This window comes from Aquirufa rosea (assembly GCF_004118285.1).
GTDB lineage: Bacteria > Bacteroidota > Bacteroidia > Cytophagales > Spirosomataceae > Aquirufa > Aquirufa rosea.
The window spans coordinates 115,344-173,014 of sequence record NZ_SDHY01000003.1; the positions used below are offsets into that span (position 1 = coordinate 115,344).

42 protein-coding genes and 1 riboswitch (2 of these 43 cut by a window edge) are annotated in these 57,671 nt (G+C 39.5%); of the genes, 20 read left to right on the top strand and 22 right to left on the bottom strand.

Annotated features, from left to right (window positions below; all coding sequences use genetic code 11):
- Together ESB04_RS05705 and ESB04_RS05710 are read left to right on the top strand one after the other, a co-directional pair.
- On the top strand, positions 1-749 hold the 3' portion of the coding sequence (locus ESB04_RS05705) for a phytoene desaturase family protein (protein ID WP_129026767.1). Its footprint begins 727 nt before the window's first position; only the last 749 of its 1,476 coding nucleotides appear in the window; its start codon lies off the left edge, out of view; the stop codon is at positions 747-749.
- Position 750: 1 nt separating this feature from the next.
- Positions 751-1,584, top strand: coding sequence for a phytoene/squalene synthase family protein (locus ESB04_RS05710; RefSeq protein WP_129026768.1), 834 nt, complete (start codon positions 751-753; stop codon positions 1,582-1,584).
- An 82-nt stretch (positions 1,585-1,666) separates the two neighbouring features.
- Here ESB04_RS05710 and ESB04_RS05715 read toward each other — a convergent pair whose 3' ends face one another.
- Positions 1,667-4,024 (bottom strand): M1 family metallopeptidase, encoded by a 2,358-nt coding sequence (locus tag ESB04_RS05715; RefSeq protein WP_129026769.1) that lies wholly within the window; start codon positions 4,022-4,024, stop codon positions 1,667-1,669.
- Between the two features lie 175 nt (positions 4,025-4,199).
- Here ESB04_RS05715 and xylA point away from each other — a divergent pair, with 175 nt between their 5' ends.
- The 3 genes from xylA to ESB04_RS05730 are packed head-to-tail and all read left to right on the top strand — an operon-like array spanning position 4,200 to position 8,894.
- Entirely contained in the window at positions 4,200-5,528 is a 1,329-nt protein-coding gene (gene xylA / locus ESB04_RS05720) for a xylose isomerase (RefSeq protein WP_129026770.1), read from the top strand.
- A gap of 4 nt (positions 5,529-5,532) precedes the next feature.
- Positions 5,533-8,238 (top strand): glycosyl hydrolase, encoded by a 2,706-nt coding sequence (locus ESB04_RS05725; protein WP_129026771.1) that lies wholly within the window; start codon positions 5,533-5,535, stop codon positions 8,236-8,238.
- Positions 8,235-8,894 carry a DNA alkylation repair protein gene (locus tag ESB04_RS05730; RefSeq protein ID WP_129026772.1) on the top strand — a complete coding sequence of 220 codons (660 nt, stop codon included), beginning with the start codon at positions 8,235-8,237 and terminating at the stop codon, positions 8,892-8,894. Before ESB04_RS05725 ends, ESB04_RS05730 begins: the two co-directional genes overlap by 4 nt.
- A gap of 66 nt (positions 8,895-8,960) precedes the next feature.
- Here the strand turns inward: ESB04_RS05730 and ESB04_RS05735 are convergent, their stop codons facing one another.
- Positions 8,961-10,787, bottom strand: a complete 1,827-nt coding sequence (locus ESB04_RS05735) for a glycosyltransferase (RefSeq protein ID WP_129026773.1) — start codon at positions 10,785-10,787, stop codon at positions 8,961-8,963.
- Positions 10,788-10,798: 11 nt separating this feature from the next.
- On the bottom strand, positions 10,799-11,743 hold the full coding sequence (locus tag ESB04_RS05740; protein WP_129026774.1) for an isoaspartyl peptidase/L-asparaginase family protein: 945 nt from the start codon (positions 11,741-11,743) through the stop codon (positions 10,799-10,801).
- A 117-nt stretch (positions 11,744-11,860) separates the two neighbouring features.
- Here ESB04_RS05740 and ESB04_RS05745 point away from each other — a divergent pair, with 117 nt between their 5' ends.
- The 4 genes from ESB04_RS05745 to smpB all read left to right on the top strand — a co-directional run bounded on the left by ESB04_RS05745 (position 11,861) and on the right by smpB (position 15,864).
- A complete protein-coding gene (locus ESB04_RS05745; protein ID WP_235832181.1) occupies positions 11,861-14,314 on the top strand; it encodes a penicillin acylase family protein in 2,454 nt (817 codons plus the stop codon).
- 53 nt (positions 14,315-14,367) lie between these two features.
- Positions 14,368-14,685 carry a hypothetical protein gene (locus ESB04_RS05750; protein ID WP_129026775.1) on the top strand — a complete coding sequence of 106 codons (318 nt, stop codon included), beginning with the start codon at positions 14,368-14,370 and terminating at the stop codon, positions 14,683-14,685.
- Between the two features lie 74 nt (positions 14,686-14,759).
- A complete protein-coding gene (locus ESB04_RS05755) occupies positions 14,760-15,341 on the top strand; it encodes an OmpH family outer membrane protein (protein WP_129026776.1) in 582 nt (193 codons plus the stop codon).
- A 61-nt stretch (positions 15,342-15,402) separates the two neighbouring features.
- Positions 15,403-15,864: an SsrA-binding protein SmpB gene (gene smpB, locus ESB04_RS05760; RefSeq protein ID WP_129026777.1), complete on the top strand. Its 462-nt coding sequence runs from the start codon at positions 15,403-15,405 to the stop codon at positions 15,862-15,864.
- Here the strand turns inward: smpB and ESB04_RS05765 are convergent.
- Genes ESB04_RS05765 through ESB04_RS05775 form a run of 3 tightly spaced genes read right to left on the bottom strand, consistent with a single transcriptional unit; the run spans position 15,861 to position 17,702 of the window.
- Positions 15,861-16,403 carry a CopD family protein gene (locus ESB04_RS05765; protein ID WP_129026778.1) on the bottom strand — a complete coding sequence of 181 codons (543 nt, stop codon included), beginning with the start codon at positions 16,401-16,403 and terminating at the stop codon, positions 15,861-15,863. The genes smpB and ESB04_RS05765 overlap by 4 nt on opposite strands.
- Complete coding sequence (locus tag ESB04_RS05770; RefSeq protein WP_129026779.1) at positions 16,400-17,131, bottom strand: polyprenol monophosphomannose synthase; 732 nt, start codon at positions 17,129-17,131, stop codon at positions 16,400-16,402. The genes ESB04_RS05765 and ESB04_RS05770 overlap by 4 nt, the downstream gene beginning before the upstream one ends.
- A gap of 4 nt (positions 17,132-17,135) precedes the next feature.
- Positions 17,136-17,702 (bottom strand): DNA-3-methyladenine glycosylase I, encoded by a 567-nt coding sequence (locus ESB04_RS05775; RefSeq protein WP_129026780.1) that lies wholly within the window; start codon positions 17,700-17,702, stop codon positions 17,136-17,138.
- Between the two features lie 118 nt (positions 17,703-17,820).
- Positions 17,821-18,016: riboswitch (cobalamin riboswitch) on the top strand.
- Between the two features lie 74 nt (positions 18,017-18,090).
- On the opposite strand from ESB04_RS05775, the gene ESB04_RS05780 reads away from it, so the two are divergent.
- Positions 18,091-20,049, top strand: coding sequence for a TonB-dependent receptor plug domain-containing protein (locus ESB04_RS05780; protein ID WP_129026781.1), 1,959 nt, complete (start codon positions 18,091-18,093; stop codon positions 20,047-20,049).
- Between the two features lie 226 nt (positions 20,050-20,275).
- Here ESB04_RS05780 and ESB04_RS05785 read toward each other — a convergent pair whose 3' ends face one another.
- Both ESB04_RS05785 and ESB04_RS05790 read right to left on the bottom strand, forming a co-directional pair.
- Positions 20,276-20,776: a DUF4833 domain-containing protein gene (locus tag ESB04_RS05785; protein ID WP_129026782.1), complete on the bottom strand. Its 501-nt coding sequence runs from the start codon at positions 20,774-20,776 to the stop codon at positions 20,276-20,278.
- 76 nt (positions 20,777-20,852) lie between these two features.
- Positions 20,853-21,668 carry an enoyl-ACP reductase FabI gene (locus ESB04_RS05790; RefSeq protein ID WP_129026783.1) on the bottom strand — a complete coding sequence of 272 codons (816 nt, stop codon included), beginning with the start codon at positions 21,666-21,668 and terminating at the stop codon, positions 20,853-20,855.
- A 206-nt stretch (positions 21,669-21,874) separates the two neighbouring features.
- On the opposite strand from ESB04_RS05790, the gene ESB04_RS05795 reads away from it, so the two are divergent.
- The 3 genes from ESB04_RS05795 to infB are packed head-to-tail and all read left to right on the top strand — an operon-like array spanning position 21,875 to position 26,449.
- Positions 21,875-22,351, top strand: coding sequence for a ribosome maturation factor RimP (locus tag ESB04_RS05795; RefSeq protein ID WP_129026784.1), 477 nt, complete (start codon positions 21,875-21,877; stop codon positions 22,349-22,351).
- Between the two features lie 16 nt (positions 22,352-22,367).
- Positions 22,368-23,615 (top strand): transcription termination factor NusA, encoded by a 1,248-nt coding sequence (gene nusA / locus ESB04_RS05800; RefSeq protein WP_129026785.1) that lies wholly within the window; start codon positions 22,368-22,370, stop codon positions 23,613-23,615.
- 41 nt (positions 23,616-23,656) lie between these two features.
- Positions 23,657-26,449: a translation initiation factor IF-2 gene (gene infB / locus ESB04_RS05805; protein WP_129026786.1), complete on the top strand. Its 2,793-nt coding sequence runs from the start codon at positions 23,657-23,659 to the stop codon at positions 26,447-26,449.
- Between the two features lie 85 nt (positions 26,450-26,534).
- On the opposite strand, the gene ESB04_RS05810 is transcribed toward infB, so the two are convergent.
- From ESB04_RS05810 to ESB04_RS05820, 3 genes are all read right to left on the bottom strand, one after another.
- The gene (locus tag ESB04_RS05810; protein ID WP_129026787.1) at positions 26,535-27,632 is read right to left on the bottom strand and encodes a Wzz/FepE/Etk N-terminal domain-containing protein; all 1,098 of its coding nucleotides are present in this window, start codon (positions 27,630-27,632) and stop codon (positions 26,535-26,537) included.
- Between the two features lie 5 nt (positions 27,633-27,637).
- Positions 27,638-30,205 carry an SLBB domain-containing protein gene (locus ESB04_RS05815; RefSeq protein ID WP_129026788.1) on the bottom strand — a complete coding sequence of 856 codons (2,568 nt, stop codon included), beginning with the start codon at positions 30,203-30,205 and terminating at the stop codon, positions 27,638-27,640.
- A gap of 102 nt (positions 30,206-30,307) precedes the next feature.
- Positions 30,308-31,393: a PorP/SprF family type IX secretion system membrane protein gene (locus ESB04_RS05820; RefSeq protein ID WP_129026789.1), complete on the bottom strand. Its 1,086-nt coding sequence runs from the start codon at positions 31,391-31,393 to the stop codon at positions 30,308-30,310.
- Between the two features lie 217 nt (positions 31,394-31,610).
- Between ESB04_RS05820 and ESB04_RS05825 the strand changes: the two genes are divergently transcribed.
- Positions 31,611-34,307, top strand: a complete 2,697-nt coding sequence (locus ESB04_RS05825) for a T9SS type B sorting domain-containing protein (protein WP_205749477.1) — start codon at positions 31,611-31,613, stop codon at positions 34,305-34,307.
- A 132-nt stretch (positions 34,308-34,439) separates the two neighbouring features.
- Here the strand turns inward: ESB04_RS05825 and ESB04_RS05830 are convergent, their stop codons facing one another.
- From ESB04_RS05830 to uvrA, 3 genes are all read right to left on the bottom strand, one after another.
- Positions 34,440-36,356 (bottom strand): amidophosphoribosyltransferase, encoded by a 1,917-nt coding sequence (locus ESB04_RS05830; protein ID WP_129026791.1) that lies wholly within the window; start codon positions 36,354-36,356, stop codon positions 34,440-34,442.
- Between the two features lie 91 nt (positions 36,357-36,447).
- A complete protein-coding gene (locus ESB04_RS05835) occupies positions 36,448-37,929 on the bottom strand; it encodes an NADH-quinone oxidoreductase subunit N (protein ID WP_129026792.1) in 1,482 nt (493 codons plus the stop codon).
- Positions 37,930-37,949: 20 nt separating this feature from the next.
- Entirely contained in the window at positions 37,950-40,796 is a 2,847-nt protein-coding gene (uvrA, locus tag ESB04_RS05840; protein WP_129026793.1) for an excinuclease ABC subunit UvrA, read from the bottom strand.
- An 86-nt stretch (positions 40,797-40,882) separates the two neighbouring features.
- Here uvrA and ESB04_RS05845 point away from each other — a divergent pair, with 86 nt between their 5' ends.
- Together ESB04_RS05845 and ESB04_RS05850 are read left to right on the top strand one after the other, a co-directional pair.
- A complete protein-coding gene (locus tag ESB04_RS05845) occupies positions 40,883-41,488 on the top strand; it encodes a hypothetical protein (RefSeq protein ID WP_129026794.1) in 606 nt (201 codons plus the stop codon).
- 161 nt (positions 41,489-41,649) lie between these two features.
- Entirely contained in the window at positions 41,650-42,615 is a 966-nt protein-coding gene (locus ESB04_RS05850) for a ribonucleoside-diphosphate reductase small subunit (RefSeq protein WP_205749478.1), read from the top strand.
- Positions 42,616-42,669: 54 nt separating this feature from the next.
- Here ESB04_RS05850 and ESB04_RS05855 read toward each other — a convergent pair whose 3' ends face one another.
- A complete protein-coding gene (locus tag ESB04_RS05855) occupies positions 42,670-43,251 on the bottom strand; it encodes a HupE/UreJ family protein (RefSeq protein WP_129026796.1) in 582 nt (193 codons plus the stop codon).
- A 64-nt stretch (positions 43,252-43,315) separates the two neighbouring features.
- On the opposite strand from ESB04_RS05855, the gene ESB04_RS05860 reads away from it, so the two are divergent.
- Entirely contained in the window at positions 43,316-44,926 is a 1,611-nt protein-coding gene (locus ESB04_RS05860; RefSeq protein ID WP_129026797.1) for a GMC family oxidoreductase, read from the top strand.
- A gap of 91 nt (positions 44,927-45,017) precedes the next feature.
- Positions 45,018-45,401 carry a nuclear transport factor 2 family protein gene (locus ESB04_RS05865; protein WP_164969604.1) on the top strand — a complete coding sequence of 128 codons (384 nt, stop codon included), beginning with the start codon at positions 45,018-45,020 and terminating at the stop codon, positions 45,399-45,401.
- Here the strand turns inward: ESB04_RS05865 and bioA are convergent.
- Genes bioA through ESB04_RS05880 form a run of 3 tightly spaced genes read right to left on the bottom strand, consistent with a single transcriptional unit; the run spans position 45,391 to position 48,426 of the window.
- Positions 45,391-46,698 (bottom strand): adenosylmethionine--8-amino-7-oxononanoate transaminase, encoded by a 1,308-nt coding sequence (bioA, locus tag ESB04_RS05870; protein ID WP_129026799.1) that lies wholly within the window; start codon positions 46,696-46,698, stop codon positions 45,391-45,393. The genes ESB04_RS05865 and bioA overlap by 11 nt on opposite strands.
- On the bottom strand, positions 46,676-47,287 hold the full coding sequence (gene bioD / locus ESB04_RS05875) for a dethiobiotin synthase (RefSeq protein ID WP_129026800.1): 612 nt from the start codon (positions 47,285-47,287) through the stop codon (positions 46,676-46,678). Before bioD ends, bioA begins: the two co-directional genes overlap by 23 nt.
- The gene (locus tag ESB04_RS05880) at positions 47,284-48,426 is read right to left on the bottom strand and encodes an aminotransferase class I/II-fold pyridoxal phosphate-dependent enzyme (protein ID WP_164969605.1); all 1,143 of its coding nucleotides are present in this window, start codon (positions 48,424-48,426) and stop codon (positions 47,284-47,286) included. The genes bioD and ESB04_RS05880 overlap by 4 nt, the downstream gene beginning before the upstream one ends.
- Before the next feature lie 308 nt (positions 48,427-48,734).
- Between ESB04_RS05880 and rho the strand changes: the two genes are divergently transcribed.
- Together rho and ygiD are read left to right on the top strand one after the other, a co-directional pair.
- A complete protein-coding gene (gene rho / locus ESB04_RS05885; RefSeq protein WP_235832182.1) occupies positions 48,735-50,252 on the top strand; it encodes a transcription termination factor Rho in 1,518 nt (505 codons plus the stop codon).
- Between the two features lies 1 nt (position 50,253).
- Complete coding sequence (ygiD, locus tag ESB04_RS05890) at positions 50,254-51,081, top strand: 4,5-DOPA-extradiol-dioxygenase (RefSeq protein WP_129026802.1); 828 nt, start codon at positions 50,254-50,256, stop codon at positions 51,079-51,081.
- Between the two features lie 6 nt (positions 51,082-51,087).
- Here the strand turns inward: ygiD and rocD are convergent, their stop codons facing one another.
- From rocD to gcvP, 4 genes are all read right to left on the bottom strand, one after another.
- The gene (gene rocD, locus ESB04_RS05895; RefSeq protein WP_129026803.1) at positions 51,088-52,308 is read right to left on the bottom strand and encodes an ornithine--oxo-acid transaminase; all 1,221 of its coding nucleotides are present in this window, start codon (positions 52,306-52,308) and stop codon (positions 51,088-51,090) included.
- A 224-nt stretch (positions 52,309-52,532) separates the two neighbouring features.
- Positions 52,533-53,708, bottom strand: a complete 1,176-nt coding sequence (locus ESB04_RS05900; protein WP_129026804.1) for an acetyl-CoA C-acyltransferase — start codon at positions 53,706-53,708, stop codon at positions 52,533-52,535.
- A gap of 21 nt (positions 53,709-53,729) precedes the next feature.
- Positions 53,730-56,135 carry a 3-hydroxyacyl-CoA dehydrogenase/enoyl-CoA hydratase family protein gene (locus tag ESB04_RS05905; RefSeq protein WP_129026805.1) on the bottom strand — a complete coding sequence of 802 codons (2,406 nt, stop codon included), beginning with the start codon at positions 56,133-56,135 and terminating at the stop codon, positions 53,730-53,732.
- Between the two features lie 158 nt (positions 56,136-56,293).
- Positions 56,294-57,671, bottom strand: partial view of an aminomethyl-transferring glycine dehydrogenase gene (gene gcvP / locus ESB04_RS05910; RefSeq protein ID WP_129026806.1) — the 3' end only. Its footprint extends 1,505 nt past the window's final position; the window shows 1,378 of its 2,883 coding nt (coding positions 1,506-2,883); the start codon falls outside the window, past its right edge; it ends in the stop codon at positions 56,294-56,296.

Sequence of the window (57,671 nt, forward strand, 5' to 3'; positions counted from 1 at the left end):
TGTACAATACCGAGGTGCGGGGCTTTGAAATTGAGAATAAACAGGTAAAGGCGGTTAAAACAGACCAAGGTCTAATGACAGCTGATGTCATCGTGGCAAGTGCCGATTACCATTGGGTAGAACAATTATTAGGTGATAAATATCGAAATTATTCGGAAGATTATTGGGACAAACGGGTGATGGCTCCTTCATCCTTATTATTCTATTTGGGGATATCGAAACGCTTGCCTAAATTAAAACATCATAATTTGTTTTTTGATCGAGATTTTTCTGTCCATTCACATGAGATTTATACGGAACCCGCTTGGCCGAGTGATCCCTTGTTTTATGTTAGTGCCCCTTCCGTAACCGACCCATCGGTGGCTCCAGAAGGATCAGAAAACTTGTTTTTGCTCATTCCGGTTGCTCCAAATTTGGAGGATACGGAGGAACAAAGAGAAAAATATTTTGGGCAGTTAATGGATCGTTTGGAGGCCTATTGTGGGGAAAATATTCGTGATCATATAGTTTATAAGCGTTCTTACGCGCACAAAGACTTTATGTCGGACTACCATGCATTTAAAGGAAATGCCTACGGATTAGCTAATACCTTGATGCAGACCGCCATTTTAAAACCAAGTTTGAAAAATAAAAAATTAGATAATTTATACTATACGGGCCAACTGACTGTTCCTGGCCCAGGCGTCCCTCCTTCCTTGATTTCTGGTTTGGTGGTGGCTAAAGAAGTAGATAAATTCTTAACTCGATAGAATGACGCAAATAGATTTATATCAACAAGTTTCTTTGGAATGTTCCAAAATCTTAACCAAGGCATATTCCACTTCCTTTTCAGCAGGAATTAGGACCTTAGACAAGTCATTCCATGATCCAATATATGCCATTTATGGATTTGTTCGATTGGCGGATGAAATAGTTGATACTTTTCATGAGCATGATAAAAAGCTGCTATTTGAAAGATTTAAGCAGGAAACTTATCAGGCTTTGGATGAGAAGATTAGTTTAAATCCCATTTTACAGTCATTTCAACAGGTTTTCCATACTTACCAAATGGAGAAGGAATTGGTAGATGCCTTTTTGTATTCTATGGAATTGGATTTAGTAGAGACGAATTATGATGAGGAGGGCTACAAAAGATATATTTATGGTTCAGCTGAGGTGGTTGGACTGATGTGTTTGCACGTCTTTTGTCAAGGAGATAAAACACAATACCAAACATTGAAATTTGATGCTTGTGCCTTGGGCTCAGCATTTCAGAAGATTAATTTTTTGAGGGACATAAAATCAGATTTTGAGGAAAGAGGGAGGGTGTATTTCCCCGGAATGGAGTATTTGCAAATGACCGAGCAGGATAAATTAGCCATTGAAGCAGATATTCAATTGGATTTTGATGCGGGTTTACGTGGTATTCAACGATTGCCCCAAGAGGCTAAAAAAGGAGTACTTTTAGCTTATTTGTACTATATCCGTTTGTTTGAAAGGATTAAACAGGCATCTTTGGAGCAAATCAAAAACGAGCGAGTTCGAGTGCCTGATGGGGAAAAATTGTGGATTTACGTGAAACTGATGTGTGGATTAGGGGGATAGCCAATGTAGTTTAGTTTTATGTATAGATAAAAAAACGTCCGATTGAAAAGGCGGACGTTTTCTTTTATCTGGGTTATTGAAACTAGTTTTTAGAGCCAGTAACCGCACCTGCAGCTTTTTTAGCATTTTGAGCTTCTTGCATGGGATTAGCTTGTCCGGCCCCATAACTTCTAGGTTGTGCCTTGAACAATTGTACACGCGTTGGCTGAGCAGGCTCACGAGGATAGGAGTTATCGTCAGTGTCTATGTCAGCAATTTCGAAATACGGGTCCAGCGTCCATTTAGCCACTTTTTTGCTGGTAGGAATAATCTTCTTAGCCTGAACATCATTTAATCTCCAGATTTCAGCTGGGAAACGAAGTACCTCATCTGTGCCATCCTCATAAGTCAATTTGACGATAACTGGCATCGGTAATCCACCTTTATTTTTGAAATTAACCACGTAGAAATTTTTTCCTTCCGCTACTAATTTTCTTTCCTCATCAGATAATGATGCCAAATAGTCTTGGTACTTTTTCTTTTCAGCATCATTGGTCGCAAAACGATCGTAGCTATTATAGAAATCTCTCATGTCAGGCTCTTTTTCTACTACTGTTTCTTTGATATCTGTTTTGTTACGGATGTTAGAAATAGTCTCTCTTTTAGCTAAAAAGTCGGCCTTATCTTTGGCTTTTTTCGCTACAGGATCTTGGTTATCGATGCCATACCATTCCACGGTTTCGATCGACTGATTTACAGGTTCTGTTCCATAGAACCAACCTCTCCAAAACCAATCCAAATCCACTCCAGAGGCATCTTCCAAGGTGCGGAAGAAGTCAGCAGGATAAGGTTGTTTGAATGCCCATCTGCGTGCGTACTCTTTGAAAGCATAGTCGAAAAGTTCTCTACCCATCACAGTCTCGCGTAAGATATTTAAGGCTGCCGCCGGTTTAGCATAGGCATTGTTTCCAAAATCCATGATGTTTTCTGAGTTTGCCATGATAGGTACTTGATTCTTAGAATCCAAACGCATGTAAGGTACAATGCTTTGAGCTTCACCTCTTCTAGCAGGGAAATTTCGATCCCACTCTTGCTCAGCTAAATATTGGCAGAATGTATTAAGACCTTCATCCATCCATGACCATTGTCTTTCATCAGAGTTAACAATCATCGGGAAGAAGTTATGACCCACTTCATGGATAATTACTCCAATCATGCCATTTTTTACATTTTCTGAATAAGTGCCATCTGCTTCAGGTCTACCACCATTGAAAGAAATCATCGGGTATTCCATACCTCCACCCAAAGTAGCATGACAAGAAATAGCTACTGGATAAGGATAAGCAATGGTTCTTTTGGAATAAGAACGTAAGGTATGAGCTACCACCATGGTAGAATATTTTCCCCAAAGTGGATTACCTTCTTTAGAGTAATAGGACATAGCCCAAACTTTCTTTCCCTCTACGTCCACTTGCATGGCATCCCAAATAAATTTACGAGAAGCAGTAAAGGCGAAGTCGCGTACATTGTCTGCTTTATAGACCCAAGTCTTTTTACCGGTAGGCTTACCTTTTTCAGCTTGTTCTGCTTCTTCTTGAGTAACAATCTCCACGGGTCTAAGGGCGGTTTTTGCTTTATCCCAACGTTTCAATTGAGCGGCAGTCATGACCTGATTGGGGTTTAATAATTCTCCTCCAGCACCTACTACCATGTCGTTCGGAGCGGTAATAGCCACTTTATAATTACCAAAATTTAAGGTGAATTCACCTTGGCCTAAAAACTGTTTGTGTTGCCATCCGTACACATCATTGTAAACGGCCATTCTTGGGAACCAATGGGCTATGAAGTAATTGGCATTGCCATCTTTCGCAAAAAACTCATAACCTGATCTACCGTAATATTCTGTGATTAAGTAATTCCAATCAATAGCAAAGCTTACGCTGGCTCCAGACTTCACCGGAGTGGGTAAATCGATACGCATCATGGTTTGATTGATGGTATAGCGAAGCGGATTTCCTTTGATGTCTTTTACTGCTGTAATTTTATAACCATAGCTCTTAGGATCTGTTAATTCTTTAAATGCCGATATGGGTATCCCATTTTTAATATCGCCAGTGCGAGTAGTCGTTCCAGCAGCCCCTTTTTCAAATAAGTTTTGATCTAATTGCAACCATAAATAAGGCAATTCATCGGGAGAATTATTGAAATAGGTAATGGTTTCTGAACCAATGATTTTCCGGTTGATATCATCCAATTCTACTTTGATATCGTAGTCGGCACGTTGCTGCCAATAGTCCTTACCTGGGGAGCCACTCGCCGTACGGTACGTGTTGGGAGTAGGCAAAATGGATTCTAATTGTTCGAAACGGTTGTTTGCGTTATAGGTGCCTGCTGGACTTTGCCCCCAAACTGGGCTAGATAATAGTCCAAAGTAAAGGATGTAAACTAGTTTTTTTATCATTGATGAGCTCTTTTTCCTCAAAAATAGAAAAAAGATTTTACTCTTTGTTCACACAGAACCAATAGACAACTTTTTCTCCTGAATTCTTGCTAAAAAAAAGGATAGCTTGACATTCTAGTCTTGGGTAGATTTTGTACTTTTGAAACTTATAGAAATAAATTAAAATCATAAAACCATGAGTGTGATCATTGGACAAAAAGAATATTTCAAGGGCATTGAGAAAATTAAATTTGAGGGAGTCGATTCAGATAATCCTTTAGCTTTTCGTTATTATGATGAAAATCGAATCGTAGCTGGCAAAACTATGAAGGAACACCTTCGATTTGCTATTGCCTATTGGCATTCCTTTTGCGGTGACGGTTCTGATCCATTTGGTCCGGGTACGCATCATTATCCATGGGATGTAGCGTCGGATCCTCGTCAAAGAGCTGCCGATAAAGCAGATGCTGCGTTTGAGTTTATTACTAAAATGGGAGCACCTTTTTATTGTTTCCACGACGTGGACGCTATCGATCAATCGAACGATCCCAAGGAATTCACGAGTCGTGTACAATATATCAGCGATATTTTTGCTAAAAAACAAGAAGAGAGCGGCGTTCAATTACTTTGGGGAACTGCTAATTTGTTTTCCAATGAACGTTATATGAACGGTGCAGCTACCAATCCAAACTTTGAGGTAGTGGCTCATGCAGGTGCCCAATTGAAATCGGCTATCGATGCTACGATTAAGTTAGGTGGTCGTGGGTATGTATTCTGGGGAGGTAGAGAAGGTTATATGTCATTGTTGAATACGGACATGAAACGTGAGCGCGAGCATTTTGCTAGGATGTTACATACATGTGTAGAATATGCACGTAGAAATGGATTTAAAGGAAAGTTCTTTATTGAGCCAAAGCCATGTGAGCCTACCAAACACCAATATGATTATGATTCAGCGACAGTAATCGGATTCCTAAGAGAATTTGATTTAATGTCTGAGTTTGGTTTAAACTTAGAGGTAAACCATGCCACTTTAGCAGGCCATACCTTTGCGCATGAATGTCAAGTAGCCTCAGATAATGGAATGCTAGCTTCCATGGATGCTAATCGTGGGGATTATCAAAATGGTTGGGATACCGATCAATTCCCTACCGATATCTATGAATGGGCAGAAGCCATGGCGATCGTATTACGTCAAGGGGGCTTAGCTGGTGGAGGTATCAATTTTGATGCTAAGCGTCGTAGAAATTCCACAGATCCAGCTGATTTGTTTTATGCACATATTGGTGGAATGGATACTATTGCAAGAGCCTTATTGATTGCTGATAAAATTTTGACGCATGGAGAAATGGATCGTTTGAAAGCAGCACGTTATTCGAGCTTTGATTCAGGAAAAGGAGCGGAGTTTGAGCAGGGTAAACTAAAATTGGAGGACTTGTACCAAATTGCTACAGAAATTGGTGAGCCAGCTTTAATTTCTGGTAAACAAGAATATTTGGAAAATTTATTGGGCAGATTTGTCTAAGAAAATGAAAAAAATACTCCTTTTATTGCTCTTAATCAGCAGTAATGTAAAAGCAGCAGGGCCGAAAGACCCTGCTCTTTTTTCAAGTGCCAAACCTTGGGCTTACTGGTGGTGGCCAGGAAATGCCGTTACAGAAAAGGGAATAAGCTATAATTTAGAGGCATTTGCCAAGGCTGGTTTCGGAGGTTTGCATATCATTCCTATTTATGGAGCCAAAGGATATGAAAAACAGTTTTTGACCTATCTAAGTTCTGAGTGGAATAGTAAATTGGCTTTTGTATTAAAGGAAGCAAAAAGATTGCACCTAGGGATTGATTTAACTCTAGGAACCGGTTGGCCATATGGTGGTCCGCAGATTGGACCGAACGAAGCAGCAAAAGCCTACCAAATCAAACAAGTCCCGGTGGCAGTTGGAGAAGGTATTCCTCCCATCTCAGCCAGCTTAGAAAAATTGCCTAATTCGAACTTGGTATCCATTACGGCCTACCAAGGAAAGGATTTTCAGGAGGATTTGTGGCCTTTATACCAACAGGGGAAAATGGCTCAATGGAAAGCAAAGACTCCCAACACTATCATTTATTTATTCTATCAGACCCTAACTCAACAAAAAGTGAAACGAGCGGCTCCGGGAGGGGAGGGCTTAGTGATGGATCATTTTTCGAGAGAGGCTTGGGAAACCTATAAACAACCTTTCATACAGGTTTTAAAGAAATCACATCCCCCACTGCGCGCCATTTATACAGATTCCTATGAGGTCTATGGCGCTAATTTTAGTCCTAAATTATTTGATGAATTCATTCAGTTAAATGGATATGATTTAAGACAATATTTGCCCGTTTTGGCGGAAATTAAGCCAGAGGGTGAATTTAAAAATCAGGTTTGGGCGGATTATCACCGAACCTTATCTCATTTATTATTGAACCAATTCACTAAACCATGGGCACAATGGATTAAAAGCTTGGGTTTTGTGAGTCGAGATCAGGCACATGGATCTCCCGGTAATTTGATTGATTTATATGCCTCCGTGGATATCCCTGAAACAGAGTTTTTTGGTAGTAAACCTTACACCATTCCGGGTTACCGAGTAGATTCGGATTATGACACCCTGCGTTTTGGAATACCAGATATTCGAAATATTAAATTAGCGTCTTCGGCAGCTGATATACTAGGTAAAAAATTAGTTTCTTGTGAAACTGCTACCTGGTTGGGAAATCATTTTAAAGTTTCGTTGGCACAGGTAAAACCTATCATCGACGAAGTATTTATTGGTGGGGTAAACCATGTATTTTATCATGGGGCTACCTATTCCCCACCGGAGGTAGCTTGGCCGGGTTGGTTGTTTTATGCCAGTACTAACTTTAACCCACAGAGTCATTTTTGGGGGGCATTGCCTGAGTTGAACAAATACATAGAAACCTGCCAAAGCATGCTGCAAAAATATCCTACGGACTCGGATGTGCTTTTATATTTTCCGATGGAAGATATTTGGCATCAAAGAAACACCACTGGGAAAACGCATGCCTTGGATTTACATGCTAACAGCCGTGATTGGATGATTCAAACGCCATTTGGTAAATGGGCCAATGCCTTGCAAAATAGAGGTTTTCAAGTAGATTATATTTCAGACAATTTGTTACAATCCTTGCAAGTAGTGGCTCCTAAAAAATGGAAAGCTCCTTCTGGAAATCTTTATAAAATGTTGTTAGTTCCACCAACCACACATTTGTCCTTGGAAAGCATGGAACTGCTGGCCAGTTGGGTAAAACAGGGTATGCCAGTCTATTTTTTAGAACGTATACCATCCTTGGGTAGTACTTGGAATTATTCGGTTGAGCAAAAAGACCGCTGGAGAAAAGCCAGAGAAAGCTTTCTGTTACGGGTATTGTATGATCCCGCCGATGCTCTTGCCAAACATGGCGTGACTAAGGAAACTATGGCCGATAAAGGGCTTTCATTCATTCGTAAGAGAACAGAAAATGGGTACTCGTATTTCATCGCAAATTTATCTCACCAATTTAAAGAAGGGGATCTAGCTTTGGCTAAATCAAGCACTAGTATTGAAATATTAAATCCCATGAATCAGGAGCGAAGCACCATCAAATTAGCTAAAAATAAGTTGCATAAATTGGCCTTATCTCCTGGTGAAAGTCGCATTATACGAGTTTCTTCGGCGTTGAAAGGTGGAGTAGCATCCAATTGGAAAGAGAAGGAAGAGATTCCCTTGAAACCAAGTGGCAAGATTCAAATAGATTTTGTTCAGGGAGCTCCGAGTTTACCTAAATCTTTCCAAATGGAGACTTTAGATTACTGGACGAAGGAGGTATCCACCCATCAATTTGGAGGAATGGCCAGGTATTCCTTGGATTTTACTTTGAGTACTGATGAGATTAAGTCTGCCAAAATACTTCATTTTGATCAAGTGCGAGATTGGGTAAATGTGAAATTAAATGGAAAGGAAATAGGTAAAGTATGGTCTATCCCATATCAAATAGCCATTCCTGAGGGAATTCTGAAGGAAGAAAATCATTTGGAATTGGAAGTAACTAATGTTGCTGCTAATAGGATTCGACAACTGGATAAAGAGGGAGGAAAGTGGAAGAATTTTTATGAAATCAATTTTGTTGACATTCGATATAATCCTTTTGATGCATCGCAATGGCCAATTACTGAAAGTGGATTATCAGGTAAATTATATTTTAGCAACCGATGAATTTTGCCGTAGCGCATCTAGTGGAAGTGATGCATTCTCACCGAGATGAGGAAAATGCGCATTGGATGAGGAAATATATGCGCGAGCAGTTTCCCTTTCTGGGGATAAAGAAGCCTATTCGGGCTGAAATTGTTAAAGCATGGTATCCATCCAAAGCAAAGGGTTTAGATTGGTTTCAAGTGGCCAATGAGCTATTTGGTTTAAAGGAGCGAGAGTTTCAATATGTAGCTATGGATTATCTTTTGTTAGAAAAAAAACATTGGGATGATCGGATTCCCACCTTGGTAGAGGATTGGATTGGTAAACAGTCTTGGTGGGATGTGGTGGATGTGCTTGGCCCCAAGGTCATGGGCTATTATTTTTCTGAATTTCCAGAGCAAAGAAACTATTGGATAAGTCGTTGGATGGCCTCAGGGAATTTTTGGTTGCAACGGGTATGTTTGTTGTTCCAACTATCTTATAAGCAGAATACAGATGTTAAACTGTTAGCCAATCTTATCCAATCACTTGCCCAAGAAAAGGAATTTTTTATACAGAAAGCTATTGGATGGTCATTGCGCCAATATGCCCGTACCAATGGGTATTGGGTAAGAGAATTTGTTCAATTGCAAGACCTTGCACCTTTAAGTAAGCGAGAAGCTATGATGCATTTATAAAAAATCCTTGCCGATCTTTAATCGACAAGGATTTTGGACAATGAGGCTGTTTTGCCATGTAAATTCTTATTTTCTTTTCTTCATCAAAGCTAGCTCATGAGCTGTATCGTAGTAGCTCCGTAAATTTGACCAGTCAAAGGTATCTGCGATACTTTCCACACGGTTTCTTTGGGTGATACGGTCTCTTTGAGACTGTTGGGTAAATTTGAACAAATTATTCGCTAGCTGTTCTACGGATTCTTGGTAGCTTTGGCTCTTACGATTGACTACGCTCACGCCCCATTGTTCATAATCTCGCATAATTTGCATGATGTAATCACCAAATCCCGATAAGTCAGAAGTAACCGTAGGTACTCCTCGTGCCATACATTCCAAAGGCGTATAACCCCATGGTTCATAGTAGCTAGGGAATACCCCCAAATGACAACCACGCACAAACTGACTATAATCTAAACCGAACAAGGGATTGGTGGAAACTATAAAGTCAGGATGGTAAACAATTTTCACTTTATCATCCGCATTATTTAGTAAATTGGTTCTATACAGATTTCGAATGATATCATCTTCCTGTTTTAACAAGTGGGTAACCACTTTTGGTCGGGAGCTTGATTTCCAGGTCTGAACCGTTCTTCTCAACCGAAGTCTCCAGTATTCATCCACAAAATTATTTAAGTCTGGAAGCTGCAGATTATTGGAAGAGGCAGCAGCCAAAAAGAGCTTTTCTCCCACTTCTTTTTCTATGGCAGAGCAGTTTTCACGGATCTCATCTAATACCGCTCTGGAATGTAATACCTCCGGATCAATGGAGTGGTAAGGTTGCTTGGTAACGAAGAACATGACCACCGTTTTTTTAGACCCAGCTTCTTTCATTTTTTGGTTTAATAGCGCCAAAGCGTCTATGGTTAAATCATAGCCTTTATTGCTGAATTCAAATCTACCTGAGGTAAACAAGTATAAGGTTTGGTCCAAATCAAAAGCCTGACTTTGGAAGAAATGTCCCATGACGAATTCAGAAAGGTTTTGCTTGTACTTGGAGTGTAAATTTTGGTGCTCATGTAAAGCAGCAAAACGTTGAATATTGAGGCCATTGGGTAAAATAAGCTCCGGAATACGGCCTAAAAAATATTGACATTCCTTGGCGGTAATATCACTAACGGTAGTTAAAACATCCGCCTTTTGGGCTGCCTGCCTTTCAAAGCTGGCTTGCGCTTCTATTCCATAATTGACGGCTTCTTTATACCAATCAAATGTATCAATGACATCGTAGAAATTGGGTACATTTCCAGCTAAATACCGGCCCAGCATGGTGGCGTGGGTGGTAAATACGGTAGAAATTTTTACTTTATCTTTCTTTAAATCAGGTAGGCAAGTAGATGCCATCCATTCATGAAAATGAACGATTAAATCTTTCTTACTCTGATTTTCCTGAGTCCATTTGCTTATAAATAAACGGATTAATTCACCTAATGCCACCGTTTGATTCACCAATTCCTCTGCACCTAAGGTAGAAATTTTGTGATTTTCCCAAATCCTTCCTTTGATGCTATTTACTTGATCGTAGATGGAAGCAATGTCAAACAAGATGATTTTGGGCTTTCCAGTGATAAGCCAATGTCCATAATACACTTGATATCCTTCTCCTCGCATCCATTGTATAGCCCTTTCGATAGGGCTTTCATCCGTCAATGGTAAAGCTTCAAATTCAGCTGCAGCAGTTTGAGGAAAATAAGGACCTAATAAGGCATAATCTTCTCCCCATTTCTCTACCATAGAAGGGACCTTGGTGCGTATTACCGTATAGATTCCACCTACTTGATTACAGGTTTCCCAGGCTACCTCTATCAGGAATTTCTTTTTAACTACGGGCTTTCTTGTTTTTACTTCGTTTGCCATAAAATGGTAATTTAAGACATGTAAGAGGCACTTTCTATTACTTCCGTTTTGCCATTCTTAGTTACTGTGAAATTAAAGCCTTTTTGAATAGAATAAGCGCCATATTCGCCTTTTTTATTCATGGCTAAATACCCGACCTGAAAATCTTGATACTTATATCTTTTGACGATGCGCATGATGGCTTCTTCGCAGGCTTGTTGGGGACTTTTTCCTTGTCGCATAAACTCAACAATAAGAAAGGAGCCTAAGGTTTTCATGACAAATTCACCTAAACCTGTAGCGCAAGCTCCACCTACTTCATCATCGCAAAATACGGCTCCTCCAATGATGGGGGAATCTCCTACTCGTCCGTGCATTTTGAAGGCCATTCCAGAAGTAGAACAAGCACCAGCTATTTCACCAGCCTTTCCCAAAGCTAATAGGCCAATAGTGTCATGTCTTTCTATGTTGACTTTAGGCTCGTATTTTGCTTGTTTCTTCCATTCCAACCACGCATTTTTAGATTTTTCTGTTAGTAAATTTTGCTTTTTAAATCCCTGGGATAAAGCAAATTCTAGGGCTCCAGCTCCCGAAAGCATAACATGGGGAGTCTTTTCCATTACTGCCCTTGCCACAGAAATGGGGTGCATGATATGTTCTAAAAACGTAACGGAACCTGCATTTCCCAGATGATCCATGATGCAGGCGTCCAGGGTTACATGTCCATCTCGATCAGGGTATCCACCATAACCCACTGTGGTTTCATTGGGATCTGCCTCGGGGACCCATGCGCCAGCTTCTACACCATCAAGGGCTCTACCCGTTTCCATGATTTTTTGATATCCTGCTTGGGTTCCTTTTTCGTTTTTCCAAGTGGCGATGATGATCGGTTCGGGGGCCGTTTTCACCTCTTTTAATAAACTTGGACTAGCTAGTCCTAATACTCCAGTTGTTTGTAAAAATGATCTTCTTTTCATTCAAATTTTATAGTCCTCGACCTCTTAAGAAATAATTTTGTTTGTTGATTGAATAACAAATGTGTAAAATTGTCTTTCCAAAGTAAAAAAAAATCTTTGAATTTTCATCTTCAAATTATGCCTAACGCATCAATGAGACAATTTAAATCCGTTTTCCCCTTAATCGTAACCCTTATTTGGACCTACGCATTGCACACCAACTGGGGCACTTTGCCTCCCATGGGTAAATTATTGAGTCCTTTCCAGGGCTTTTGGGTCAATGCTGAAAAAGCAGACGCCAGCGAACAAACCGAAGAAACACTTCAAATTCCAGGATTATTAGAGCCTGTGCAGGTCTTTTATGATGAGATGGCCGTTCCTCACGTTTTTGCACAAAACGACCATGATTTATATATGGCTCAGGGTTATTTGACAGCCAAAGATCGTTTATGGCAAATGGAGTTTCAAACGCATTTTGCAGGAGGTAGAATTTCTGAGATTGTGGGCTCAAAAGGATTGGCCTCTGACCAGTTTCAGCGCCGTATGGGGGCAGTTTATGGAGCAGAACAATCATTGAAAGGTATGGTGGAAGATCCAGTGGCTAAGGCTTCATTAGAGGCCTATGCTGATGGGGTGAATGCCTACATTGCGACCTTGAATGATCGTAAATTACCTCTTGAATATAAATTATTGAATTATCGTCCAGAAAAATGGGAGCCTATAAAAAGTGCTTTGTTTTTGAAGAACATGTCTTTTGTACTTGCTTCAGGAACAGATGATTTAAAAATGACCAATATTTTAAGAAAATATGGGAGAGAAGTAGCAGAGCATTTATTTCCTAACTATCCATTTGAAGAGAGTCCTATTATCCCAGAGGGAACACCTTTAGATTTTAAACCATTACCTATACCTGCTGCTCCTGCCGATTTCATAGGTTTAGGTAGTAGTATGAAAACTCCAGAAAAAGATCCAAACACGGGTTCTAATAACTGGGCAGTCGCTGGTAACAAAACGATTTCAGGGATGCCTATTTTGGCGAATGACCCACATCTGACCTTGTCATTGCCCTCTATTTGGTACCAAATGCAGCTAGTTGCGCCGGGAATCAATGTATACGGATCAACGATGCCCGGTTCGCCGAATGTTATTACTGGATTTAATAAAAATATTGCGTGGGGAGTAACCAATGTGGGTTCTGATGTGCTAGACTGGTATCAAATTAAGTTTAAGGATGCCTCCAAAAGAGAATATTGGCACGATGGGAAATGGAAGAAAACCCAGTTGCGCATAGAGAGATTCAAAGTGCGCGGAGAGGACGATTTCGTGGATACCGTATTTTTTACCCATCACGGACCTGTGGTTTATTTGAGTCATGAAAAACCATTTAAATCGAATATCCCAGTTGGTCATGCTTTAAAGTGGATAGCCTTGGAAAAATCTAGTGAGGTTTCAGCATTTTATAAGTTGAACCGAGCAGCTAATTATGATGATTATAAAGCGGCTATTACCTATTTTTCTGCCCCAGCTCAAAACTTTGTTTTTGCGAGTAATCAGGGTGATATAGCCCTTTGGGTGAATGGGAAGTTTCCACTTAAATCCAATTTGCAGGGTAAGTATTTGATGGATGGTACCGATCCAGCGGCAGATTGGAAAGGTTATATCCCGCATGATCATGACCCTCATGTTAAAAATCCTCCTAGGGGCTTTGTAAGCTCAGCCAATCAGTTTTCAGTGGATAAATCCTACCCATATTATTTGGGCTGGCAATTTGCACCCTCAGAGCGGGGTAGAAGAATCAATGAAAGGCTAACAGTGATGGAGAAGGCGACCGTTGACTCTTTGCGGGGTTTGCAAAACGATAATTTTAATATTCGAGCTCGTCGCTTATTACCCCTGCTTTTACCTCACGTGACTCAACCTACACCAGCCATGTCAGCGGCATTGGATGTTCTGAAAAAATGGAATTTACAGAATTCAAAGGAATCCATCGGAGCCACCATATTTGAGAATTGGGTGATTTTATTGCAGTCGTCGCTTTGGGATGATGAATTTAATAGCGATGAAAAAGTACCTATGAATATACCTACGGTAGATCGTACGGTTAAATTAATGATAGAAGAGCCTAAGGCTATTTGGTGGGATAATGTAAAGACCAAGAATAAAAAGGAGAGTATGGAGGAAATCATCCGCACTTCTTTCCAAGCCAATGTGGATAGTCTGACTAAGCTACACGGATCACTTGGAGAGAATTGGGCCTGGTACAAACACAAACAAACGGGTGTTCGACATTTAATTCCTGGTATGGATGCATTGAGTAGGCTCAATATTCCTATTGGCGGTGGCGGATCTATCGTTAATGCTTCCACCACTAAAACAGGACCATCTTGGCGACTGGTGGTTGAATTATCTAAGTCTGGTAAGCCAAATGCCTATGGGGTTTACCCTGGTGGACAATCAGGAAATCCAGGTAGCCCACATTATGATGATTTGATTGATACATGGGCTAAGGGAGAGTTGAAGCCATTGTTGTATATGCATCAAGCCGATCAAAAATCGAATCGAATTAGAAAAAAAGTGATATTAACGAAGTAATCATGACTCAACATAAAATAAAAACAACATCCAAGCTTCTATCCATTATCATAATGATACTTGTAGGAGCTATCGTACAGGTATATTTGCCTTGGTATACCATGGGAATGGCCTTTGGTATTATTTCTTATTTGTTATTATTGCCAAGTAGATCAGCCTTTGTGGTAGGCGGGGGAGCAGGCTTTATTTTATGGGCTTTGGCTGCTATTTGGATGGATAAGCAGTTTCCAAGTACTTTGCCAGGTCGTATGGCACAGCTTTTACCTTTAGGGGGAAGCGTCATGGCCCTGTATTTGCTTACCGGAGTCTTTGGAGGATTAACAGGGGCTTTATGGTCTTGGGCTGGATCAAAATTGAGAGGATCTCATTGAAAATTGTAATTTTTTAGGACAACTGAACAAGACCTTGTATCTTTGCGTCCTAGTCATTTTTAAACATTATACCCGTGAAAAATCTTCATTATGCTTGGTTAGTAGTTTTAACTTTTGCCATTGCTTATTTGTATTTTAAACCAACTGGATCTACAACTGGTTTGGGAGCCACTACTTCTGATGGAAAAAGAATAGTTTTTGTTAATTCAGACTCATTGTTGAATAACTACCAATTCTACAAAGACGCTCAAAAAGAATTTGAAAATAAAGGTTACCGCTTGCAAGTTGATTTAGGTCAAAGAGAGCGTGCACTTCAAGGGGAGCTTCAGGCTATTCAACAGCGTGCTTCTGCTATGACTCAAGCAGAGCTACAGGCAGCTGATATGACTTTGAAAAAGAAAGGAGCTGAATTGCAACAGTACAGCCAGCAAAAACAAGCTGAATTAGGTCAAGAGCAGGCCAAGAAAAACGAAGAGTTGTATAACAACATTCGTGAGTATATCACCAAAGTGAACAAGGAGAACAAATATGAGTTTGTGTTGGGTTATTCTAAATTAGGTGGAGGTATTTTATTTGCAGATCCATCTGTGGATGTAACTCAAAAGATGATTGAAGGATTGAACAAAGAATATGCTGCTAAAAAAGCAGGCAAATAATTTATAAATGATTAAAAGGCCACACAGCTTGTTTCTGTGTGGCTTTTTTATGGACTAAACAATGGCCAAAGAAAAAATTCAAAAGAAAGTAGAAATCCAGAATAGAAGGGCTTCTTTTGAATATGCATTTTTAGAGACCTGGACAGCAGGATTAGTTTTGACGGGTACGGAAATTAAATCTATCCGTCAAGGTAAAGCTAATCTAACGGATGCCTATTGCTTATTCCATCAGGAGGAGTTGTATGTAAGAAATATGCATATTTCTACTTATGAAGAGGGAACCCATTTTAACCACACGCCACTTCGTGATCGGAAATTGTTGCTTTCTAAAAGAGAGCTAAAAAAGCTGCAAAAAGAATTAAAGAATGTAGGGTTGACTATCATTCCTACCCGATTGTTTATCTCTGACAAAGGCTACGCTAAATTGAATATTGCTTTGGCAAAAGGTAAAAAGAGTTTTGATAAACGGGAGGATATTAAAGAGAAAGATGTCAAGCGTGAAATGGCTCGACAATTATCCTAGGCATTTTTTCTAAACCTACGGGCAATTTTTACTGCCAACATAATTAGAATACCAAACACAGTAAATCCTATCAGTCCGTAAAGCCAATCCAGGCTATTTTTTCCTACAACAAGAAATACGACCGAAACAAGTAGAATGGTGGCTATTTCGTTGAATAAACGAAGCTGAGATCCGGAAAAAATAAAGTGCTGCTGACGAAATTGTTGGATAAGGTATCGACAATAAAAATGATAGATGGTGATAGCCACGACAAATCCTAATTTTAGGTGTAGCCAGGTATGCTGTCCAAAGGACTCCAACCATTGTAAATAAATTAAACTCAGCCCAGTTATCCAGGTTAAAAACATGGCAGGTATCATGATGGCATTGAATAATACCTTTTGCATTTTCTCAAATTGGGCAGATAAAATAGTACGTTCAGGCTCTTGCTTATTTTGAGATTCTGCATGATAAACCAATAATCTAGGTAAGTAAAATAATCCAGCAAACCAACTTACTACAAAAATGATGTGTAGTGATTTTATGATGGGATAGATCATGCTCTTTGGTAGCGTTTGAATAAACTATTGACTTTCAATTGAATCACCCCAAAGATAGCTTCTTTGAAAATATTGGCAGACATTTTGCTTTCTCCTTTGGTACGATCGGTGAAGATAATTGGCACTTCAATAATCTTAAAGCCATATTTCCAAGTAGTGAATTTCATTTCTACTTGGAAGGCATATCCTATAAATTTGATTTCCTCTAAAGGGATAGTTTCCAAAACTTCTCTGCGGTAACAAACAAAACCTGCTGTGGCATCTTGAATGGGCATCCCTGTGATAAAACGAACATAAAAACCGGCGAAATAGGACATCAAGACTCGTCCAATGGGCCAATTCACCACATTGACGCCATTGATATATCTGGAACCTATGGCCATATCGGCTTCTTTTTCGCAGGTTTGGTATAAACGAATTAAATCGTCAGGATTATGCGAAAAATCGGCATCCATTTCGAAAATATAATCGTATCTTTTTTCAATGCAATAATTAAATCCAGCAATATAGGCGGTACCAAGGCCCAATTTTCCTTGACGTTCTAATAAATGAATTCTTTCTGGGAATGTACCTTGTAATTGTTTTACTGCTTGGGCTGTGCCATCTGGGGAGCCATCATCTACGATGAGTATGTCAAACAAGGGCTCAAGGCTCATCACCTTTTCTATGATGGCTTGTATATTTTCAATTTCATTGTAAGTCGGGATGATGACAATCCTCGAATTCATAAATCTATTTTTTTGGATAGCAAAAACATTCGGTCAAGTGGTCATTTACCAGTCCTGCAGCTTGCATAAACGAATAGCAAATGGTAGGACCAACGAATTTAAAACCGTGTTTCTTCAGTGACTGGCTCATGGTTAGGGAGAGCTCGGTACTGCTAGGCAATTCTTGATGACTGAAGAAATGGTTTTGTATGGGCGTGTAATTCACAAATTCCCAAATGTAGCGATCAAAGCTACCAAATTTTTCCTGAATATTGATGAATGCTTGTGCATTCATTTTTACGGCATTTATTTTTAGACGATTTCGGATAATATGTGGGTTATTAAGGCATGCGCTTAATTTCTTCTCAGGCCATTGAGCAATTTTTCGATAATCAAATTGATCAAAGGCTTCTCTGAAATGGTCTCTTTTACGCAAAATGGTTATCCAACTTAGACCTGATTGAAAGCCCTCTAAGATTAATAATTCAAATAATTGTTGGTCATCATGCACAGGAATTCCCCATTCCTGGTCATGATAGGCTATATAGAGAGGGTCTGAATTAACCCACGCACATCTTTTTTCCAACGTCATCAGTGTCAATTGAATTGCAAGCAAGTGAATTTGTGGCAAATAGCCTTGTTAAAAACTGATAAAATTTTATAAATAATGCATCAAGAACTTAATTTAAAAGCTTTCAAAAATATAATTACCTTTGGGCTTAGAAATAGGTGTGTAGATCTTTTTCATGAGATTGTCACTTAATAGGGAATTTGGTTTAAGCCAAAACTGTCCCCGCAACTGTAAGTTTTTGTAAGCATTTGTCTATCAATTGCCACTGGAGATTCTGGGAAGGCCAACAAATGATGAAAACAAGTCAGGAGACCTGCCTACTTCCATTCTTGATTTCGCATTACGGAGGATGAAGTGAGATCGAGCGTTCGAGTACTTTCCAATTTTTATAGCCGAGAGGCTTAACATCATGTTTAATTTTAAATGGCAATGCCTAGCATTGGGAATTATTTTATGCTCAAATTTTAGGGCGTTTTCTCAGCAATCTGCTGAAAATCAAGTATTAACTGAAGTGCAAGTATCTGCCCCCAAGTATCCCTCTAAAATCGACCAAACGGGTAAGGTAGTCAGTTTGATTAACCGGGCTCAATTAGATCAAATGGTAGGTAAAAGTTTGGCAGAAGTGCTACAAATTCAAGCGGGAATTTCTGTTAGTGGGGCTAGAAGTGCACCTGGTTCCAATCAGGAAATTTATGTACGAGGAGCCAATACAGGACATATGCTTTTGTTGATTGATGGTTTTCCAGTAAATGATCCGTCTCATATCTCTCAGGTGATGGATTGGAATTTGTTGGATATTAGTTCTTTGGAACGAATCGAAATTTTGAAGGGAGGCCAATCTACTTTGTATGGATCTGATGCCATGGCAGGGGTGATTAATCTGGTGACTCAAAAGTCGAATACACGCCAAGTTCGAGGTTCCGTTCAAGTGCAAGCAGGTAGCATAGGAGAGCTCAACAGCACTGCTCGAGTTCAAGGAGCATTGGCTAAAAACTATTGGAGTGTACAAGTGCGCGACTATGTGAGTCGGGGTTATTCTGCTGCAAAAGATACAATTGGCAGTTTTGAAAAGGATGGGTTTAAACAGCAGCAAGTTCATTTAACTTGGTCGAGACCTATTGGATGTAAGTCTTGGGTAGAGTTGTATTATCAATGGAACGCAAATAAAAGTAATTTAGATGCTGGTCCATATACCGATGAAAAGGATTATGCGGCAAAGGCCAAGTCCAATTCATTGCGTTTTCAATACCAATACAAGGGAGAAAATACAAACTGGTATTTGCGGGCATTTCATGAAGTCATTGATCGAGTATTCACCAATGATTCAACTTATATTGCGCCCAATGCCTGGACTAATTTTTCCAATTCCAATTATGAAGCCAAAAGTCAAGGTTTAGAATGGTATGGGAAATGGTCCATGGCTAGAAAACTCACTTTGTTGGCAGGTTCCGAATATAGATATCAAAATACGCTTCAATCTGATTATTCCATTAGTTCTTATGGTCGATACGATTCTCCATCCCTTGCTCCTGGTAAAGCCCATCAATCAATGTGGGCTTTGTTCGTTATGGTTCAAAAATCGGGTGAAAGAAGGGGGATTGAGTTGGGTACACGGTGGAATAAATCATCAAATTTTGGGGACTTTACCACTTTTAATTTGAATCCTTATCTGATTTTGACACAAGATTCTAAGCTTTTTGCCAATGTGTATACAGGCTTTAAGGTGCCTTCTTTGTATCAGTTGTACTCGCCCTATGGTAATAGTGACTTAAAACAGGAGTTAGGAACTACGCTGGAAATGGGGTATTCCATCGCTAAAACGGCATGGTCATCTAGGGTAGTGGTATTTCAAAATGAAGTCAAAGATGGAATAGTTTTTCAATCAAAAAATGTGGACCCCTATGGTCAATATGTGAATGTTTCTCGGCAAAGTACCCGAGGGGTCGAGTTAGAAGGGGGCTATCAATTAGGCCCTTTTAGGTCTACGATTAATTACACCTTTTTAGATGGTAATTTGACGAATAAAATAGGTGGAAAAGATAGTACGTATTCCTCTTTGATTAGAAGGCCGGCGCATGCCATTGCACTGAATTTAGGGCTTCAAATTTCGCCTTCTTGGCAAGTTTCTTGGTTGCATCACTGGCAAGCAAGAAGAGTGGATATGGTTTATGACGAAGCATTATTTTCGGTGGTTTCCAAAGATTTGTCGGCTTATTTATGGTCAGAAATTCAAAGTAGTTATCAGCTAAATAGGCATGTGCAAATGAATCTGCTGATTAAGAATTTATATCATCAAAAATTTGTAGAGTCTTATGGCTATTCGACGCAGCCCTTCAACTTTCTTTTGGCGCTAAAATATCAGTGGTAGTTAGTCTGCTTTCCTCAACGCTGTCAAGGTTTTAAACCTTAACAGCGTTAAGCTAAGGTATGCAGTTTTCGGGTGTGATAAATCCTTAATACTGATAATATATTTCATTTATCTAAAGCTTGATAAAATTAAAAGAAAATCAATAAGTTGAGGGTGATTGTTTGAATAAAATGGGCAATTTTACCAACGCTGTCAAGGTTTCAAACCTTGACAGCGTTAAGAAAAATTAAGGCTTAAAGCGCTCATAGACATCTTTGCCAGAGACAGGATCTTTCCCAAATAATTCAATGTAATTGACCGAAGGCATGAATTTACTTTCGTCAACACTAACGAAAATTCGCTTGAGTACCTGTAGTTTTCCGTTGATTGGGAAGAGGGCGATGGGTACTCCTTGAGGATTTAATTTAACGACAAACTTTCTTTTTCTATAGGCCAAAAAATACCCTTCATAAGATGGTTCAATTTCCCCATTCATTTTATTGGTGTAAAGCCCATATGCCAAGGTTTTTTGTACGGATGATAGTTCTTGGTATTGGCCTTTCTCAGCATATCGAATCCAGTAAGTATGCACTGGATTTTTTGCATTTAAGGATTTATTTGCAGTTAAATTGGCATCATAGATTACCACATTGGCGTTAGAGCTTCGTTGAATGTAAAATAATCTAATAGCACTTTCTGGTGGCGTTGGAAAGGGCTCAGAGCTTGACCAAGATGGAATATAGGCCATCAAAATCAGCGTAATGCTGCAAAAAAAATTGGGCAATAAGTTCAAAATAAAAATGGAATGAAATACTACGAATTGGCTATTGTTTTTCCATTTTTTCAACGATTTCTTCCGAAATACCTACACAAGAAAATCCTCCATCGTGGAAAAGATTTTGCATGGTTACTTTACGAGTTAAATCTGAAAACAAGGTGATAACATAATCGGCGCAATCATCCGCAGTCGCATTTCCTAATGGGGACATTTGATTTGCATATTCGTAGAATGCATTGAATCCGCTAATACCAGTACCAGCCGTAGTTTTGGTTGGGGATTGGGAGACAGTGTTGATTCTTACTCCTTTTGCTTTTCCATAATGGTATCCATAAGATCTAGCAATAGATTCTAACATGGCTTTTGCTTGTGCCATATCAGTATAATCAGGAAAAGAACGTTGTGCAGCTATATAAGATAGCGCCACGACAGACCCCCCTTGAGCGATGGCATCTTTTTTCTGCGCAACTTGTAGCATTTTATGAAAAGAAAGGGCTGATACATCCAAAGATTTTAAGAACCACTCATAGTTCAAATCTCCATATTCACGTCCTTTGCGTATATTGGTGCTCATTCCAATGGAATGTAACACAAAATCAATAGGTCCTCCTAAAAATTCGATGGACTCATCATATAATTTTTCCAAATCCTCAATAGAGGTAGCATCGGCTCCAATTACTTTAGCTCCACATTTTTCTGCTAGGTGATTGATTTCTCCCATTCGCATGGCGAGTGGGGCGTTGGTCAGTGTAAAAGTAGCTCCTTCTTCGTGAGCTCTTTCAGCAATTTTCCAGGCGATGGAATCTTCATTTAATGCGCCAGAGATAATACCTCTTTTTCCTTTAAGTAATTGATATGCCATAAGAAGCGATCTAAATCGATAGTAATTTGGTGATTTTGCCCTCAAAGTAACGAATTTTTTCTCAGAATTGAATGGATTAACCCTATCCAAATGTGATTCAATTCGCTAAATGGGTTGGTTATTAGAATTTTTTGCGTAAATTGCGAAGGAAATTTAAGAAATGAAGAGGGGTTTTTAATCCCTCTTTTTATTTTCAACGGAGATATATGAGTGATTTATCTGGAAAAATTAGGGAGTGGTTGACAGCATATGTAGGTGATGGCCCCATTTTTTTGGTGGATTTGCAGGTATCTCCAGGATTAAAGCGAACTCAAATTACCATATTGGTGGACACATTAGAGGGGATTTCGATTGATGAGTGTGCTTTGTTAAGTCGAAAGTTGGCCCATCACATGGAAGAACAAATGTGGATTGAGGATGCCTATAATCTGGAAGTTTCATCGCCAGGTTTGGATTTTCCTTTGACCCAAGGTTGGCAGTTTCAGAAAAATATTGGCCGTAAGGTGAAGGTTTGGATGAAAAAAGAGGGACAACTTGAAGGAGAATTGTTGGCTTACACAGATGATTCGATTGAAATATTATCGGAGAAAGTAGTGAAACATCGTGTGATGGTAGCTAAAGAATCCACCCGGATTCCTTTAGTAGATATAGATAAAATAAAAGTACAAGTGTCATTTCAATAAATAAAGAGAGATAGCAATGAACAGTGTTGAATTAATTTCGTCATTTGCAGAATTTGCTCGGGAAAAGAACATCGATAAGCCGTCAATGATTGCGGTTTTAGAAGATGTTTTTCGCACCATGATTCGTAAGAAATTTGGTTCTGATGAAAACTTTAATGTAATCATCAATCCTGAGAGTGGCGATTTGGAAATGTGGCGTACACGTGAAATCGTGGACGATAATTCGGAAGATATTTGGGATTTCGATAAAATACCTTTGTCTGAGGCAAAGTTAATCGAACCTGATTTTGAAATTGGTGAGGAAGTAGCAGAATTGATTAAGCTGGAAGACTTCGGTCGCCGAGTGGTTCAAACAGCTCGTCAGACTTTGATTCAAAAGATTAAGGATATTGAAAAGGAGAGTCTTTACGATAAGTATAAAGATTTAGTGGGTGAGTTAGTGACTTCAGAGGTATATCAAATATTGGGTCGTGAGTTGATTTTATTGGATAGTGAAGACAATGAATTGATTTTGCCGAAAACAGAAATGATTCCGAAAGATCGTTTCAAGAAAGGAGAAACGATTAAGGCTATTATTCATAAAGTGGAAATGGCTAATGGTACTCCACGTATTATTTTGTCTCGTATTTCACCCGTATTTTTGGAGCGATTGTTTGAACAAGAGATTCCAGAAATCTATGATGGAACTATTACCATTCGCAAGATTGTTCGTGAGCCGGGCGAGCGTGCCAAGGTGGCTGTGGAATCTTATGATGACCGCATTGATCCTGTTGGAGCTTGCGTAGGTATGAAGGGCTCTCGTATTCATGGTATTGTTCGTGAGTTGCAAAATGAAAACATTGACGTCATTAACTTTACTGACAATTTAGAGTTACTTGTTGCTAGAACATTAAGTCCAGCAAAACTAAATTCCATGACCATTGATAAGGAGCGTAAACGTATTTCTGTTTACCTAAATTCGGATCAAGTATCCATGGCGATTGGTCGTGGAGGTCAAAATATTAAATTGGCTGGTAAGCTGGTAGGATATGAGATTGATGTTTTCCGTGATGTTCCTAAAGAAGAATTGGATGAGGAGGATGTTGAATTGAATGAATTCTCTGACGATATTGACGGTTGGATTTTAGATGAGCTTCACAAGATTGGTTTGGACACTGCTAAACAAGTTTTGGCACTTTCAAAAGAAGAACTGGAGCGTAGAACAGAATTGGAAGAGGAGACTATTGAAGAAATTTTATCCATTCTACGGGCAGAGTTTGAGTAAGTATTAACACATTGATTGATTTATAGTATTTTGTAATTTATATGGCAGAAGAAAAGACAATGCGATTGAGCCTTGTAGCAAAACAAATAAACGTGGGAACGTCTACGATCCTTCAGTTTCTTTCTGCTAAGGGTCACAAAATCGATAATAACCCAAATGCCAAGTTGAATTTTGAGCAACTTAGTTTATTGGCCAAGGAGTATGATGCTAACCATATTTTGGAAGTGTCTGAGGCTCCTAAAAAAGTGGCTGAAGAACAAGTTGTACCAGAACCTAAAGCGGCTGAGGAGAAAAAGCCAGAACCGGCTCCAGTAATGGAGGTGTTGGTTCCTACTCCTGCTCCAGTAAAAGAGGAAGAAGCTCCTTCGGTTAAGGCAGAAAATCCTGAACCCCAAAAAGAAGAAGAATCCAGACCTGTAGGTTTAAAAGTTTTGGGAAAAATCGATTTAGATAAAAAAGGATTTCCTGTTTCGCCCAAACCTGTTGAGAAACAAGTAGAGGCACCTAAAGTGGAGGAGGTAAAAGCTGAACCAGTAGCAGCTGCTTCAGAAGTTAAAGCAGAACCTGTTCAAGAAGTTCCACAACCCGTAAAAGAGGAGGTTGTTGAATCAAGTCCCCTTGAGGCAACGGTTTCTTCTAGCGAAGATGGAGCTACTCCTGATATTGAATTAATCGAGGCCAAGGGAGAAACTTTAAAGGGATTGACGGTATTAGGTAAAATTGAATTGCCTACTCCGAGTGAACGCTCCAATGATAAGAAGCATAAGAGAAAGCGGATTATCAAAGAAGAGAAGCGTCCTGTATCTAATGAAACCAACAATCGACCTGCTCCATCTGGTGGAAGCGATTTCAAGAAAAAGGATTTTGGTAAGAAGCCTGCTATTCCTAATACAAAAGCCGGAGGGGCAAAAGAAGAGCTTTCAGATAAAGATATCCAAGAGCAAATTAAAGCGACAATGGCTCGTCTTCAAGGAGCTACGAATAAGCAAAGTTTTGGCGCTGATAAACGTAGAGTTAAGCGTAGGGAACGTGCAGAGGCAGATGAAGCTCGTCAGTTAGCAGAGGATGAAGAATCTAAGATTTTAAAGGTAACGGAATTTATTTCTGCAAGTGATTTGGCATCATTGATGGATGTTTCTGTCAATGAAGTTATCTCCACTTGTATGAGTTTAGGAATGTTCGTTTCCATTAATCAGCGTTTAGATGCTGAAGCTATTACGATCATTGCTGATGAGTTTGGATTTGAAGTAAGTTTTATCTCAGCAGAAGAGGAGATTGATGCGGAAGAGGTTGAGATAGAAGATGATCCGGAAGATTTAGTGCCCAGAGCCCCAATCGTTACGATTATGGGTCACGTTGACCATGGTAAGACTTCATTGCTTGATTATATTCGTCGGGCTAAAGTGGCTGCTGGAGAAGCTGGAGGAATTACCCAGCACATTGGAGCTTACTCTGTGCAGACGGCATCTGGTAAGAAAGTTACTTTTTTAGACACGCCTGGTCACGAGGCGTTTACTGCCATGCGTGCCCGTGGAGCTAAGGTTACTGACGTAGTTATTATTGTTATTGCTGCGGATGATTCTGTTATGCCTCAAACAAAAGAAGCAATCAATCATGCCATGGTGGCAGGTGTGCCTATCGTATTTGCCTTCTCAAAGGTTGATAAAGATGGAGCAAATCCAGATAAAGTTCGTGAAGAATTAGCAGCCATGAACATGTTGGTGGAGGATTGGGGAGGTAAATACCAATGCCAAGAAATTTCATCTAAATCCGGATTGGGTATAGATGATTTGTTGGAAAAGGTATTGTTAGAAGCAGAATTATTGGATCTTAAAGCCAACCCAAATAAGAAGGCGGTAGGTTCTGTAATTGAGGCTGAGTTGGATAAGGGTCGTGGTTATGTGACCACGCTATTAATTCAAGCTGGAACCTTAAAAATAGGAGATATGATGTTGGCGGGTGATAATTACGGGCGCGTGAAAGCAATGTTTGATCACCATGGCAATAAAATTAAAAAGGCTGGTCCTTCTACACCTGTTCAGGTTTTAGGTTTAAATGGAGCTCCTCAGGCAGGTGATAAATTGATTTGCTTGGAAAATGAGCGTGAGGCTAGAGAGATTGCTAATAAGCGTGAACAAATTTTACGTGAGCAATCACTTCGTACCAGAAAGCACATTACTTTAGAAGAAATAGGTCGTCGTAAGGCTATCGGTACATTCCGTGAGTTAAATGTCATTGTTAAAGGTGACGTGGACGGTTCGGTAGAAGCCTTATCAGATTCCTTGTTAAAACTTTCTACGGAAGAGGTTCAAGTTAGAATCATTCACAAAGGGGTGGGACAGGTATCGGAGTCAGATGTTGCATTAGCTTCTACTTCAGATGCTGTTATCATTGCTTTTCAGGTTCGTCCTTCAGTGAATGCTCGTAAGTTGGCAGAGGCTGAGCAAATTGAGATAAGAAATTACTCCATTATTTATCAGGCTATTGATGAAATTAAGGCCGCGATGGAAGGATTATTAGCTCCTACTTTTGAGGAGGTAATTACTTCCAACATCGAGGTAAGAGATGTATTTAAAATTTCAAAAATTGGAACGGTGGCCGGATGTTATGTACTAGATGGTACAGTGAAAAGATCTAATAAAATTCGTGTTATTCGAGATTTTGTGGTGGTTCATGAAGGTGAAATTTCAGCTTTAAAACGTTTTAAAGATGACGTAGCAGAGGTGAAATTTGGTTATGAATGTGGATTGTCTATCAAGAATTTCAATGACCTAGAGGTGGGAGATACCATTGAATGTTATGAAATGAAAGAAGTGAAGCGAACTTTGAAGTAAGTTCTTCCTTATAATTCATATAAAAAATGCCAGTTCATCTGAACTGGCATTTTTTATGTCCCCCTACTAGGAAATTAGATATTTTCTATCCAAGCAATTGTTTCAAGTTAACACTTTTGAAAAATACGATAGCTAATGAAATGATTAATCCCAAAAACGCAAATCCAATAGTGATAAGACTTCTTTTTGGCTCGGATTTCTGTAAGGCTATTTGAGCAGGTTCTAATACCTTAAATACAGGGGTTTCTTTTTGAATCTTAACGGCTGCATCAGCCATTTGGGTACTTATACTCGAATATAGATTGAACGCTAAATCTACTTCATATTGTAATTTTTTTTCTTGATCTTTAGCAACTTGTAGAAAGGTATTTCGATGTTGATCCCTATAGGTTGAAAGCCTATTTAATGCGTTATCATAAGCTTTTTTGGCTTCTTCTCTGCGATCCTGTAAAAACTTTAGTTCTTTTCGAGCTTTTTCTGTGCGATAATTAATTACATATTTGGTAAGATAATTTTGGGTAAAGGAAATTAATGTTGCAGAAGCCACTGGATCTGGTAATTTCACAGTTATAGTAATTAATCCATTTTTCTTATCTATTTCAGCAGTAATTCTTCCTTCTAAACTCTTTAAAGCAGAGAACTCTTTTTTGTTTAATTTGATTAATTCAGGAGATAAACCTTCCTTAGGCATATTAATTGGGTTTTTATCCTCATCTGAATCTGATGATTTTGAATTGAAAATTTGAATCGGAGCTAATTCTGGTGAAACGATTAAATAATCATATACACTAAGCCATTTTTTTCTTTTTTGAACATATACATGGCTTTTCAGGGCTTCTCGTAAAAATGGAGTGCTTTTTAATACACTTGGATAGAGCTCTGGCTTTATTGCATCAAATGAGTTGGATGATCCCAAATCTACCCCAGCTAATCCAGCTAATGATTTTAAACCTCCTAAACTTCCTCCACTTGTTTTTGAATCAATTTCTGGTAAAAGTTTAACGGTTGATTCATACTCATTAGGTTGGGATAAGGAATATATAGCTCCAACGATGGCGAAGCTAATGGAAATAATTCCAATTAAAATAGATTGGGATTTTAATACTTTGAAGATTTCCCCCAAATTGATGGAAATCTCATCGTTTTCAGTATTGGGCAGTACCTGATTATTATCTATCGACATTACTCCTATTTGCTTAATTGATTGATTAAAGTAATTAATGTAATGGAGAATGATGCTAAGCTAGAACTAAGTCCAATGATTTCTGCCGTGCTCATACCTTTTTTAGTTCCTGGCGGAATACCATTAACGACTATTTCTGAGCCAGGTAAAACGCGAGGATAATTCTTAAAGAACAGAAATTTTTTAGTTTTTGTAGAAAGCCCATTAGGACTTTTTACAAAAATTTGACTTTTAATTGAACTTGAAGTGAAGCCGCCTGCTTCCGCTATGTAATCGGTCAAAGAATAACCCTCCTTGTATGATACAGAAATAGGGTTTTGTAATGCTCCTGATAATTTAACGGTTTGCAATACCCTAGGTATGTATAATGAATCATTGGCCATTAAAATCATGTTATCCTTTGAATTAGGATTATTTTGGATTTCTTTCAAATTCACCCCAACTATGACTGATTTACGATATAATTGCGCTCCTTCTAGGTATGCCCCCTCTTTTAAGCCTCCTGACATTTCAATGATATCTGATAGTTTTTGCTTATTATTTTTAAGGGCATATACCCCTGGATAATTCACCATACCTTCGATGGTAACGGATCTTTGTTCTTCGTAATCGGGGGATCTACGTACAGATAATATGTCGAAAGGGGCCAAAATATACTGACTACCTTCATTGGAAACATGTAAGCTTCCGTCAATATTGAAGGTCTTTATTTCAATTTTCTCATCGGATATATTCCCTTGACCATGGGTAATAATGCGCCTTGCCAACTCCAATTTTGAATAACTTGCGCCTTCTTTTAAGCCTTTGGCCAATAGGATTAAATCTCCTACTTTCATTCCATCTTTGAATTCAAAATCGCCCTCAAGGTTGACCTCCCCATAAATACTCACAGTTCTTTTCTCTTTCAAATTTGTTACAGAGAAAACCTTAATAATATCTTCTCTTTGCAGGGGAACATCCGGACTTTCTCCCCGAAGAATTCTACCCAAATCAATGGATATTACCTCTGGTTCAAAGTTTTCTTTTTTACGTGTAATAGTTGCTCGATTCAAAAAGGCATCCTCTCGGGCACCTTCCGCTTTTTTAATTAATTCCTTTACTGTACTTGATCCTTCTTCTAAGGCATACATGCCAGGCCTAAAAACTGCGCCTTCAATCTCTACGCGATTTTCAAATCTTTCTATAATTGCTCCAATGGTGAATTTGTCTCCGTTTTGTGGTAAGAAAGTGGAAACTTGATCTTGAGTGACATTCAATAGTTTTAATTCCCGGGAGGTATTTCTCGTTACTGGAATGGTGTAGGTATAGGCTTTATCGGAAAATCCTCCAGCAAATCGTAGTAGGTCTTTTAATGTTTCACCTTTGGTTAATTCAAAAATCATCGGCCGCTTCACTTCACCAACTAGTTCTACTCGAGTTTCATAATCTGCTATTCGAATAATGTCCTGATCTTGTAAATGTACATTGTCTTTTTGATCTGCTTTCAAGAGAAAATCGTATAAGTCTAGTGTACGAACTACTTTGTTTCCTCTGATTAAACGGATATTTCTATACGAACCATTAGCACTTGGACCACCAGATAAATACAAGGCATTAAAAAGTGTGGCAAGAGATGAAACGGTGTAAGTACCAGGAAACTTTACTTCACCCGTCAAGGTAACTTTAATACTTCTAACATTTCCTAAAGTAATTTGAGCCGAGGAGCCACTACCAGGCTTATTTAAGCCTTGATACAATTGTCTTAATCGACCAATAATTCTTTCTGAAGCAGCATCAATGCTTAATCCATTGACATATATGGGACTTAAGTTGAGAATCTTAATTGTACCCTCTGGACTAATTTTAACTCGGAAATTGTCCAAAACATCTCCAAAAATGTCGATGTTCAATTCATCTTCTGGTCCCAAAATATAGTTTTTAGGTGTTGCAATGCGTAAATCAGGTTCAAAATTAAGCTCTTCTAAGTCGAATAAATCAGCCCCAAAAATCGTCTTTTCCAAAGCTTTTGATTTACGCAATTGTAGGTTTTTATAAACCTTAACTAAGCTATCATTGTATACATTTAAAGGTTGAGCAAGAAACATTCTTTCCTCAACGGTGAAAATCTGCTCATCCAAAGACCTCTTAGGTTTTGGTATGAATTCTTCACCTTGATCGGTCTCAAATCTATCTTCCTCTATGGTGTCATATCTCTTTTTTATACTCAATTTCCCATTTGTTCTCCTCTTAATAGTCTCCTTCATATTCGGATTATTAAATGAGGAGGATTGTGTTCCAAAATTGCCTGAATTATTATTTGTGCCAGTGTTATTCCCAGATTGAACCTTAGTTAAACGATCTCTCATTTTAGCTATATCAGCTGCTGTGTATCCTTGCGCTATGGCTGCTTGCTCAATTTGAAGTTCAGTCATCCCACTGGCTTGAGCTCTTTGAAAGAAAATAGATATTTGTTCATCTGTTAAATCATCTATATTTCGTTTTGCTTGTTGGGTAATCTGTCCCAAAGAAAGAAAACTTACAATAGAAAAGACAATGATATATATGGAGGAATGGAATTGGGTGAACAACCTCATGTTAAATAATGTAGATGATTAATATTTTACAAATCTACGTTTTTTTTCGTAGACGACCTTACGCTTTCCTTGGGTATTGAGGATTCGGTAAAGTGTTATAATTTAAAACTTAGGACAGGCCAATGTTCTCTTAATCTTTAGGTAAGGCTTTTTTAAAGATATATCCCAGTCGAATAAATAAGCTATGGAAATTTCATGCGCACCTCCTGATGGCAAACCTAATTTTGAGATGGTCAAATCATAAGAATAGCCCACCGAAAAATTGTCTTGTCGGTAACCCACTAAGGCCACAATCGACTCTCGACTATTCATAATCCCATCATTGTCTTTTTTGATGGGTACACCGCGGTACCATGCTCCGATCACCAAGGGGGAAATCGTTAAGTAGGCGCCCAGATCTAATTGATCAAAGGTCCCCTGGTGTTTATAATTCAATACTGGACTTAAACTCTTTTCGGAATTTCTGGCACGGTAAGAGTTTTGCTCAAAGTAACTATCCTCCAGTAAGATTTTGGTTCCAATTTGAATGCCAAATTTCATCGCTACTGGAGCTAATATGTTTGAATTTTTGGCAGATAAGGATTGATTGGGAGAATTTAAATGATGTACTGATATGCCAATCCATGAATTTCTTAGGTTGAGCAATGCCCCAGTAGAAAAATCCATATATCGGCTTAATGCCCCATTTTTTTCCCAATTTTTCAGAATGGGATCATCGCTATTTTGATTAATACTTCCTGTGCTTGGATTAAATTGATCACCGAAAATTAAATTGGAATAGTCTAAGCCTCTGTTGACATACGAACTTTGTAGCCCAACCGAAATGGAGCTTTCCTCAGCCAAATTTATGTGGTAAGCATACTGTAAACCAATGGATGTCGTTTGTAAATTGGCAAATTGCTTGTCTGTGGTCATGACTAGGCCAATCCCACTATTGATGCTAGAAATATTAATATCAGCTGTTAAGGATGAAAATTGATAACTCGAACTCAAATTTGGCCATTGATTTCGGTGGTTGAAATTGACCTTGGAGGTATTATTGATTCCAGCAAATGCAGGAGAAATTAAAAGCGGCGCGGAATAAAACTGCGAAAGCTGGGGGTCTTGAGCAAATATCTTACTAGGTAAGCAGACAAATGCGCTCAATATTAAAATGAAAAATTGGTATGTGCCCAGTTTTCGTAACATAGCCAAGCAATTTAGTATTTAGCTTTTCAAAAACCAATATTTTAACTTATTTTGTGTTAAACTCATGTACTTGCCTACCTCTTTAATGACTAAAAAGTGCTTGTTTCTCTTATTGGTTTGGCTTGTTTCTTTCCGTGCTTACTCGGTTCCTAAAATTGTTTTTCGTAATAATTGTATTACCCAATGTGCTAGTTGTGATAAGGGGGTGAACCCTGACATGGCAACCGTGTTTGAGTTGACTGAACATTTCCCAACAGGTACTACCTTTTTATGGGACTTTGGTGAGCCAGCTGCTCCTGGTGATAGGAAAAATACGGCGACAGGGGTGCATCAATATTGTAGTCCCGGAACTTATACTGTTAAAGTAACTATTCAAAGTCCCGTGGCGGGTACACCTCCACTCATACTTACGGAGAAGGTTATCATCGGTCAACTGCCGAGTATTTATTTGGGAAAGGATACTTCTGAAGTCAAGAAGACCATATGCTTAGGACAGGAATTGGTATTGAACGCTTTCCAAAAGGTCGGCAGACCTTCCTATCCCATTGAGGTGTTGTGGTATCCCAAAGGTCAAACCACGGACACCATTAAAGTCCGTGAATCAGGGTGTTATTCCGTAAAAATCACAGAGCCACAATCAGGTTGCTCGGCAGAAGCCAAGATGCAGATTGAAATTTGTGGGGAAACGGATCCCAATCAAGTATTATTAAAAGCTCCTCCAGCCTGGTATTTTGGTAGTAGCGCCGGGGTAAAATTTGATAATCCAGATAATCCTACGCCTACCACTGGTAGAATTAACGTACCTAATGGGGTTGCCGTTATGGCAGACGTGACTAATAGTATCATATATTACACCGATGGACAAAAGGTTTTTGACCGAGATAATAATCCAATTACCTACCCCAAGGACCCCACTGCTTTGATTAATGGGGACATTAGTAATTCCCAAGGTGTAACCACCATTCCTAAGACATCTTGTAAAGGATGCCAATCGGAATATTATATTTTCACTTTGAAGAAAAATACTGCTGGTGAGAATCAGATTTATTACAGCATTGTGGACATGAAGTTGAATAAAGGGAAGGGTGGACTTTCGGTCATCAATCAATTATTGAGTCCCGTACCCAGTTCAGAGCGTTTATTGGCCTCTCAAGGCGGTTCAGGTTTTTATTGGTTGATTACACAGGATGCCAATAGCAATACCATTCGGACCTTTAAAGTTTCTGATGCAGGAATTTCCGCCCCCACCACCACGAGCCCATCTGGATCCACTAGCCTGACTAGTTCAGCAGGTTATACCAAAATTTCCACGGATTGGAGTAAAATGGCAGTGGTCATTCCTGGACCACCAACAAATAAATTGGACTTGTTCGATTATGATGCCTCTGGGGAGGGAAAACCTACCTATTTGACCACCTTGAATTTAGGCGCTTCGCCACCCACCATTTATGGTGTCGAGTATTCCCAAGATAAAAAAGTATTGTATGTGTCCATGCAAGGTGATGGCAAGTCAATTCACTCACAAATACTGCAGTTTGACATATCCAAAAACAATGCTGATAGCATTTTGGCATCAAAGCGGGTTCTTTTGGATACTACTGCTAAGATAGGTGCCCTGCAAATAGATCCAGTATACAATACCATTATCTTTGTTGCCATTGAGGGTAGCTCCACGTTGGGTAAAATAACCCAGACGAATGGTTTGTTGTCCAGCACGGATAACCTTAAACGTGCCAAATTTGAAGCCAATGCAGTCACCTTTCCTACCAATGTGACTAGTCAATTGGGATTACCTCCCTCCATTCCATCTCCTCCTACTCCAAGTAGTCCACCAAGTATTACACAATCCTGTGAGGGGACGACCTTCAGTTATAAAGTAGATAAGAAGCTTTGTGATCCCTTGAACAACGATAAAATTGTCTGGAAAATCTATAAGACTATTTTGGATCCATTTCCTACGAATACCGGCTTAACGGTTCCGATAAACCCCGCAGGTACAATACAATATACCTACGAAGGGGATGTGCTAAAATATAAATTCAAGGAAGCTGGTAAATATGTTATCACAGCAGCTATATCCAATGTTTGCGTGAAGGACTACCTATTGGATGCCCAAGAGTTTAATATTCAAATCATGGAACCATTGAGCTTAAAGGACGAATTCAACAGTATTTGTAAAGATAAGGCCACCGTTAAATTAGATAAACTCCCTCCTCAAAAGTCGCTTCTATTTGAATGGAATACCAAAGACAAGACTCCAGATATCACTGTTCCAAATCCAGGTGGAGCATACAGTGTGGTGGTTACTGACACCTTGACAGGCTGTTCGGTTACGAAGAAAACACAGGTGAACTTCCTGACGAATGAGTATTTGTTTCCAAAGAAGGATTATTTTATTTGTATGGATGATCAAAACCCTCAGGCCCTTTTACAGATTGCAGGAAATATCCGCGATTTCACATTTACCTGGGCCCCAAGTGCATCCATTACAAGTCCATTGAATGTTAATTATGCTAAAATTAATCGGAATGGGTCTTATCAGGTCGAATTAAAAGATGCCGATGGTTGTTTGACCACTAATTCCTACACCGTACCTGATAAATGTGAGCCTTTGATTTTTGCACCGTCTATATTTACGCCCAATGGAGATGGGAAAAATGATACTTTTATTCCGGTACCCAAAAATCCTTCTAGAACACAGATTGTTAATGTTCAAATTTTTAATCGTTGGGGAGAAATGCTGTTTTCCAAACAGGGGTCTAATTCAGCTGAATTAGCTTGGGATGGTAAATTTAATGGCAGATTAGTTCCTCCTGATACCTATGCTTGGATTATTCAATACCAATCAACCCCAGAAAACTTTCCAGAAAAAGGAGTTTTGACCCAGCGAGGAGCGGTAGTAGTGGCTTATTAAATCAACCAATTGATATTGTTTTTGGCCAAGCAATATGAATTAAATCTTATTCGTTGCTTTTGGAAAAGGGTGAAAAAAACAACGCTGTCAAGGTTTGAAACCTTGACAGCGTTACAAATAAACTCCCAAAAATTAATAAGCTCTTACCTCAATACCTTTCATAAAATTGACAAAAGCTTTATTAACTACTTGATTTCCTCCTGGGGTAGGGAAATTACCAGTGAAATACCAGTCGCCCAAATGATTTGGGCAAGCTAAGTTTAAGTTTTCTACGGTTTGGTAAACTACAGCTACCTCTGCTTTTATATGCTTAGGACGAACAATCTCAGCAATTTTGTTGGAGATTTCTTGGTCAGTAAATGGAGCATAAATGGCCTTTACGAAATTCTCAGTATGGGCTGTGCCATTTTCTAGGGCAAGCAGGCACTTTAGGTTTACTTCATCTAAAATATTTTCTAAGCCCCTTTCCTTCAATAGCTCCAAAGCAGCTCTAAAGGCTACAAACTCCTTCATTTTTGACATATCAATGCCGTAACAATCTGGATATCTGATTTGTGGAGCAGAAGAAACAATGACAATTTTCTTTGGGGATAATTTATCCAATAAACTCAGGATACTCTTTTCTAAGGTTGTTCCCCGAACAATCGAATCATCAATCAATACTACGGAGTCAACTCCCTTATTAATTACTTCATAAGTGGTATCATACACATGCGAAACCATGTCGTCTCGCTGGTCATCACTAGTGATGAAAGTACGCACCTTCACATCTTTGGAAATTAGTTTTTCTACCCTTGGACGGAAGGTAAGCATTTCTTCTAGTTCCTTCTCAAATAGAATCCCTCCCATGATGGCTTGCTTTCTTTCTTTGGCCAAGTGGTCTTCCAACCCATCAATCATGCCTAAAAAGGCTGTTTCTGCTGTGTTGGGGATATAAGAGAATACAGTATTTTTCAAGTCATTGTTTACTTCCTCCAAAATTTGAGGAATTAGTAAACGACCTAGTTTTTTTCTTTCAGAGTAAATATCTGGGTCAGAACCTCTAGAGAAATATATTCGCTCAAATGAACAGGATTTTTGTTCCAATCTCTCAATGAACGGAGATTCCTTCACGGAACCATCCATATGAATGACCAAGGCAGATCCTGGAGTAATTTCTTGAATTTGGTCATAGGCGCAATTGAAACTGGTTTTAATGGCCTGCTTTTCGGAAGCCACTACTACCACTTCCTCATCCATGTAATAATAAGCAGGACGAATACCTGCCGGGTCACGGGCTACAAAAGAAGCCCCATATCCCGTTAAACCAACCATGGCATAACCTCCATCAAAATCCTTACAAGAACGTTCTAATACCCGAACCAGGTCGATTTGTTCCGCAAGGACATCAGAAAGCTCAGGGTTTTCATATTGATCACGGAACTTCAAAAATTGTCTTTGGTTTTCCTCGTCCAAAAAGTGGCCAATTTTCTCCATTACCGTCACGGTATCCACCTTTTCTTTGGGGTGCTGTCCTAGAGAAACTAACTTATCAAATAAATCATCCACATTGGTCATATTGAAGTTTCCTGCCATTACCAAATTGCGGCTTCTCCAGTTACTTTGTCGTAACATAGGATGACAATTTTCAATTTCATTTTGACCATGTGTGCCATAGCGTAAGTGTCCTAATAAAACTTCTCCAGTAAAGGCTACATTATCTTGCCACCAAGCCGCATCATGGCTAGGGTCTATGCCCGTTTCTCTTTTAACGTCTTTGGCTAATTTTTGAGCTTTTCTGAATTTCTTATTGATTTTTCCGAAGATATCGGCGACTGCTTGTGGCTCTACTGAGCGGTACCGACTGATATATCGGCTTCCAGGATTAACATTGATTTTGATATTGGCGACTCCAGCTCCATCTTGACCCCTATTGACTTGTTTTTCCATCATCAAGTACAACTTGCTCAGGCCATAAGTCGGCGTTTTATACTTATCCAGATAATACTGAAATGGTTTGCGCAGACGAATTAGGGCAATCCCACATTCGTGCTTTATTGAATCAGACATTGGGTGTTTCAGAAGAGGTTTTATCTCAAAATCGAGTACAAAATTAAATAATAAATTAATGGCTCAGATGAATTTGCCTTTATTTATTTCCTTACTTTAAGAAATTCCAAATTGCCGTTGGAGTAATGAAGCATCCTAAAATTAAGACCACCAAAACCGCATAAACCCATAAGTTTTTATTTTCGTCACTAATGATGAGTGTATTTTCATTCCTACTTTTCTTAAAGTACATATAGTAAGGAATTTTCAAGTAATAGAATATGCCAATAGCTGTTGTCAAAACTGCTGTTATGAACAAGACTAATGTTAAGATTTGATTGCTATTTTGATATTTTTCCCACAAAAGAGAAAAATAGGTTACTTTGGCGATAAAACTTCCTGCTGGAGGTAAACCAGCTAACGCTACTAAACCCAGTAAGAGAAATAGTGAATTTAATGGATGAGTTTTTGACCATCCACTCCATGGTTCTAAGTCATTGGACTGGTAAGTATTGCGTGGGGCTTGATCAATGATATAAAAAACTAAAACTGTACTCAGTCCGTAAATCAAGGAATAAAATGTTAAGGATTCCACGGCTTGCTGACTAGGAAATAACCAAGCCATGGCCATAAATCCTCCATGAGCAATACCCGAATAAGCCATGAGTCGCTTGGTATTTTGCTGGCTTAGTGCTCCCAAATTCCCAATCAACAGGGTTAGTATAGCAAAAAATGCAATCGGAACTTCTAATGCAATTGGGATGAAATGAAGCAAGCGAATTCCTAAAAAAGTAATGGCTATTTTAGGGGCGGTTGATATCCAAGCCATCCACGCAGCAGGTAAACTTTCTATTACATCTGGACTCCAAGGATGAAAGGGTGCCAAAGACAATTTAAAAAAGAGGGAACAAGCCACTAGGCTTAATGCAAGTCCTACCAGTAAAGGATCAGAGGAAGTAATTCCCCGACTGAATGCTGGGTCTGAAATTAGCAGGGTACCGGTTATTCCATAAATAAATGAAATGCCATACAGCAAAAAGGCAGTACTAGCTAAACCAAATAACACATATGGCAACACCGCTCGGGAACCTTCAGCATCTTTCCTAATACCCACCAGTAGGTAAGTGCCCAATGACATCCATTCGATACTTAGAAAAATACTCAACCAATGGCTGCTAATGGACACTAACAAAGCTCCACCCAAAATGGATAAAAAGCCAATTTTTTCTTCAAACTGAAAGCTTTTTTGTTGGGCCTGATTGATCAAGATTAATATTATAGACAAAAATAGGATAAGCGAATTGACAGAATTGCTACCAGCATTAATCCAAAATGTAGAAAAGGAGGCCCAGCCCACAAGTCCAGTTTGCATACGTTGAATAGCCAAAACTAATGCCAATAAGAGACCAATTTGTGTGACGAAATACCTCCAGGAACTCGCAAATCTTTGGCTTCGTCCATGTAAAAACAGTTCCGCCAATATTCCTACCATTACCCAAATAATGACCACTAGTTCAGGAATCATGAGGGAAAGCCCTTGACTGATTCCTTCAAGTTTTTGGGGTAGAGTTTGTAATATTTCTGGAGAGAACATAGTGTAAACTTACAGCTTTTTTACCTATTAATTTTTTGACTCAGATAATGGGCAGTTGGATTGTCCTCCAACATTATCATTTCCTCCGGACTTCCTTCAAAGCAAATTTGTCCACCAGCTTCTCCACCATCAGGTCCTAAGTCAATGATATGATCTGCACATTTGATGACTTCCATGTTATGTTCAATGATGATGACGCTGTCGCCTTGTTCCACTAAATCATTCAATGCTTTTAATAGCTTTTTGATATCATGAAAGTGCAATCCTGTGGTAGGTTCGTCAAAAATAAATAAGGTCTTGCCTTTATTGGGATTTCCCTTGCCTAAAAAGCTTGCCAATTTGACCCTTTGGGCCTCTCCACCTGAGAGCGAGTTTGATGATTGGCCTAATTTAATATAGCCTAAACCCACTTGAAATAAAGGATCAATTTTTTCTGCAATTTTTGGTGTTTTGGTCCTAAAAAACTCCACGGCCTCTTCCACAGTCAAATCAAGTACTTCGGCAATATTTTTTTCTTGGAATTTGACATCTAGGATTTCTTGTTTGAACCGACTTCCCTGACATGACTCACAGACAAGTTTGATGTCCGCCATGAATTGCATCTCTATGGTAATTTCCCCTTCTCCCTGACAGGTTTCACAACGCCCTCCTTCCACATTGAATGAAAAATGGGAGGGTTTGTATCCCCTTGTCTTTGCCAAGGGCAGTTCAGAGAATAAGGCTCGAATGGCGTCATAGGCCTTGATGTAGGTGACGGGATTGGAACGAGAAGATTTACCGATGGGTTGTTGATCAACCATCTCTACTCCTGCAATTTGAGAAATACTTCCCTTTAATTCCTTGAATTTACCTGTTTCTTCTGTACCCAATTGCAATTGTCTAAGCAGAGCAGGGTATAATATTTTACGAATCAGCGTGGATTTTCCAGAACCACTAACACCAGTAACTACTGTTAGTACACCCAAAGGTATCTTAACAGAAATATTTTGTAAGTTGTTCTCATTAGCCCCAACTATTTCAATATGTGCCAAACTTTTTCTTCGGAAGCTTGGAATCTCGATTCTGTCCTCTCCGTGTAAAAAACGTAATGTATGACTTCCTGTATGCTCATTTAATAAGGCTTGCTGCCAATTTCCCTGGAAGATTAATTGGCCTCCATGTCTACCTGCTTCCGGTCCAATATCAATAATTTGATCCGCAGCACGCATGATATCTTCCTCATGTTCTACTACGATAACGGTATTACCCATTTTTTTCAACGTAAGCAATACCGAGATGAGTCTTTCTGTATCTCTGGGATGCAGTCCGATGCTTGGTTCATCCAAAATGTACATAGAACCTACCAGAGCACTTCCCAAGGAGGTAGCTAGTTTAATGCGTTGAAACTCGCCACCAGATAAGGTAGAGCTAAGTCGGTTAAGGGTCAAATACCCTAAACCTACTCGGTTCATGTAATCTAAACGATTGTTGATTTCAATTAATATTCTACGGGCAACTTGCTGTTCTGATTCGGTAAAATTCACTTCGTCAAAAAAGTTTTTTACCTTAGAAATTGGCCACAAAACCATATCGATGATGGAATGACCGTGAATTTTGACATAGGCCGCATCCTTTCTTAATCGAGAGCCTAGGCATTCTGGACAAGTGGTTTTTCCACGGTATCTGGAAAGTAAGACACGGTATTGGATTTTATAGGTCTCTTTTTCTAGGTGTTCGAAAAACTGATTTAACCCAGCAAAATATTTGTTTCCTGTCCAGAGTAATTGCTTCTCTTTGTCGTTCAGGTCTTTATAAGGTCTATGAATAGGGAAATCAAAACTTACTCCATGCCTAATCAATGGATAAAGCCACTCATTCATCCGCTCACTTCTCCAAGGGGCAATGGCCCCTTCATAAATGGAGAGTTCTGGGTCTGGGAATACCAAGTCGGGGTCTATTCCCAATACTTTTCCATAACCCTCGCAGTTTTTGCATGCTCCATAGGGATTATTGAAGGAAAAGAGATTTAGACTAGGTTCTTCAAAGTAGATACCATCTAGTTCAAATTTGTCAGAAAAAATCCTTTTTTCATGTCCCTCTAACTCCACCCAACAGATGCCTTCCCCCTCAAAATAGGCAGTCTGAACAGAATCACCTAGTCGAAATTGGGTTTCTTCATCATCTGATTTCGCGATGAGGCGATCTATCAAAATGGCCAAATCACCTGATTTTTTGTCAATTTTTTCTAGTTGCGCATCATCTTCAACCAAATCCTCCAATGGAATGATGTCATTCCCTAATTTTAAACGGGTATATCCTTTTTGAATTAATAATTGACATTCATTTTTTAAGCTTCGATCTTCATGACGCAGCAAAGGTGCCAAAATAATAACTTTTTTCTGGTCATGTTGAAGTATCCAATCTACTATATCAGATACCGCATCTTTTTTGACTTCTAGACCCGAGATAGGGGAGTAGGTTTTACCGATTCGGGCAAAGAGAAGTTTGAGGTAATCATAAATTTCTGTAGTAGTCCCTACGGTAGACCTAGGATTCTTGGAATTGACTTTCTGTTCAATTGCTATAGCCGGCGAAACACCTTTAATATAGTCCACTGCCGGTTTTTCCATTCTGCCTAAAAACTGTCGAGCGTAGCTGTTCAAGCTTTCTACATACATACGCTGTCCCTCGGCAAATAAGGTGTCAAATGCCAAAGAGGATTTACCTGAACCAGATAAACCAGTAATCACGACCAATTGATTGCGGGGAATGGCGACATCCAAATTTTTCAAATTATGGACACGCGCACCTTTGATGATAATATGTGTTCTAGGGTCTAATTTTTCTATTCCCTGATCGTCTACCAAACTCGAATTCAAATGATTCATATAACAAAATTATCCTTTAATTTTGTTAATCGTATTTTCAACATCATAATCCTCCATTTTTTTCGTTTCTACTCAAAAATAAATTCATGAAGCAGCTATTATTACTTGTTTTTTTAATCTGTGTTGGTGGAGCGTTAGAATCCAGAGCTCAGGATCCTGTGGTCATAAAAGAAGATGGAGCTAAGGGAGACTTGGATGTGGAACCAGATGTAAGTGAATTATCGTTCCGTCAACGATTACATTTTGGAGGTGGACTTTCTGGATTGAGCTTTGGTAATCCTACCAGTATTGGTGTTTCACCCATGGTGGGCTATTCTTTAGCCAATAATACCATTGTGGGATTGGGTGTAAGTTACCAATATTATTCGGTGAACTACGGAGGCAGTATCGGAAAAATAACAAGTAATTTATTGGGTGAGCGGGTATTTATTCGTCAATATATTCCTACTTTGACAGCTCTCTTGGGACAAAGCTATTTAGTAGGTCAGGTGGAGAATTATTCCAACTTATCTCAAAGCAACAATATTTATAATTTAGGCTATTCCAATCCAGTCTTAGTGGGTATCGGAATAGGTTCTAAGCTAGGCATTAACCTTTCGGTGATGTATGACTTAAATTATAGTTCTTCCTCAGGCAAAGTGTCTCCTTATGGCTCGGCATTGGTTGTCCAAGTAGGTGGATTTTTCTTTTAATTTTCAAAACATTTTTTGGGAAATATAGGTATTACACTGCAGTGAGCATGATGTAAAAAGAAATGAGGATTTTCATTTTTTTTAATAATAAAACTTCATTTTTTTTTCGCAGAATTGCTTAATTTCGAATTCATGTTTTACCCTAATCATCTAACCTGACAATGATTGAGCCTCTATTAGTTGAAGATCCCAACCGATTCGTACTTTTTCCGATTAAACATAATGATATTTGGAAGTTTTATAAGCAGGCGGAGGCCTCCTTTTGGACAGCGGAGGAGATTGACTTACAGCAAGATTTAGCCGATTGGAAGAAAATGAATGATGGTGAACGTCACTTCATTTCTCATGTTTTAGCATTTTTTGCGGCTTCCGATGGTATCGTAAATGAGAACCTAGCCAATAACTTTTTGAAAGAGGTTCAATATGCGGAGGCCAAATGTTTTTATGGATTTCAGGTGATGATGGAGAACATCCATTCAGAGACTTATTCTTTGTTGATTGATACTTACATTCAAGACCCAAAAGAGAAGGATCGTTTGTTGAGAGCTATTGAGACGATTGACTGTGTGAAGAAAAAAGCAGAGTGGGCCTTGAAATGGATTGAGAGTGATAGTTTTGTTGAGCGTTTGATTTCATTTGCCGCGGTAGAAGGAATTTTCTTCTCGGGCTCTTTTTGCTCGATATTCTGGTTAAAGAAGCGTGGATTAATGCCGGGCTTATCATTCTCCAATGAATTGATTTCAAGAGATGAAGGTTTACACTGTGATTTTGCTTGCTTATTGTATACAGATCACATCAAAAATAAAGTATCGCAGGAGCGTGTATATGAGATTATTACCAATGCGGTAGAAATTGAAAAGGAATTTGTGACTGTAGCTCTTCCAGTATCATTAATTGGTATGAATGCTCAGTTGATGTGTCAATACATCGAGTTTGTTGCTGACCGTTTATTGGTGGCGCTAGGCTGTAAAAAATACTATAATGCCACCAATCCGTTCGACTTTATGGAAATGATTTCCTTGCAAGGCAAAACTAACTTCTTTGAGAAACGTGTGGCAGAGTATCAAAAATCTGGAGTAATGTCAGATAAAGATACTATGTCATTCAGTTTGGATGAAGATTTCTAGGAAAAACTTATTTGATATATTCAGCGCCCTCGCCGTTTGGTGGGGGTGTTTTTTTTACCACCTTTCTATTATCATGGGGATGACCAAGCCTATCACGATACCGGATATGACCAGCACTAAGGATTGCATTTTGATTTTGGTTAATCGCATGATGAGGCTGGAAAGGATGAGAATGCTAATCACTACAATGATTTGGCCTATTTCCAAACCTATATTAAAGGCAAAAAGAGGGCCCACAATAGATTGTTCTTTGCCCAATAGGCTTTGCAGATAATTAGAAAAACCTAGGCCATGAATCAGGCCAAAGATTCCAACCAAGAGGTATTTTAAAGAAGAGTTTTTTTGTTTTTTTAGTCCAGCATCTTGAAAGCTAAAATTCCCAATTGCTGAAAGAAAGATGGTGCAAGGAATTAGAAATTCAATCCAATGCATGGAAACCTGGATCCATCCCATGGTGGCAAGTCCAAGGGTAAGTGAATGACCAATGGTGAAGGCGGTAATTAAAAAGAAAAGATTTTTGCTGTCTGAAAACCGGTATATACAGGTAAGAGATAAAATAAAAAGCAGGTGGTCTAATGCTTGTATATTTAATATATGTTCAAGGCCAAGTGTCAAATAGGTATTAAAATAGGTCATGATGCGTGGTTTTTGGGTAAAAATATTGAAATTCAGGAAAATATAGCAAATAAGATTTATATATATGTCCGCTTTTGATTACATCATCGTAGGTGCAGGTACAGCAGGATGCGTTTTAGCTAATCGATTATCGGCCAATCCTAAAAATTCTGTTTTACTGGTGGAGGCTGGAATAAATAGCCGTGATCCTCGTGTGGATATGCCATCTGCATATTCTTTATTACAGAAAAGTTATTTGGATTGGCACTTTTACACGGAACCTCAAAGCAAGTTAAATGGGCGACGAATATATCAACCTAGGGGTAAGGCGATAGGAGGGAGCAGTGCGATTAATTGTATGGCTTACATTCGGGGTAATAAAGCCGATTTTGATGATTGGGAGGTAAGTGGATGTTCAGGTTGGGGATATCAAGAGATGTTGTCATATTTCAAGAAATCCGAGAGAAATACCTTTTTTAACAATGAGTATCATGGTCAAGATGGGCCGGTGACAGTTAGTAATGCCATACATATTAGTCCTTTTGGGAAGGCATTTGTAGAAGCCTGTCAGGAGGTAGGAATGCCTGAAAATCCAGATTTTAATGGGGTAAGGCAGGTTGGAGCTGGATATTTTCAATTCAATATTCACGAAGGGGTCCGTTGTTCTGCGGCCAAAGGATTTATTGAGCCTGCTATCAAGCGGAGCAACCTACAAGTAATCAGTCAATTTCATGTAGCTTCACTTATTCGAAAGGGGGAGAGAATTATGGGTGTTCGTGGTTATTTGAAAGGAGGAAAAAAGCTCGTCGAGTTTCAAGCCAAGCAGGAGGTTATATTGTCGGCAGGCTCCTTCCAAAGTCCCCAAATCTTGATGCTTTCGGGCATAGGTGACCCAGATTATTTGACAAGTTTTGGGATTGATTGTCAGCATGCCTTGGTGGGAGTAGGGAAGAATTTATCCGACCATGTATTCATCAATATGAATGCCCGAGCCAATACGGCGGGGGAATCCTATAACATGGCTTTAAATTTGAAGAACTTTGCCACCTACATTATGAGTCATCAAGGCCCTTTGGCTGCTAGCCCGCTCGAAGCCTGTGCTTTTTTTGATTCTGTAAACCATTCGGAGCGCCCTGACTTGCAATTTCACTTTACCTCTGCTTGGGCATATGACTTGTATGATAAAGATAATTTGCCTCTTTCAGATGGTTTTACGGTATTGCCAACCTTATTAAAACCCAAAAGTCGGGGATATGTAGGTTTACATTCTACCAATCCGATGGACGCTCCTTTAATTGATCCTAAATTCTTATCTGATGCAGGTGGGGAAGATTTAGCTACCTTGGTTCGAGGAGTCAAATTAGCTAAAGAAATTATGCTTTCCTCTGCTTTTGAACCACTGAGGTTAAATGATCAGTTGAATTTTCCTGCTCCTGGTGAATGGACTGATGATTATATACTGAATCATATACAAGCGGCTTTGGAATGTGTCTATCATCCCGTGGGTACCTGTAAAATGGGTGTCGATGAGGAGGCTGTGGTAGACCCTCAAAGTATGAAAGTACGGGGATTGTCGGGTCTTAGGGTGGTAGATGCCTCCATTATGCCCGATTTGGTAGCAGGAAATACGAATGCAGCTGTCATGGCTATCGCAGAAAAAGCCGCCGATTTGATTCTAGATTTTGATTTTGAGTAAGAAATTGATGAATATTGTTTTTATGTTTAAAAAGTATCCTATGAAAAACCTATTTCTAACAATCGCGTGCCTTGGCACGTCCTTTTATCTTATGGCACAGAAAGCTGATGTGAGCTCTTTGAGAGAAGCTGAATTAAATCGATTTAAAATCATGGTGGCACAAGATGGTGCTGGATTGGATAAAGTCTTGCACAAAGACTTGGTCTATATTCATTCATCAGGTACACAGGATTCGAAGGCTTCTTACATTGAATCTATCGTTTCACAAAAGACCATTTATGCCATTATTGAACCAGAGGAATTTACGCAACGTGTGTATGGTAATATTGGGATTAACACAGGAATCGTCAATGTGACCAACAAAAAAGACGGAGCTTTTTTGCCGGTTAACCGTTTGAAGTTTACAGACATTTACATTTTTGAAAATGGCCGTTGGCAAATGCTTTCATGGCAATCATTGAAGATTAACAAATAGGCTTCAATTCCTCTGCAAATTCCTCTATGCTTTTGTAAATGAGATCTAATTCCTCATTTTGGATGCAATAAGGAGCTAAAATGTACAAAGTATTACCCAGGGGTCTCAATAAGACCCCTTTTTTTATGAAATATTGGTAAGCCCTGTCACGCAGCGGGTGCATGTACCCAGTGCTTTCTCCCGTGTGCAAATCCAAGGCTAGAATTGTTCCTCTTTGACGTACATTTTGAATGATAGGATGCCCTTTTTTAGAAGCCACCCATTTTTCATGATGGTCAGAAACTCGCTGTATGTTGGACCATGTTTCCTCCTTCTCCATTATATCCAAGCTGGCATTAGCTGCTGCGCAGGCTAATGGATTGGCCGTGAAAGAATGGGAATGGAATAGGGTTTTTTTACGATCCTCCGATAAAAAACTATGGAATATATCATTGGAGCAGCAAGTGACCCCCATGGCCATCATTCCGCCTGTAAGTCCTTTGGACAAACAAACGATATCGGGTTTATGGCTTAGATAGTCCATGGCAAACCATTTACCCGTTCTTCCAAATCCAGTCATGATTTCATCGGCAATACATAAAATGGCGTGTTCATGTGCCAATTGAATTAAAGCATCCAGGGTGCTTGGCTCGTACATGAGCATACCTCCGGCCCCTTGAACCAATGGCTCAAAAATAAAGGCAGCATAGACATCAGGTTCTGCTTCCAATTTATTTTTCATATCCTGCAGACAAGCCTCAGGATTTCCTGGTTGGGAGATAAACTCCACCTCAAAAAGCATATCTTGGAAGGGAGCATTGAACGAACTAGGTGCGCCTAGACTCATGGCTCCAAAGGTATCGCCATGGTAAGCATCTTGTAAAGCAAGGATTTTTCTTTTTTTGGTATGACCCTGATTATAATAAAATTGTAGCGCCATTTTGATGGCTACTTCTACCGCCGTACTGCCATTATCTGAGAAAAATACCTTATGAAAATGTTTAGGCAAATGACTTAAAAGTCTTTCTGATAGCCTTATGGCTGGTTCATGGGTGAATCCGGCAAAAATTACTTGCTCTATTTTTAGGGCTTGTTCGTAAACTTTTTTAGCTAAATAGGGATGTCCATGACCGTGAATATTGACCCACCAAGAGCTTATGGCATCTAAATATTTATCCCCATTGGCACCATATAGCCAACAACCTTCCCCTCGAGTAATGGGGATAGAAAATGGTTCAATTTGATGCTGAGTAAATGGATGCCAAATAGCGGCAGCATCACGCTGCACGTAGGAATTATAGTTGGAACTGTTGGGCATACTGATTTACGATAATTTCATTTATTTGCTCTTCTTCACGTACACGTAACAGAAAGGGTAATTGCGTATACTGCAGGATAAATTTTTCTCCTGAAGCATTTTCTGGGCCATTGAAAACAATTCCTACCATGGGTATGGAATTTTGTTTCAGGAATTCATAGGTCAACAGGGTATGATTGATGCTACCTAAATAGTTCTTACTCACTAAAATGATGGGAGCGTTCAAGTGTTTGATTAAGTCAATGTTTGTTTGCTGGTCATTGATGGGTACCATAATACCACCTGCAAGTTCAATAACTAAGTTGTTGGAGGTTTCAGGGCGTTTAAAATGGTCAATTTGGATAGTGACTCCATCTATTTCAGCAGCGGTATGAGGCGATAGTGGTTGAGTAAGGCGATACGTGGATGGCCATACTTTTAGCTTAGGATGTTTTACCCATTGTTGAATCCAATAAGCATCTCCTTGATCTAAATCGCCGGATTGGATGGGTTTCCAATAATCGGCTTGTAAAGCCTGCGTCACGATAGCAGAAATGACTGTTTTTCCTACTTCGGTACCTATTCCTGCTATAATAAATGTTTGACTCATAGATTAGATTCCAATAATTGAATGATTCGTAGTATATCTTTTTCTTCTGATAGCGCACTCAAGGTGATACGAATGCGTTCTTCCCCATTAGGAACTGTTGGAGAGACAATTGGTTTCACGCCAAAGCCATTTTTTTGAGCGAAAATGGCCAATCTTCTAACTTCTGTATTTCCAGGCACAATGAAGGTTTGTATGGTACTTTGGCTCTTTTTCCAGTTGGAATGCCTGGCATGTTTCTGGAAAAATGCGATTTTTTGTTGTAGTTTTTCTCTTAATTCATCTTGTTCTTGGATGAATTTCAAGGTGCTTAGCAGGGAGGAAACATGCATAGGACTAGGCGCAGTCGAGTAAATGAAAGATCTAGCAAAATTGACGAGGTACTCCTTTAAAATTTGCGAACCTAGAACTACTGCTCCCGAATTTCCCCAGGCTTTTCCAAATGTGATTACTCGAGCAAAAACCTTTGAACTTAAACCCAATTCTTGAACAAAGCCAGCACCATGTTGACCGTATAAACCGCCAGCATGAGCCTCATCTACAATTAATTCGAAATCAAATGTTTGCTGAAGTCGGACCAATTCATCGAAGGGCGCCTTATCGCCGTCCATGGAATAGATGGACTCCACCACTACCCATTTTCTTTGTTTAGGATATTTTGCCAATTCAAGGGCTAATTTTTCCCAATCATTATGTTGGAATATAACTTTTTTCGCTTTTCCTAATCTTATGCCATCAATGATGCTGGCATGCAATAATTGGTCACAAAAAATGATGTCATCTTCCTGGGTGATGGATGATAATAAACCCAGGTTAGCCTCAAAGCCGGAACCGAATAATAAAGCTGCTTCAGCCTGATGCATTTGAGCACAAGCCGACTCAAATGTTTCGGTTAAGGAATTATGCCCAGAGATAAGTCGCGAACCCGTGGCACCATTGAACGGGATTTGTCCTTGATTCTTTTCAAACCAAAGTTCAAAGTCTTTGGAGATCAGCTGTTTTAGTTCAGTATTTCGGGCAAGGCCTAGGTAATCATTTGAGCAAAAATCAATCAAATGATCCACAGTTTGTAAGTGGCGTAAGAGGCCAACTTCGCTACGGATTTTTAATTGTTCAGCTAAAAAAGATCGGACTTTGCTCATAATTTCATCCATTAAATTACAAAAATAATGCGCTGAGAAAGGGAATTGATGAGGATATACCCCAATTTTATCCAAAATATTGATTAAACGTACAAAAAACTTAAAAAAGCCTTGACAAATTGCGTCTTGTAGTGTAGTATTGCACTGCGATTTCGTATCGCAAGTGCTCTATTCAGTATTTCAGATTCCATTCCATCCATTGTTAGTTTCACAATTTTGTAGATAATTCTGCTGTAAGGCATATCGCAAAATCCTTTTGAACAGGAATCAGGACTGCTATTCATTTAAGATTCATCATTTCCCATTTTATGGAAGAGAAACCGATCAGGAGAGTAAAGAAAGTACAAGAAGATTTACCTGCTACTGAACGCCCGAAAAGGCAAAGAATTAAGAAACCTGGAGACGCAAACGCAGTTTCAGCTCCAAGTTCAGAATTGGACATGGAAGCCACTGTAGCCGGTGAGCAAGCATCTCCCTCAACTAACCACATAGCTACTCAAGTAGAAGAACCCATTGAGTACGATGCTATTATTCCTGCAGAAGAGTTTTTGGTTGATACTTCATTTGTAACGGGTGAAGAAACAGGTGCAGAGGCAAGGGCGGCCCAAGGAAGTCCCGAGGACTTGAAAAAACTGCCTAAAGAAGAGGCTCCTGTAGTTCCTCAAGCACATTTTAAGCGTTCCAATTACAATCAGGTAATTAAGGAATTAGATGGTTTGATTGAAAATGAGGGGGTATTGGAAATTATGCAAGAAGGAGGATATGGCTTTATGCGTTCCTCTGATTATAATTACCTGGCCTCACCTGATGATATCTATGTATCTCCTTCCCAAATCAAGATGTTTGGTTTGAAAACAGGTGATACCATCAAAGGATCCATTCGTCCTCCAAAAGAAGGAGAGAAATACTTTGCCTTATTGAAGATTGAAACGGTTAATGGCAAAACCACGGACGAAATCAGGGATCGTATTAATTTTGAATATCTTACTCCTTTATTTCCAGAGGAAAAATTGAATTTATCTACTTCTGCAGATAATTATTCAACCCGAATTTTAGATCTTTTTGCGCCGATTGGTAAAGGGCAGCGTGGTATGATTGTGGCACAACCCAAAACGGGTAAAACTGTCCTATTAAAGGATATTGCCAACGCTATTTCGAGGAATCATCCAGAGGTTTATTTGATTATTTTGTTGATCGATGAACGTCCTGAAGAGGTAACAGATATGCAACGCTCTGTACGTGCTGAGGTAATTTCTTCTACTTTTGATGAGCAAGCAGAGCGTCATGTTAAAGTGGCGAGCATTGTATTGGAAAAAGCCAAACGTATGGTCGAATGCGGTCATGATGTGGTAATTTTATTAGATTCTATCACCCGTTTGGCTCGTGCATATAATACGGTGGTTCCTTCTTCTGGTAAAATTTTATCTGGAGGGGTGGATGCTAATGCTTTACACAAGCCAAAGCGTTTCTTTGGAGCTGCTCGAAATGTAGAAAATGGGGGTTCTTTGACCATCATTGCTACTGCCTTGATTGAGACAGGTTCTAAGATGGATGAAGTGATTTTTGAAGAGTTTAAAGGAACAGGTAATATGGAATTGCAGTTAGACCGTAAATTGTCTAACCGCCGTATATATCCTTCTATTGATGTTACTGCATCTGGTACACGTAGAGAAGATTTATTGATGGATCCTGCGGTATTGCAACGTGTTTGGATCTTGCGTAAGCACATGTCAGACATGAACTCCGTAGAAGCCATGGAATTCTTGCAGCAGCAAATGAAGGGTACGCGTACCAACGAAGAGTTTTTAGTATCGATGAATCGATAAGATGAGTATTTTACCCAAAGAATTATTTTCATGGGAAAAGACTGATCATCTACAACCTGTATGGTTTGTGGGTCATGGTAGTCCTATGAATGCCTTGGCAAATAATCCATTCACACAACATTTAAATCAATTAGGTAAGACCGTTTTGGAGCAAAATACGCCCAAAGCGGTCTTAGTTATTTCAGCCCATTGGTTGACAAGAGGCACTTTTGTTCAAGCCAGTCCTCAACCCAAAATCATTTATGATTTTGGGGGATTTCCTCCCGCATTACACACTTTTCAATATCCAGCCAAAGGAGATGCTGAGGAGGCAGTTTATCTGGCTTCTCATAGTAAATCCATTCATGCCACTACTGAGTGGGGGCTGGATCATGGCGCCTGGACGGTTTTGTGTCACTTATTTCCTCAGGCCAATATTCCAGCATTTGAAGTATCTATTGATTATGGCCAACCATTGGAGTATCATGTTCAATTAGCTCAGGAATTACAGTTTTTACGAGAAAGAGGAGTTTTGATTTTAGGAAGTGGCAATATTGTGCATAACCTTCGAGCTAGTATGGCCAATTTAGGCAATGGTCGTGAGGCCTTCGGCTATGCTTGGGCTCAGGAATTTGATAGTTGGTCAAGTCAAAAAATACTTGATAAAGATGTGAATGCATTGATTCATTATGAAGGTGCGCCGGGAGGTATGGAATCTGTTCCTACACCTGATCATTATATACCTATGTTATATGCCTTAGCCTTAGCCCGTAAAGGGGAGGAAGTTCATTATACTTTCGATGAACTGGTGTATGGTGGTATTTCGATGCGCTGTTTTGAAATCAAGTAATTCGAATTAATTCCAATTTTCGAAGGTTTTTTCAATCATCCGACAGGCAGTGTTGATTTCTTCTTCCGTGATACAAAGTGGGGGGGCTAAACGAATTTTATTACCATGGGTTGGTTTGGCTAATAAGCCCGCTTGCATTAAGGATAGACAAATTTTCCAAGCAATAGGGCTAGTTTCAATCGTGTTGATTTCAATGGCACAAAGAAGTCCTTTACCTCGTACTTCTCGAATCAAAGGATATTTTTCGGCAAGTTTCTTTAAATAATTTCTCAATTGTATTCCTCTCCATTTTGCATTTTCCAACAGATTTTCTTCTTCTAGAATGTCAATGGCCTCGCAAGCTATAGCGCATGCCAAAGGATTTCCTCCAAAAGTGGAACCATGTTCACCGGGTTTTAAACAGAGCATGATTTCATCCCGACAAAGCACGGCAGAAACTGGCATTATACCTCCAGAGAGAGCTTTTCCGAGTAGAAGTATATCTGGTTTTAGATTTTCATGGTCACAGGCAAGCCATGATCCAGTTCTCCCTAAGCCCGTTTGAATTTCATCAGCTATGAATAAAACTTGAGATTTTTGGCATAGGTCATAGGCTTTTTTTAAGTAACCTGTATCGGGCAAAATGACACCAGCTTCTCCCTGGATTGGTTCTACCATAAAACCAGCTATATGTGGATTCTGTAAGGTTTCTTCTAATGCCTTCAAATCGTTGTAAGGGATTTTAATGAAGCCAGGTAAAAATGGGCCGAAGTTCGTATAGCTTTGAGGGTCATTTGAGGCAGAGATGGCTGCTAAAGTCCTTCCCCAAAAATTTCCCTCTGCCACGATGATTTGTGCTTGATTAGAAGGAATTCCTTTTATTTCGTAGGCCCATTTACGACATAATTTCAGGGCAGATTCACCAGCTTCTACACCTGTATTCATGAAAAGTACTTTATCGTAGCCAAACTTTTCTGCTAATTTCTTTTCCGCTAATCCCAATTGATTATTGTAAAATGCTCTGGAGCTTAGTGTTAATTGTTGGGCTTGCTGATATAATTTACTAATCAATCTGGGGTGACAATGTCCTTGATTCACTGCACTATAAGCTGATAAAAAATCGATGTATTTTTTTCCATCAACATCCCAAACGGAAGCGCCTTTCCCTCTTTCTAACACGACAGGTAGAGGATGATAATTATGGGCACCATATTTCTCTTCCAGTTCGATATATTGTTGGCTATTCATGGGTTAAAGGTTTCTGGATTTATTAGGTTGTAAGGATTTTAAGGTTTAAATGGTTTTTGGTTTTTTGTATTTTTATGTTACATTAGATTTGACAACTTTTTAAAAGTTGTCAAATCTAAGTTCAATACTTGTCAAATCTAAGTCATTTTTTATAAAAACAAAGGTTCCATTTTATTGGCTAAAATGGAACCTAAAACTTGATAATTTGAATCAATTAATTGAATTTATAGAAGTTCATAAATTCCTGCTACTCCTTGTCCACCACCAACGCAAGCCGTAACCATACCATATTTTTGATTTCTTCTTCGCATCTCATTGAGAAGTTGGATAGACAATTTTGCACCGGAGCATCCGAGTGGGTGTCCTAGGGCGATGGCCCCTCCGTTGACATTTACTCGAGAAGGATCGATTCCTAAGGTTTTGATTACTGCTAAGGATTGAGCAGCAAATGCTTCATTCAATTCAATTTGATCTATATTGTCTAAAACTAATCCCGCTTTTTTCAAAGCGATAGGGATGGCTTCCACTGGTCCAATTCCCATAAGACTTGGCTCAACCCCAGCGGTGGCATAACTTACCATGCGGGCAATAGGCTGCACGTTTAATTCTTTTAAGAATTTTTCAGAGACAACCATGACAAATGCCGCACCATCAGAAGTCTGAGAGGCATTTCCAGCAGTAACAGTTCCACCCATGGCAAATACAGGCTTCAATTTGGCTAGTGCCTCTAAAGTGGTATCAGCACGCGGGCCCTCGTCTTGACTTACTACCGTTGTACGTGTTTTCTTTTTACCCTCTTTGGCATCAAAATAATTTTCTGTTACATTAATGGGAACAATCTCTGAAGTAAACTTGCCTTCTTGGATGGCTGCCAATGCTTTCATATGCGACTGATAGGCAAAGTTATCTTGTTCCTCCCGACTCACCTCGTATTTTTTACTAACTGCTTCTGCCGTTAATCCCATACCTATATAATAGTCAGGGTGTTCAGTGGCTAAATCATAATTCAATACGGTTTTGTGGCCAAGCATCGGTAACATGGTCATGGACTCAGTACCTCCTGCAATCACACAATCCGCCATACCCGAACTCACTTTAGCGGAGGCTAAAGCTATAGCCTCTAGTCCCGAGCCACAATAGCGGTTAATGATAAATCCTGGTACGTTTTTAGGTAAAGAAAGTAAGGAAATATACCTTGCCATCTGCATGCCTTGCTCGGCTTCAGGAATGGCATTACCCACTATTAAATCATCCACATGAGCGGGATCTAGGTTGGGAACCTGCGCCACTAAATGCTTAATAACTTCCGCTGCCAAAGTATCAGGGCGAACGGTACGGAAACCTCCTCTATTGGCTTTAGCTACAGCTGTTCTGTAACCAGCAATGATATATGCGTTCATAATCAATGGATTTTCAATGAATTAATTTCTAGGTGGTTTTCCACCGTTTAAAAGACTACTGATACGTTCTAAGGTTTTCTTTTCACCAGAAAGTGATAAAAAGGCTTCCCTTTCTAGGTCAAGCAAGTATTGTTCTGTGACCATTTGAGGACTATCTAAATCACCTCCGCAAATGGCATATGCCAATTTGTTGGCAATTAGAGCATCATGGTCGGAAATATAATTTCCCATTTTCATGCTGAAAATACCTGCTTTAAACAAGGCTAAACCTTGTTTACCCTCCACCCAAACATCAGAGCGCTGTTGCTTTTGAACATATCCTGCATCAGCCAAGGCAAGTGCCTCTTTTTTGGCTTCTGCAATTAATTGGCTACGATTCAGTACGATTCGGTCAAATGGACGTAGGTAGTTCATTTCTTTTGCCTCATAAGCAGAGGTACTTACTTTGGCAGTTGCAATGTTCATGAAAGCTTGCTGTAGTCGGTTTAGTTCTACGTCTCCCGCCTGACGGGCATCTCCCATGCGCATCGCCATTTCTTTCGTTCCTCCACCTGCAGGGATTAGGCCAACTCCTACTTCTACTAATCCCATGTAGGTCTCTGCATGAGCCACCAATTTGTCGGCATGTAAACTAATTTCACATCCACCGCCTAGGGCTAGGGTATGCGGAGCCACCACCACCGGAATGGATGAATAGCGCACGCGCATCATGGTATTTTGGAATACAGCAATCATATTATTGACTTCGTCAAACTCTTGATTGGCTGCAAACATGAATAGCATTCCTAAGTTGGCACCAGCTGAGAAGGCTTCAACACCCTCATTACCAATCACTAATCCTCGGTAATTTTTTTCTGCCAGGTCAATGGCTTTTTGGACTCCTTCCAAAACTCCTTGTCCCATCGTATTCATTTTGGAATGAAATTCCAGGCAAATAATATCATCCCCCAAATCCACGATAGTCGCATCATCATTTTGATATACTACCTTCTCTGGTTTCAGCGTAGATAGGAAGATTTGATTTTCAATTCCCTCAATAGCACGGTAATTTTTGGAAACGATATCGTAATAAAGTCGTTTTCCGCCTTCATTTTTATAGAAGCTAGTAAAGCCTTTTTCGAGCATTTCCTGCACCCAAGCAGCAGCTTCCATACCATTCTCACGCATCAAGTCCAATCCTTTTTGAACTCCGATAGCATCCCATGTTTCAAAAATTCCCATTTCCCAACCAAATCCAGCACAAATGGCCTGGTCAATTTTCACCAAATCATCCGCAATCTCAGGAATACGGTGAGAAGCGTAGCGGAACCCATCTAAAATGGTTCTACGATAAAACTCACCAGCTAAATCTTTTCCAGCTAACAACACTTCAAAACGCTTTGGAAGGGCATCGATGGCCTTAGAGCGATCCAATGTTTCAAAGGAAAATTTTTGTGCAGGTCGGTATTCAAATGTTTGTAAATCAAGACTTAGGATCTCGGTTTTACCTTGGGCATTTTTTGTCTTTTTGTAAAAACCTTGTCCCGTTTTATCTCCTAGCCACTTATTTTCCATGAGTTTTTGAAGCATCTTTGGAAGTACGAAGATGTCTTTACTCTCATCGTTAGTTAGGGCTTTATGTAAATTATTAGCTACATGAACTGTAGTATCCAATCCCACCACATCAGACAAACGGAAAGTACCCGATTTAGGACGACCTACTACCTTGGATGTCAATTTGTCCACTTGCTCCACTGTTAAACCCAATTCTTCTACCACTTTCATGGTTTGCATCATGGAATATACTCCGACGCGATTCGCGATGAATGCAGGAGTATCTTTACATAAGACCGTGGTTTTACCTAAGTTGGTTTGACCAAATTTTAGTAAAAATTGAATGACGTGAGGAGAAGTTTGTGGAGTCGGAATAATCTCTAACAAACGCAAATACCTCGGAGGATTAAAGAAGTGTGTTCCACAAAAATGCTTTTGGAAGTCCTCACTTCGGCCTTCCGACATCAAATGAATCGGAATACCAGAGGTATTAGAGCTAATTAAAGTTCCTTTCGTTCTAATAGCATCAACTTTTTCGAACAAAGATTTTTTGATTTCTAAATTTTCCACGATAACCTCCATAATCCAATCCGCCGAAGCGATATCGGAAAGGTTATCATCAAAATTTCCCAGTTTTATGCGCTTCGCAAAGTCAGACACATACAGTGAGGCTGGTTTAGATTTCAAGGTTTGTTGAAAAGCTAAGTTAACAATCCGGTTTTTGACGGCGGGATGTGTCAAGCTCAGTCCTTTGGCGGTTTCCTCGGCGGTTAGTTCTTTAGGGGCAATGTCCAACAATAACACATCAACGCCAATATTGGCAAAGTGACATGCAATTCGTGAACCCATGATGCCTGAACCTAAAATGGCAACTTTTTTGATCGAACGATTCATTTGAATGATTGTTTTTATTAAAAACGAAAGCGCGTAAAGTTAATTAAATTTTGAAATGTTATGCAAGCATACTAATTTTTTTTGATAAAAAAATCTACCCTTCCGCTAAACCTCAACAGCGTTTTAAACGCTGTCGAGGTTAACGAAAAAATAAAAAATTATTGCTCCATATAACTGGTAATAGGTTCGCAAGCACAGATTAAGTTGCGATCACCATAGGCCGAATCAATGCGAGAAACGCTTGGCCAGAATTTATTTGATTTCACATAAGCTAATGGGAATACGGCCTTCTCTCTGCTATAAGGTCGATTCCATTCGCCCACTAACACTACGCTTTGTGTGTGCGGAGCATTTTTAAGCACATTGTTTGATTTATCGGCCAACCCATCTTCAATTTCTTGAATTTCAGCACGAATACTCAACAAAGCATCGCAGAAACGATCTAACTCCTCCTTATTTTCTGATTCAGTAGGTTCAATCATAAGGGTACCTGCCACAGGGAAAGATAAGGTAGGAGCATGGAATCCATAATCCATTAATCTTTTGGCAATATCTTCGGCCTCAATACCTGCACTTGCCTTGAACGGTCTACAATCGACAATCATTTCATGGGCACAGCGACCTTGTGAACCTGTGTATAAAATGTTGAATTTAGTTTCTAAACGAGCTTTGATGTAATTGGCATTTAAAATGGCCGTCTCAGTAGCTCTTGTTAAACCTTCGCCACCCATCATGGCGATGTAGGCATAGGAAATTGCTAGAATACTCGCCGAACCCACTGGGCCCGCAGAAACTGCTCCATGGCTATCAGCCTCAACAGAGTCGGTCATGACATGGCCTGGTAAAAATGGTACTAATTGCTTAGCAACGCCAATTGGACCCATGCCTGGACCACCTCCACCGTGAGGGATACAGAAAGTCTTGTGTAAGTTCAAGTGGCAAACATCCGCTCCAATGGTAGCTGGAGAGGTCAAACCCACTTGAGCGTTCATGTTCGCCCCATCCATATATACTTGACCTCCATTTTCATGAATGATCGCACAGATTTCTTTGATGGATTCTTCAAATACACCGTGGGTACTTGGATATGTTACCATCAAACAAGCTAAATCATCCTTGTGTTCAATGGCTTTGGCACGAAGTTGTTCTACATCTATGTTTCCGTTGGCATCACAACCTGTCACAATAACCTTCATGCCTGCCATCACCGCAGAGGCTGGGTTGGTACCATGTGCTGATGAAGGAATCAAGGCCACATTACGATGAGATTCACCTCTGGATGCGTGGTAAGCACGAATCACCATAAGTCCCGCGTATTCTCCTTGTGCACCTGAATTGGGTTGCATAGACATCGCTGCAAATCCCGTGATTTCGCACAACCAGTCATTTAATTCCATGATAAGTCTTTGGTAGCCTCTCGTCTGACTAGCTGGAGCGAATGGGTGAATTTTGCCGAGCTCAGGCCAGGTCACCGGAATCATCTCGGTGGTGGCATTTAATTTCATGGTACAAGATCCCAAGGAAATCATGGAGTGT

What these genes read in the sequence shown, in the direction of transcription:
- ESB04_RS05710 (WP_129026768.1), top strand. Translation starts at nt 751, where the DNA reads ATGACGCAAATAGATTTATATCAACAAGTTTCTTTGGAATGTTCCAAA.
- ESB04_RS05715 (WP_129026769.1), bottom strand. Translation starts at nt 4,024, where the DNA reads ATGATAAAAAAACTAGTTTACATCCTTTACTTTGGACTATTATCTAGC.
- xylA (WP_129026770.1), top strand. Translation starts at nt 4,200, where the DNA reads ATGAGTGTGATCATTGGACAAAAAGAATATTTCAAGGGCATTGAGAAA.
- ESB04_RS05725 (WP_129026771.1), top strand. Translation starts at nt 5,533, where the DNA reads ATGAAAAAAATACTCCTTTTATTGCTCTTAATCAGCAGTAATGTAAAA.
- ESB04_RS05730 (WP_129026772.1), top strand. Translation starts at nt 8,235, where the DNA reads ATGAATTTTGCCGTAGCGCATCTAGTGGAAGTGATGCATTCTCACCGA.
- ESB04_RS05735 (WP_129026773.1), bottom strand. Translation starts at nt 10,787, where the DNA reads ATGGCAAACGAAGTAAAAACAAGAAAGCCCGTAGTTAAAAAGAAATTC.
- ESB04_RS05740 (WP_129026774.1), bottom strand. Translation starts at nt 11,743, where the DNA reads ATGAAAAGAAGATCATTTTTACAAACAACTGGAGTATTAGGACTAGCT.
- ESB04_RS05745 (WP_235832181.1), top strand. Translation starts at nt 11,861, where the DNA reads ATGCCTAACGCATCAATGAGACAATTTAAATCCGTTTTCCCCTTAATC.
- ESB04_RS05750 (WP_129026775.1), top strand. Translation starts at nt 14,368, where the DNA reads ATGATACTTGTAGGAGCTATCGTACAGGTATATTTGCCTTGGTATACC.
- smpB (WP_129026777.1), top strand. Translation starts at nt 15,403, where the DNA reads ATGGCCAAAGAAAAAATTCAAAAGAAAGTAGAAATCCAGAATAGAAGG.
- ESB04_RS05765 (WP_129026778.1), bottom strand. Translation starts at nt 16,403, where the DNA reads ATGATCTATCCCATCATAAAATCACTACACATCATTTTTGTAGTAAGT.
- ESB04_RS05770 (WP_129026779.1), bottom strand. Translation starts at nt 17,131, where the DNA reads ATGAATTCGAGGATTGTCATCATCCCGACTTACAATGAAATTGAAAAT.
- ESB04_RS05775 (WP_129026780.1), bottom strand. Translation starts at nt 17,702, where the DNA reads ATGACGTTGGAAAAAAGATGTGCGTGGGTTAATTCAGACCCTCTCTAT.
- ESB04_RS05780 (WP_129026781.1), top strand. Translation starts at nt 18,091, where the DNA reads ATGTTTAATTTTAAATGGCAATGCCTAGCATTGGGAATTATTTTATGC.
- ESB04_RS05785 (WP_129026782.1), bottom strand. Translation starts at nt 20,776, where the DNA reads ATGGCCTATATTCCATCTTGGTCAAGCTCTGAGCCCTTTCCAACGCCA.
- ESB04_RS05790 (WP_129026783.1), bottom strand. Translation starts at nt 21,668, where the DNA reads ATGGCATATCAATTACTTAAAGGAAAAAGAGGTATTATCTCTGGCGCA.
- ESB04_RS05795 (WP_129026784.1), top strand. Translation starts at nt 21,875, where the DNA reads ATGAGTGATTTATCTGGAAAAATTAGGGAGTGGTTGACAGCATATGTA.
- nusA (WP_129026785.1), top strand. Translation starts at nt 22,368, where the DNA reads ATGAACAGTGTTGAATTAATTTCGTCATTTGCAGAATTTGCTCGGGAA.
- infB (WP_129026786.1), top strand. Translation starts at nt 23,657, where the DNA reads ATGGCAGAAGAAAAGACAATGCGATTGAGCCTTGTAGCAAAACAAATA.
- ESB04_RS05810 (WP_129026787.1), bottom strand. Translation starts at nt 27,632, where the DNA reads ATGTCGATAGATAATAATCAGGTACTGCCCAATACTGAAAACGATGAG.
- ESB04_RS05815 (WP_129026788.1), bottom strand. Translation starts at nt 30,205, where the DNA reads ATGAGGTTGTTCACCCAATTCCATTCCTCCATATATATCATTGTCTTT.
- ESB04_RS05820 (WP_129026789.1), bottom strand. Translation starts at nt 31,393, where the DNA reads ATGTTACGAAAACTGGGCACATACCAATTTTTCATTTTAATATTGAGC.
- ESB04_RS05825 (WP_205749477.1), top strand. Translation starts at nt 31,611, where the DNA reads ATGGCAACCGTGTTTGAGTTGACTGAACATTTCCCAACAGGTACTACC.
- ESB04_RS05830 (WP_129026791.1), bottom strand. Translation starts at nt 36,356, where the DNA reads ATGTCTGATTCAATAAAGCACGAATGTGGGATTGCCCTAATTCGTCTG.
- ESB04_RS05835 (WP_129026792.1), bottom strand. Translation starts at nt 37,929, where the DNA reads ATGTTCTCTCCAGAAATATTACAAACTCTACCCCAAAAACTTGAAGGA.
- uvrA (WP_129026793.1), bottom strand. Translation starts at nt 40,796, where the DNA reads ATGAATCATTTGAATTCGAGTTTGGTAGACGATCAGGGAATAGAAAAA.
- ESB04_RS05845 (WP_129026794.1), top strand. Translation starts at nt 40,883, where the DNA reads ATGAAGCAGCTATTATTACTTGTTTTTTTAATCTGTGTTGGTGGAGCG.
- ESB04_RS05850 (WP_205749478.1), top strand. Translation starts at nt 41,650, where the DNA reads ATGATTGAGCCTCTATTAGTTGAAGATCCCAACCGATTCGTACTTTTT.
- ESB04_RS05855 (WP_129026796.1), bottom strand. Translation starts at nt 43,251, where the DNA reads ATGACCTATTTTAATACCTATTTGACACTTGGCCTTGAACATATATTA.
- ESB04_RS05860 (WP_129026797.1), top strand. Translation starts at nt 43,316, where the DNA reads ATGTCCGCTTTTGATTACATCATCGTAGGTGCAGGTACAGCAGGATGC.
- ESB04_RS05865 (WP_164969604.1), top strand. Translation starts at nt 45,018, where the DNA reads ATGGCACAGAAAGCTGATGTGAGCTCTTTGAGAGAAGCTGAATTAAAT.
- bioA (WP_129026799.1), bottom strand. Translation starts at nt 46,698, where the DNA reads ATGCCCAACAGTTCCAACTATAATTCCTACGTGCAGCGTGATGCTGCC.
- bioD (WP_129026800.1), bottom strand. Translation starts at nt 47,287, where the DNA reads ATGAGTCAAACATTTATTATAGCAGGAATAGGTACCGAAGTAGGAAAA.
- ESB04_RS05880 (WP_164969605.1), bottom strand. Translation starts at nt 48,426, where the DNA reads ATGAGCAAAGTCCGATCTTTTTTAGCTGAACAATTAAAAATCCGTAGC.
- rho (WP_235832182.1), top strand. Translation starts at nt 48,735, where the DNA reads ATGGAAGAGAAACCGATCAGGAGAGTAAAGAAAGTACAAGAAGATTTA.
- ygiD (WP_129026802.1), top strand. Translation starts at nt 50,254, where the DNA reads ATGAGTATTTTACCCAAAGAATTATTTTCATGGGAAAAGACTGATCAT.
- rocD (WP_129026803.1), bottom strand. Translation starts at nt 52,308, where the DNA reads ATGAATAGCCAACAATATATCGAACTGGAAGAGAAATATGGTGCCCAT.
- ESB04_RS05900 (WP_129026804.1), bottom strand. Translation starts at nt 53,708, where the DNA reads ATGAACGCATATATCATTGCTGGTTACAGAACAGCTGTAGCTAAAGCC.
- ESB04_RS05905 (WP_129026805.1), bottom strand. Translation starts at nt 56,135, where the DNA reads ATGAATCGTTCGATCAAAAAAGTTGCCATTTTAGGTTCAGGCATCATG.